We start from the raw sequence: 57,671 nt of genomic DNA, 5'->3' as shown, positions 1-57,671 counted from the left end.
GGCGCGACGTTCGTCCTCATCGCGCCCGAGCACGAGCTCGTGGAAGTGTTCGCCGCCGAGTCGCACGATCCCGCGGGCTTCCGCCGCCAGGCCGAGCGCTTCAGGCAGCAGGATCGCCTGGGCCGGATGTCGGGCGAGGTGGAGAAGGAAGGCTTTGACACGGGCCGGCGCGTGCTCAATCCCTTCACCGGCGAGACGGTGCCTGTGTGGGTGGCCAACTTCGTGCTCGGCGGCTACGGCACCGGCGCGATCATGGCCGTGCCCGCGCACGACGTGCGCGATTTCGAGTTCGCGCGGAAGTACGACCTGCCGGTGCGGGTCGTCGTCAAGCCTGTCGGCGAGCTGTCCGCCGCAGCCTCGGCGGAGGCGGACGGCGCAACGATGACCGAGGCGTTCGTGGAGGACGGCGAGAGCGTCGCGTCCGACGAATTCAGCGGCCTGCCGACGCGCGAGGCCTGGGCGAAGATGGCCGCGTCGGCGGAAGCGCGCGGGATCGGGACGCGCACCATCCAGTACCGTCTCAAGGACTGGGGCGTGTCGCGCCAGCGGTACTGGGGCACGCCGATTCCCGTCATCCACTGCCCGGCGTGCGGCGTGGTGCCGGTGCCCGACGATCAGCTGCCCGTGGTGCTGCCGAAGATCGTCGAGTTCACGGGAAAGGGGGAGTCGCCGCTCGCGCAACTGCCCGAGTTCGTGAACGTGGTGTGTCCGGCGTGCGGCGCGGAGGCGCGGCGTGAAACCGACACGATGGACACGTTCTTCGACTCGTCCTGGTACTTCTACAGGTTCACCGACGCGAAGAACGACACGCTGCCGTTCGATCCGGCGAAGTGCAACTACTGGGCCCCCGTCGACTTCTACAGCGGCGGCGTGGAGCACGCCATCCTGCACCTGATCTACTCGCGCTTCTTCGCGCGCGTGTTCCGCGATCTCGGCATGGTGGCGCACGACGAGCCGTTCACGCGTCTGCTCACGCAGGGCATGGTGCTCAAGGACGGACAGGTCATGTCCAAGTCCAAGGGCAACGTCGTCGATCCCGACGAGATGATCGCGAAGTACGGGGCAGACGCGCTGCGTCTCTACGTGATGTTCGTGGCGCCGCCGGAGAAGGAAGTCGAGTGGACCGACACGGGGCTCGAGGGGAGCTATCGCTTCCTCACGCGCGTGTGGCGGTTCGTGGAGCCGCTGGCGCCGTTCCTCGCTGCCGCGCCGGCCGTGTCCGAGATCGCCGGGTTCTCGGCGCCCGAACGCGCACTACGCCGCAAGGCGCATCAGACGGTCGCGCGGCTCTCGGAGGATCTGTATCCGCGCGTGCACCTCAACACCGCCATCTCGGGACTGATGGAGTTGGTCAACGAGCTCTACGCGTTCGGCGACGCCACGGGGCTGTTCAAGCCCGGACGTCGAGCGGCGGCCGATACCGACGCCCTGCCGTCGGCGCCGGACGTGCCTGCGAGTACGCTGGCTGCCGCGCGCGAGGCCGTCGAAGCCCTCGTGCGTCTCCTGTCGCCCTTCGCGCCGCACATGTCCGAGGAACTCTGGGAGATGCTCGGGCACGACGGCGGGATCGTGGCGGCGGGGTGGCCGGCGAGCGACGCCGATGTCGCGCGCGAGGAAGCGATCGAGATGCCGGTGCAGGTCAACGGCAAGGTGCGCGGGCGTGTCACGGTCCCCGCCGGTGCGGCAGACGATGTGGTGCAGGCGGCGGCACTGGCGGAACCCGGTGTCAAGGCGCATACCGAGGGCAGGACGATCGTGAAGGTCATCATCGCGACGGGCCGTCTGGTGAGCGTGGTGGTGCGATGACCGTCGATCGACGCCGGCGTTCGTTGCTCTGGGCCGTCCTCGGAGTTGCCGGTGCGGCGACGACGGGGTGCGGGTATTCGTTGGCTGGACGCGGCAACTTCCTGCCGTCGTACATCCGCGTGATCGGCATCCCGATGTTCGCCAACAACACGTCGGTATACGACATCGAGCAGCAGTTCACCGAGCGCGTGCGCACCGAATTCCTCGGTCGCGGCAGGTACCAGGTGGTGCCGCAGGTCGAAGGTGCCGATGCCGTGCTCAATGGGACCGTGGCGGGACTCAGCCTCGAACCCAGCGGCTTCAACGAGCAGCAGCAGGCCACGCGGTATCTCCTGCGCGTGAACCTGAAGATCGAGTTCCGCGACGTCAAGGCCAACAAGTTGATCTGGGAGAACCCGTCGCTGGAGATCGTCGACGAGTACGACCTCACGACCGGGCAGGGTGCCCTCGATCCGTCGGCGTTCCTCGGCCAGAACCGCTCCGCGGCAGACCGCGTCGCCGATACCGTCGCGCGCCGCACCGTCTCGTCGATCCTCGAGGCGTTTTGATCGCCACTGGAGCGCTGGCGTGACGTCGCGTGAACTCTCCGCCGCTCTCGCACGCGGCACCGTCGCGCCCGTCTATCTGGTCATCGGCGACGACGAGGTGGGTAAGGACGAGGTCGTCGCCGCACTCACGGGACTCGTCGAGGAAGACCTGCGCGGCTTCAACGTGGAGCGCTTCACCGCCGGCGACGCGCGTCCCGATGATGTGGTGAGCGCGGTGCGCACGCTGCCGATGCTCGGCGACCGGCGCGTGGTGGTGTTCGCGCACGTCGAGCGGCTCTTCAAGGGGCGCAGGAAAGCCGCAGACGCCGATGACGAGGCAAGCGGCGACGAGGCACCGGCGCCCGATCCCGGCGGACTCGAAGGCTATCTCGCCAATCCCGAACCGTCGAACGTGCTCGTGCTCGTGGGCACCGACATCAATCGCACGACGAAGCTGGGGAAGGCGCTCGACGCGCGTGCCACGGCCGTCACGTGCGAGGGATTCGTTGCCGAGGGATTCAACGGCGCCCAGGCGGCGCTGCGCGACGCAATGCAGTTTGCTGCCGAGCGGTTCAAGGCGGCGGGCAAGCGCATCGATCCCGCGGGGCTCACGGCGCTGGTCGAACGTGCTGGACCGGATATCGTTCGCTTACGGAAAGATATCGAGACGCTGGTGCTGTTCGTGGGCGACGCGCCAGCCGTCACCGAACAGGACGTGCGCCTGGTGGTTGGCGCGGCGCAGCAGTTCGACGACTGGGCCGTGACCAACGCGATTGCGTCAGGCGACGCGCCGGCGGCGCTGCGGCACGTGCAGCTCATGGTCGACAACGGGTCGTCGCCCTTCCAGATGCTTGGACAGCTCGGATGGTGGATCCGCACGCGGATGGCGCAGGCCGCACCCGATCGCGTGGGTGCAGCGGTGCGGGCCCTGTTCAGGGCCGACGGCGCGAGCAAGCTCGGACGCGACCCGCAGGTGGTGCTGGAACGGCTGGTGGTGGAGCTGTGTGGCCCCGGTCGCCGACCGTCGGCTGGAAGCCGGCGAGGCAGGTAGACGGGGGACGGCCGGGCAGGGAGAACCCCTGCCCGGTCTTACGCGGCGAGGCCGTTGAGGCGCTTCGCGATCCGCGACTTGTACCGCGAGGCGGCGTTGTCGTGGATGACGCCCTTCTTCGCCATCTTGTCGATGAGCGAGACGGTGGCGCTGAGGCCGGCCTTGGCGCCAGCGGCGTCGTTGGCGACGATGGCCTTGCGGATGGTCTTCAGGGCCGTGCGAAGACGCGTCCGCGCCTGCCGGTTGCGATCGCGATTGGCGACGCTCTGCTTGTGCGCCTTCAGCGCCGACTCGTGATTTGCCAAGAACCTACTCCCACTGTGCCTACGCGCGTGTCATGGCCCGCCGAACGGGCCCACGGCTGCCGGGCGCGCGTGCCACCCGACCCGTGGAAACACTGAAGTATAGCACCGGCGGAAAGACACCGGCAACCGGCAATCGGCAACGGGCAACCGGTCGGGAAAATGCCGGAATGCCGCGATGCCGGGAATGCGGGACGGGGCGCGGTGGGGCCCGGAGGGCCGACCCTCCCTACCGCCGCACAGGTAGGGCAACCGCCGCACAAGGTAGGGCTCTCCGAGCCCGGCCGTCCCCCTACTCCCGCCCTTTGAGGCGGCGTAGCTCTCGCCGTTCGCGTTTGTCCGGGGCCACGGCGGGACCCCTCGGGCGCGTGTCCTTCAGCAACTGGAGGAACGCGCGTTCTTCGGGCGTGGGTGGCGGGGTGATGTCCTCGTAGAGCAAGGTCCTGGCGTCGGCCTTGGGCAGGTGCTGCTCGCAGGTGCCGGTCACGCGGACCACCTGTTTGCGCCCGAGCGGCCGCGTCAGCGTGACGGTGTCGCCCGGCTTGATGTCGCGGTTCTGCTTGGGCCGCTCGCCGTTGACCTCGACCTTGCCGCCCTTGATCGCCCGCTGCGCCTCCGACCGCGTCTTGCAGAGACAGGCGACATCGAGCCACACGTCGAGACGAAGGGGCCGGTCGGAGATCAGCAGATCGGGCACGGGGAATCGTAACCGGCAACCGGCAATGGGCAACCGGCAACCGGTTGGAAACACGGTGCGATGCCGGGAATGCCAGACAGGGCGCGGTCGGGGCCCGACCGTTCCCCGCGGCTACAGGCCTTCGGGACGCAAGTGCGTCTGTTTGCTGATTCTGGCGAGCATCCTGAGGCCGAGTTCCTCGTCATCGTGAAACGCGAACACGATGTCTGGCCAATCCGGACGAGCGAGTGTGCGGTGGGAACCCGAGCGGCGTTTCTCGACCCAGCCGTTTCGTATCAACGCGGTGAGAACGCGCCGTGCGTTCCTGGCGGGCCAGTTGCTCACGCGGCGTTGAAGGTGACGTTCAGGAAGTCAGACGGCGTCTCGCGAAGTTCGAGACGCTCGGCGATCACCCGGAGCGCGAGGGCCTGCACCCGGGCGACGGCCTCATCGCGGCTGGTGCCATAGCAAAGCACGCCGGGCAGAGCCGGTACCTCGGCGAGCCAGCGTCCGTCGTCTTCCCGCTCGAGTTCGATGGTGAAGGTCACGCCTTTCACTCTTCACCCGCAATCGGCCAGGCCCGACCTGGCGGCATCCCTTACCGAGTTGCCGGCCTGTCCACGTAGCGCGCAGCGCGAAGGTGGATTGCCGGCCGTGATAGCGTAGTTCCCTATGGGCTTCCTCCTGCATTGGGCCATCGTGGCGGCGTCGCTCTGGGTGACGGCGTATCTCGTGCCGGGTGTCACGGTGCGATCGGTGTCGGCGCTGGTCGTGGCTGCGTTGGTGCTCGGATTGGTCAATGCGCTGGTACGACCGGTGCTCACCATCCTCACGCTCCCGATCACCATCCTGACGCTGGGGCTGTTCTACCTCGTCGTCAACGGCCTGGCGTTCGGGCTGGCGGCGGCCGTCACGCCCGGATTCGACGTGGCGGGCTTCGGCAGCGCGGTCCTCGGAGCCCTGCTCGTCAGCGTCGTGAGCTGGGTGCTCGGCGGCGTGTTCGCGTCGAAGCGCTGATGCTGTCCACACTGTTCCGCAGTCTGGGGCTTGGCGGAGGAGACGATGCCAGGCATGAGACGGAGACCGTCTCGGAGATTGCGGCGGCGCTGAAGGGGCTGCCGCCCGAGCGCGCGCGCCTGCTGGCCGGGTTCGCGTATCTGCTCGGACGGGTGGCGTTCGCCGATCACCACGTGACCGATGAGGAACGTGCGGTGATGGAGGTGCGACTGGCGGCGGAAGAGGACGTGACCCCCGAGCAGGCCGCGCGGCTGGTACACCTGGCCATAGCGGCCACATCCAGCCATGGCGCGGCGGAGGATTATCAGGTCGCGCGGGAGTTCGAGGCGCTGGCCTCGCTCGACGAGAAGCGTCAGCTCTTGCGCGCACTGTTCACCGTGTCCGCGCAGCACGGCATCGCCACGGTCGAGGATACGGAAATCAGCCGCATCGCCAACGCGCTGCGGCTCGATCGGGCGGATGTGATGGCCCTGCGCCTTGAATTTCGCGACGCCCTCAACGCTCGCCGCACGACCTGACCGTCAGCGCACCACCTCGTAGCGACCGCTCGTGGGCCGCGTGCCCGTCAGGCGCCACTGCAGCTGACCGTCCACATCTTCCAGCACCTTGTAGACAATGGCTCGTCCACTCCCGCCGCGAGGGGCCGAGCCCACCGTCGTACGGTTGGTGATCTTGCGGACGTAGTCCTGCGTCTCGCGGTAGGGCGGCACCTTCTGGCCGTAGCGGTTCACCGCGCCGGGCCCCGCGTTGTACGCCGCGAGTGCCAGCACCTCGTCGCCACCGAAGGTCCGGATCAGCGACCCGAGGTACGCCACGCCCCCGTGGATGTTCTGGACAGGATCCCAGGGGTTGTCCACACCGAGGTCGGCGGCCGTCCCGGGCATCAACTGCATCAACCCCATCGCACCCACATGGGAACGCGCACGCGGGTTGAAAGCCGATTCCACCTGGATCACGGCGCGAACGAGTTCCGGCCTGACGCCATGTTCAGCGGAGGCGGCCTCGATCACTTCGTCGTACAGCGATTGGGTGCCTGCCGATTCCACGCGCGTGGTCCTGATGGACGATCCGCGGACCGCATAGGTGGCCGTCGTGCCGGCCATCGGCGAATCGGACAGGACGATCGTGCCGGCCGCGTCGCGGCTCACGAAGATCTGCGCCGATGCTGGGGAGGCCGCCAGACTCACCCCGGCGACCAGGACCAGCGACGACACCCATGCGCGAGAACACACCATGCCCACCACATCGGCATGGAGAGGCAAGACTCGATCCGGCGCGAAAGGCCCGGAAATGCGCGCATGTCCGCAGACGATCTGGCAGGGACCGCGATCCGGACGTGCGCGAGACGTCGCAGAAACGACAATCCTGTCAGTTCGTCGTCTGGCTCAGGATGTCGCTCACGGCGCCCGGGGCGGCCGCGAGGAGGTCGTCGATCCGCTCCGGCTGCTTGCCGCCGGCCTCAGCGAAATCGGGGCGCCCACCACCGCCACCTCCTACGATCGGGCCGAGGCGCTTCACCAGGTCGCCCGCCTTGACGCGGCCCGTCAGGTCCTTGGTCACCGACACCACGAAGCTCACCTTGCCCTCGGCGTCGGCCGCGAGCACGACGACGCCGGAACCGAGCGACGCCTTGATCTGATCGGCCAGGTCGCGCAGCGCCGTGCGGTCCACGCCATCAACCCGCCGCGTCACCACCTTCACGCCACTCGCGTCGTGCGTCTGTTGACCGCCCGTCGCGTCGCCGCCGGTGCCCAGCGCCGCCTTCACGCGGGCGTCATGAAGGGCTTTGGTGAGTCGCTTGACCTCGGCCTGGAGCTTCACGGCCGTGTCGGCGGCGTCCGCCGGTGCCGCGTGGAGCTCCGCCGACACGGCCTGCAACTGCCGACGCTCGTCCTGGAGCAGCGCCACGGCGCCTTCGCCCGTCACGGCTTCGACGCGACGCACGCCGGCCGCCACACCGCCTTCACTGACGATGGTGAACGGACCGATGTCGCCCGTCGCGCGACAGTGTGTGCCGCCACAGAGTTCCAGGCTGAACCCGGGAACGTTCACCACGCGCACGGTGTCGCCGTACTTCTCGCCGAACAGGGCCATCGCACCGAGCGCCATCGCCTCGTCGGTCTTTCGCAGCGTCGTCTCGACACCCGTGTTGCGCATCACCTCTGCGTTGACGATGCGCTCGATGGCGGCGAGGTCGTCGGCGGAGATGGAGCCCGTGTGTACGAAGTCGAAGCGGAGTCGATCCGGCGCCACGAGCGAGCCGGCCTGCTTCACGTGCGTGCCCAGCGTCTGTCGCAGGGCGGCGTGGAGCAGGTGCGTTGCGGTGTGGTTCCGGCGGATCGCGGTGCGCCGCGCAGCATCGACGCGCGCCTGTACGAGGGATCCGGTCCGCAGCGTGCCGCGCGACACCACAACGTGATGCACGCGCGGACCACCGGCAGACAGGCGCGACATGCCCTGCACGTCGGCCGCGCCGTCGTGCGCGGTGAGCGTGCCCGTATCGGAGACCTGTCCGCCGCTCTCCACATAGAACGGCGTGCGATCGAGGACGACGAAACCGGCCGCGCCGGCGTCGAGCGCAGGCACCTCGGTGCGCGTGTCGTCGAAGAGCGCCACGATGTGGGCCCCATCGACATCCGTCGCGTCGTAGCCGTCGAATCGATCGCCGAGGCTGTCGAGGGCCGCGGAGGTGGATGCCTCGCGCGTCGTGAAGCCCTGCGCGCGCGTCAGTTCGAAGTGGCTGCCCGCCCGCGCCCGTTCACGCTGCGCCTCCATGGCGGCGTCGTAGCCCGCGCGGTCGACGGTCAACTGCCGCTCGCTCGCGAGGTCCTCGATGAAGTCGAGCGGCAGGCCCAGCGAGTCGTAGAGCCGGAAGACCTCGTCTCCCGCCACCACCTGGCTGCCGGCGGCTACTGTGCGATCGAGCACCTGCTCCAGACGTCCGAGGCCGCCCGTCAACACGGCGTCGAAGCGCTCCTCCTCGGAGCGGATCACCTTCACGACGCTGTCGCGGTTGGTCCGGAGTTCCGGGTACGCGTCGTCCATTTCGGCTACCACGCGATCGGCGAGCACGTGCATGAAGGGATCGTTGATGCCGAGCTTCTTGCCGTGCCGCATCGCGCGACGCATGATCTTGCGAAGCACGTACCCGCGCCACTCGTTGCTCGGGATCACGCCGTCGGCGATGAGGAACGTCGACGCGCGCATGTGATCGGCGATGACGCGCATCGACGTGCCGGACGCTTCGTCGGCGCCATACGCGCGCCCGCACATCGCCGCCACGTCCTGCAGCAGCGGCTGGAACAGATCGGTGTCGTAGTTGCTCTCCACGCCCTGGAGCACCGCCGTCACGCGTTCGAGGCCCATGCCCGTGTCGATGGACGGAGCCGGCAGCGGCACCAGTGCGCCGCCCGGCTGACGATCGAACTCCATGAAGACGTTGTTCCAGATCTCCATCATGGAACCATCGTCTTTCACGTAGTAGATCTCGGAGCACCTGCCGCACGGGCCCGTGTCGCCCATCTGCCAGAAGTTGTCGTCGGCGCCGAGCTCACTGATGCGATCGGCGGGCAGGAACTGCCGCCAGAGCGCGTACGCCTCGTCGTCTCGCGGCACTGTGGCGTCGCCCTGGAAGATCGTCGCGTGCAGGCGTTCCTTCGGCAGGTGCCACACGTCCGTAAGCAGTGTCCAGGCGAAGGGGATGGCGTCGGCCTTGAAGTAGTCGCCGAACGAGAAGTTGCCCAGCATCTCGAAGAACGTATGGTGGCGTGGCGACGGCCCCACGTTGTCGAGGTCGTTGTGTTTCCCGCTCACGCGCATGCACTTCTGCGCGGTGGTGGCGCGCGAGTAGTCGCGCCGCTCCTTGCCGAGGAAGACGTCCTTGAACTGGTTCATCCCGGCGTTGGTGAAGAGCAACGTCGGATCGTCGCCAGGCACCAGCGACGAACTGGCCACGGGCTTGTGCCCGCGCGACGCGAAATAGTCGAGGAACCCACGGCGGATCTCGCGAGAACGCATAAGCAGACCATTGTAAGGCCGGGAATACAATTCGGAGCTTTCGCCATGCGACCTGCCATTGCGCTCGACTCGGTCTACAAACGCTTCGGTTCGACGACTGCCGTCGACGCGCTGTCGCTCGAGGTGCCCCCGGGGGCGATCTACGGCTTCATCGGTCCCAACGGGTCGGGGAAGACGACGACGCTGCGGATGATCATGAACATCCTGCTGCCCGACAGCGGGACCGTCGAGGTGCTGGGCAGTCGCGACACCTCGGCCGCGCGTGACACGGTCGGCTACCTCCCCGAAGAGCGCGGACTCTACAAGCAGATGCCGGTGCGCCGCCTGCTGACGTACTACGGCGAGCTCAAGGGCGGTCGCCGGGATCAGGTGCAGCGCGAGGCCGACGACTGGCTCGCACGTCTCGGGTTGTCGCACGTGGCCGACAGGAAGGTGCAGGCCCTCTCCAAGGGCATGTCGCAGAAGGTGCAGTTCATCGCGACAGTCGTGGCGCGCCCGGCGCTGGTGATCCTCGACGAGCCCTTCTCGGGCCTGGATCCCGTCAACCGCGACGTGATGCGCGACGCGGTCCTCGAGCTGAAGGCGCGCGGCACGACGATTCTCTTCAGCACGCACGACATGGCCGTCGCCGAGCGCCTGTGCGATCGCATCGGCATGATCTTCCGCGGACGCAAGGTGCTCGACGGATCGCTCGACGATATCCAGTCGACGTACGGGCACGACGAGGTCCTGGTGCAGGCCGATGGAGGACGCGTGGTCCTCACCGCCATCCCGGGCGTGGATGGCGTCGTCGATCACGGCAACGTGCAGTCGGTACGCCTCTCCATGGACCCGCAGCAGTTTCTGGCGCAGCTTGTGGCGCGCACGCACGTGCAGCGGTTCGAGATCACGCGGCCGTCGCTGCACGACATCTTCGTCGACATCGCTCGTCCCACCGCGGACGAGGACTCGTCGAGCCTGGAGAACTGATCGCCATGCGCAAGGTCCTCATCATCGCCATCGCGGAGCTCGAGCAGGCCGTTCGCAGCAAGGCCTTCCTGATCGGCCTGCTGTCGGTGCCGCTGCTGATGGTGCTCGCGTTCGCCATCCAGACCGTCACGGCGCGGCGCGACACGTCGGAGCGCCGGTTCGCCATCCTCGATCGCACGGGCGTGGTGGCTCCGCTGCTGGTAGAAGCGACGCGTTCGCACAACACGGAGGCGACGTCTCCCGCCGGCCGGCGTACGGGACCTCACTTTGCGCCAGAAGTGGTCGCGCCGTCGAACGAACCGGAGGACGCCGCGCGGCTGGCGCTGTCGGACCGTGTACGCAAGGGTGAGCTGTTTGCGTTCGTCGAGATTCCCGTCGCCGCGCTGCAGGGCGATGCGGAGGCCGGAGCCGTCAGGTACTTCAGTCAGACCCCGACGTATCAGACGTTGCCCGACTGGCTGCGGCGCGAAGTGAGCCGCATCGTCGGCACCGTACGCCTGGAACGGCTGGGCGTGGACCGCACGCAGGCCACCGGTCTGCTCGCACCCCTGCCTCTCACACGCCGCGAACTCGTGGTGCGCGGTCCCGACGGCACGGTCGCCGAAGCGGCGACCGTGGACGTCGGGCGGGCGATCCTGGTGCCCTCCATCGCGATGTTCGTGCTGTTCGGCCTCGTCATGAGTTCCGCGCCGCAACTGCTCAACAGCGTGATCGAGGAGAAGACCAGCCGCATCAGCGAAGTGCTGCTCGGGTCGGTCAGCGCATTCCAGTTGATGCTCGGCAAGCTGCTCGGCAGCGTGGCCGTGACGCTCACGCTGGCGGCGGTGTATCTCGGCAGCGGCCTGGTCGCGCTGGCGCAGGTCGACTACATGGGCGTGATCCCGTGGGGCATACTCCCGTGGTTCGCGCTGTTTCTCGTCATCGCCGTGGTGCTCTACGGCTCGCTGTTCATCGCGATCGGTGCCGCGTGCAGCGAGATCAAGGATGCGCAGGGCATGATGACGCCCGCGATCATCCTGACGATACTGCCGCTGCTCGTGTGGATTCAGGTGGTGCAGAACCCGGACGGCGCCATCGCCACGGGCTTCTCGCTCGTCCCGTTCTGGTCGCCGTACCTGATGCTGATGCGGCTCGCGCTGCCACCCGGGCCGCCACTCTGGCAGCTTGCGCTGGCCGTCGTCGGTTCCGTCGCGACAACGATTGCCATCGTCTGGGCGGCCGGGCGCATCCTGCGCGTCGGGCTCCTGATGCAGGGCAAGACCGCGTCGTACCGCGAGATGGCCCGCTGGATCGGCGCGCGGTGAACGACGGAATGCCGAATGACGAATGCCGAATGGCGAATGGCGGAAGGTGCAAGGCGCGAGTCCCATGATGCAGCGTGTCCGGGACCACAGGCCGTTATACTCGGCGGCATGCTTCGACGGTTCGTGCTCGGGTGTGGCGCTCTCCTCGTTCTTTCGGCTCCGGCTTTCGCGCAGGTTCGATCAGCGGCCCCGGCGACCGCACGGCCGGCGCAGGCACCGCAGCCTGTCGATGCGAGCTACAGCGTGCGCAAGGTGACACCGGGCACCACGCGTGCCGCCCTGCTCGCGGCAGACGATGGGGCGTGGAAGGGCGCGGCGGTGCTGGCGTGGGGCGCGTCGCCATACGAGACGCGGCTTCGTGCGCTGTGGGCACCGGAAGGCCTCTACCTCCGCTGGGACGCCGACGACCCGGCCCCGTGGGCCACGATGACCAGGCGCGACGACCACCTGTGGGATGAGGAAGTCGTCGAGATCTTCCTGGATCCTGCCTGGGCGGGGAAGGACTACTGGGAACTCGAAATCAGCCCCACCAATGTGGTGTGCGACGTGCGCATGGTGGCGCCGTTCCCGAAGGTGACGAGCGACCTCACATGGAACCACGAGGGGCTCGAGACGTCGGTCAGGCACGAGAAGGGTGCCAAGGGCCAGCCGCTTCGGTGGATTGCGACGGCCTTCGCCCCGTGGCAGGGGTTCCGGTCGCTGCCGCTGCCTCAGAGCGTCGCGTTGCCTCCGGCGCCCGGCGACGCGTGGGGCTTCAATGCGTTTCGCATCGAACGTCCCAACGGTCCCGCGCGTCCGACAGACGGCGCACTCACGAACGCCTGGTCGCCGACGGGCTCACCGAGCTTCCACGTGCCTGCGGCGTTCCGGAAGTTCATCTTCGTCGAGTAAGTCCTGCATTACGGCTCGAGGTTCGAGCCACCCGACGCGCGCCTGACGGCCGCGACGGCGTCCGAGAGTTCGAACCCCTGTCGGACGAGATATCCGACGAGACGCCGGGCGTGTCTGCCATCGGTGACGGGACCGCGCAACCGGCGCGCGAGCGCGTACTCGAGGGCTTCCGACACCGGACGCTCCTCGAAGCCCTCATCGGTCGCCTGCCGGGCCTGCTCGCGATCGAGCCCCATCGTCTCGAGCGTCCGCCTGATGCGGATCGGCCCGCGATGCTTGATGCGGGCCTCCGTCCTCGCGAACGCGCGCGCCGCGCGCACGTCGTCCAGCAGGCCTTCGCGCCGCAACCGCGTCAGCGCCGCGTCGACGGCGCCCGGCTCGCATCCCCGCCGCGCGAGTCGCGTGCGGAGTTGCCGCTCGGTCAGTTCCCGGCGTCCGAGTGCGGCAAGACCGTACGCGTACGGGTCTGGAGGTGTGACGTCGCGCGGCATGGCCAACCGAAGAGCAGGCTACGTGGCTGTCACGCGCACGTCGAGCCGCCGATTGTGCTGACGTCCGTCTTCGGTGTCGTTACTCGCGACAGGGTGTTCCTTGCCGGAGCCGTCGGCGTCGAGACGTGACGTCGCGATGCCGCGCGTCACCAGCGCCTGCTTCGTGTTGTCCGCGCGCGAAGCCGACAGCGCCTTGTTGAGCGTCTCGTCGCCCCCGTTGTCGATGTCGCCGCCGATCTTCAGCGACACGCTCGGAGATGCGTTCGGAATCGCGGCGATCGCATCGAGTTGATCGTTCGAGCTCGCACGCAGCGTGGGCGATGCCGTATCGAGCTCGATCCTGTCCAACGAGAACCACGTCGTGGTGTCGACGGCGCGCGACGTTCCGTGCCCCTCGTGCAGGTGCGGGGGCGCCTCGCCCGACAACTGATTCCTGAGAGAGGACAGGATGTTCGGTGCCATCAGGGCACCACTATAATGCGCGCCATTCTCCGGGGCGAGCGCGGCAGGAGGTCGCGCGCGGATCTGCGTCGAGCCGACGCGTCCTATCCGCCGAACCGCGTGACTTCCGGAACGGCCGGGGTGCTGCCCATCGCCGCCTGCAGCATCTCGTCGCGGGCCATGTCGGCCGTCGTCGAAACGCCCTGCACCTTCAGCTTGAACTCGTCCTTGTTCGACGCGTAGCGCATTGCGTCGTCGTACGTGATCGTGCCGCGCGCGTACATGAAGAACAGGTGCTGATCGAAGGTCTGCATGCCGTACTGCGACGTGCCGGCGGCGATGGCCCCGTGGATCAGGTGCGTCTTGTCCTTGTCGGCCACGCAATCGCGGATGAACGGCGTGGTGATCATCACCTCCACGGCGGCCACACGTCCCGCGCCCGTCGCGCGCGGCAGCAGCCGCTGCGACACCACGGCGCGCAGCACGCTGGCCAGTTGCAGGCGGACCTGTCGCTGCTGGTGTGGCGGGAAGACCGCGACGATGCGGTTGATGCTTTCCGGGGCGTCGAGCGTGTGGAGGGTCGAGAAGACCAGGTGGCCCGTCTCGGCGGCGAGCAGCGCCGTCTCCACCGTCTCGAGGTCGCGCATCTCGCCCACGAGGATGACGTCGGGGTCCTGGCGCAGGGCCGACCGCAGCGCGTGCGCGAACGACTTGGTGTCGACGTTGATCTCGCGCTGGTTGACGATCGACTGCTGATCGCGATGGAGGTACTCGATGGGGTCCTCGACGGTCACGATGTGCGAGTACCGCTGCTTGTTGATGTGATCGATCATCGCCGCGAGCGTCGTGCTCTTGCCCGAGCCCGTCGTGCCCGTGACGAGCACGAGGCCGCGTTCCTCTTCGGCGATGCGCCCGAGCACCTCGGGCAGTTCGAGTGTCTCGACGGTCGGGACCTTCGTGGAGATCACGCGAATGACGAGCGAGATGGTGCCGCGCTGCGTGAAGACGTTGCAGCGGAAGCGCCCGAGCCCCGCGATGCTGTACGCCGCGTCGATTTCCTGGTGTGCGACGAAGTACTTTCGCTGCTCGACGTTGAGCACCGTGGCCGCCATCGTCTCCGTGTCGTCGCGTTCCAGGCGGCGGCTCTCGTTGGCGACGACCAGCGTGCCGTCGACGCGCATCATCGGGAAGCTGCCCACCTTGATGTGGATGTCGGAGGCGCCGCTGCGAACGGCGTGCGTCAGGAGGTCGTTGAGATGCATCGGACGTCGGCGGCTCCCTGGTGGAGCTCGCGATCCGGAAATCGGCGGCCAGGCGGCGAGCATGAGCGCGCGGCGGGAAAGTCCTTGACTTCCGTCCGCCGCGCGCCAATCTTGTGGCGCGAGGTGCCATGCCCATGACCCATTCTCCGTCCCGGCGGTCCTTCCTCGCTTCGGCGGGCAAGGGCGCTGCCGCCACCGCCATCGCCGGCGTCGCGCCGGCCATCGTGCCCGCCCGCGTGTTCGGCAGTACGTCGCCGTCCAATCGCATCAACGTCGGGGCGATCGGCGTCGGCCGCATCTCGCGCGAGCACGACATGCCGGACACGCTGGCGTTCGAGTCGGCGCGGATCATGGCGGTGTGCGACCTGGACCGGCGCCGGCTCGAGGACGGCAAGCGCTTCGTGAACGATTTCTATGCCAAGCAGACGGGCGCGTCCTACGACGGCGTCAGGATGTACGACGACTACAGGGAACTGCTCGCCAATCCCGACATCGACGCCGTCCTCGTGAGCACGCCCGATCACTGGCACGCGCCGCTCGCGATCGCCGCGGTGGAGGCGGGCAAGGACGTCTACCTCCAGAAGCCGGCGTCGCTGACCATCGCCGAAGGGCGGGCGCTGTCGTACGCCGTCCATCGCACGGGGCGCATCCTGCAGTTGGGCAGCCAGAACCGCTCGCTGCCGCAGCACCGCTATGCCTGCGAGCTCGTACGCAACGGCCGTATCGGCAAGCTCGTGTCGGTGGAGGTGGGGCTGGCGGCCGATCCGTCAGGCGACGTCGAGCCCGAGATGCCCGTGCCGGCCACGTTCAACTACGACATGTGGCTCGGGTCGACACCGGAGGTCTTCTACACCGAGAAGCGCGTCCACCCGCAGGTCGGCTACGACCGTCCGGGCTGGCTCCGCTGCGAGCAATTCGGCGCCGGGATGATCACCGGCTGGGGCGCGCACCACATCGACACGGCGCACTGGGGCATGGGCGCGGAGTTCACGGGACCCGTGGAGGTCTGGGGCAAGGCGGAGTTCCCGAAGACTGGCCTGTGGGACGTCCATGGGCCGTTCCGCACCGAGGCGCGCTACGCCGACGGCGTCCACATGATCGTCAGCGACTCGATCACCAACGGCGTCAAGTTCATCGGGACGGAGGGCTGGATCTTCGTCAACCGCGTGGGCGGACTGTCGGGGACCGACCCGAAGGCGTACCTGGGTGAGCCGCGCGCGCTCGATGCCAGCGATCGCCGTATCCTGACGTCGGAGATCGGCCCGAACGAGGTGCATCTCATCGACAGCCGCGACCAGCACGGCAACTGGCTCGAGGCGATCCGCACGCGCCAGCTTCCGATCGCCCCCGTGGAAGTGGGGCATCGCTCCTGCACCGCGTGCCTGCTCCATCACATGGCCATGCGCGCCGGCCGCACGCTGCACTGGGATCCGACCCGCGAACGCTTCAGGAACGACGATGAGGCCAACGGGTGGGTGTCGCGCCCGCAGCGCTATCCGTACATGTTCACGTAGGGTGTCACTATCGGCTTACGGCTCACGGCTAAGGGCAAAGGCTCACGGCCCGGGCCCTGGTTTTCGGCATTCGGCATTCGGCATTCGGCATCGCAATGTCACTACTCCGCTTTTCCTTCTTCGGCGCGCTGTTGGTCGGTGCGCTGGCCGTCACGGGATCTCCAGCACGCGCCGACGAATCGGCGGGGGCTGGCGCGCAGGCCGCCACGGGCAAGGTGCTGCGCGTCGGACTCATCGGGCTCGACACGTCGCACGTCACCGCATTCACGGCGGTGCTGAACGATCCGGCGCATCCAGATCACGTGCCCGGCGCGCGTGTGGTCGCGGCGTTCAAGGGCGGGAGCCCCGACGTCGAGGCCAGCGCGACGCGCGTGGACAAGTTCACCGCGGAACTGCGCGACAAGTGGAAGATCGAGATCGTCGACACGATCGAGGCGATGCTCCCGAAGGTGGACGTGGTGATGCTCACGAGCGTCGACGCGCGTGTCCACCTGACGCAGGCCAGGCCCGTGATCGCCGCGCGCAAGCCGCTCTTCATCGACAAGCCGATGGCGGCCAGCACGAAGGAAGGGGCCGAGATCGTCAGGCTCGCGAAGGCGGCCGGCGTGCCGGTGTTCAGCGCCTCGTCGCGGCGGTTCGTGGAAGACGTGCTGATGCTGCGCGAGGATCCGAAGGTCGGCACGATCCTCGGCGCCACGACGTACGGGCCCGCGTCGCTCGAACCGCACCACCCGGACCTGTACTGGTATGGCGTGCACGCGGTGGAGACGCTGTATCAGCTCATGGGACCCGGCTGCGTCTCGGTGAGCCGCACCCACACGGCGGACACCGACGTGGTCGTCGGCACGTGGAGTGATGGTCGAGTGGGCATCGTGCGCGGCGTGCGCGGAGGTAAGTACGGCACTTACGGCCACACCGTGTTCGGCACGGGCGACGTGGTGACGATGACGTCGGAGATGCCGCTGCCTGGCGGTGCGAAGCGCCGCAGCGGGTATTACGGCCTCGTGAAGCGCGTCATCGCGTTCTTCGAGACAGGCGTGCCGCCGGTGACGCCCGAAGAGACGGTCGAAACCCTGGCCTTCATGGAAGCCGCCGACATCAGCAAGGCCCGCAACGGCACCGCCGTGAAGCTGTCGGAAGTCCCCGGTGCTCAGTAGTTAACCCTGTGCGCCAGTGGCTTGGCCTATCGGGACTCTGTGCGCTACTGCGGTGTTCCTTTCCAGATGACGTGGCCCCCAGGGTTGGCGTGAGAAAAGTAGAACGCTCCCGCCTCGTCCATACCGAACAGGAAGCCCTTCCTTGGGAGCGTCAACGTGTGACGCAGCGAGTAGTCCGGGTTCAGTACCTCCACGTAACTCTGGCCTCGAGTTGGTCCTCGCTTGTTCACCTGGACGGCCAGGAGCCCCGAGTCCGCCATTGCCGCACCGATGACGGTCGAGTCCTCTGCCACCGCGCCAGGGACAGGCGGTGCGAGAGGAACCTTGAAGTCGGAATCATCCCGGCGCCAGAGCCGCATCAGCAGTCCTGCCCCATCGAACTCGAGCACCGAATAGTCAGTTGTCTGAAGGAAGACGTATCTCTCGTCGACCTTCCGCTTGAAGAGCGGCGCGACGATCGCGGTATTGCCAAACGGACGACCCAAGCGTGGTAGCGCCATTCCGATTCGGCGAACGACAGTGCCTGCGCTCACCTGGGCGAGCATGCCTTTCGTCGGATCGGCCAGCACGAGCCACAGTTCGCCGTCGAGAGCGGCAGAGCCGGCGATGACTTCAGTGCCGTCCCCTCGAATCGGCACGCGCTCGAGTTCCTCCAGGTCGAGTCTGGACAGGCGCACGATCTCCGGGAGCCCGCTGGACGTGACCCTCGTCAGCAGCACGGCCTCATCCAGGCAGTGCATGCTGGCCACCGGTTGCAGACCTGTCGAGGCTCTCTGGTGCGTGACGGCACCGTCCGGGCCAAGGAGGAAGACATACCCCGGTGGCGCAAAGGCGACCACACCGCCGTCACTGCAGAGGGAATAGCGGTAGTGACCGGACGGATTCGCCGATCCGAGACTCGTTACCCAGAGTTCGCGGAGCGTTGAAGTCGATGGAGGCGTAGGCTGGGCGCCTTGGAGTGCAATCACGCACCCAAGCACCAGCGCCAGGCAGCAGAGCAGTGGGGCCGCGGACGTCCGTACACGGGACACACCAAGTGTCGAAGTGGCATCCCCACGCATAGATATACTCTCCTCCTCCGCAGTTGCAGTAGGCTGAATACTCCGCGCAGTCCGGACAGCCTTGGCAGGTCTCCGTGCTGCACGGTGGCCCTGCAGGGCCCCAGCATTGTCTCCGGTAGCATGTCCACGAGGAATAAGGAGGGCACTGGTCGTATGCTGTTGGCGAGCACAGATAGTTGTTGCCAATGCACGTCTGAATCCCTTGGGCATCAGCCAACTTCGGTGCCAACAACATCAAGCCGACAGCAACTACGCAAAGCGCGACATGTCGCACGAATGCCATAGCCACCCTTCAATAGTTTGTGAGCGGGAGGAGTCTTGCACGGCCGCATACAACTCGTCAAGCTCGACAGGTCTCAGGCCCGCGCCCGTGTTGTTCACGCGTGACGTGTAAGTGGAGCGCATGCGGGACACGCTGCCGGCAGGTGCGCATTCCGATGGCCGACGACGGGCCGGCTTCCACCTTCGCCCTGCGGGCTACGGTGGACAAAGGGCCCGGCCCTTTCTCCTATTGTTGTTCGCCGCAGAACGGACACCGTGCGGCGAGGTTGTGCAGCGGACGACGGCAATGCCAGCAGTTGCGCGCGGCTTCGCGGTCCTGGTACTTCACGGCGCGTGGCGGTGGGGGAACGGCGGGACGCGCGGGGCGACCCGCCTCGTCGAGGCCCAGATCGGCGATGGCGCGTGGGCCCGGCGTGCCGAGGATCACGGACTTGGCCGCGAGCAGGTCGTCGAGCAGGTCCGCCGCGCGCGCATAGCGGTCGACCACCAGCGGGGCGAGCGCCTTCATCACGATGTCGTTCAGGCGACGCGGAATCACGGGGTTACGCGTGCGCGGCGGCGACACCAGTTCGCCCGTCATGAGCTTGTGCAGCGCCGACGGCGGAGGCGGATCGTAGGGCAGTTCCCCCGTGAGCATCTGGTACATCGTGATGCCCACCGAGTAGATGTCGGACGCGAACACGGCCTTGCCCTGGAACTGCTCCGGTGCCATGAACGCCGGGCTGCCGATCACCGTCGTGCCGTGCGCGGCGATCTCCAGGAACCGCGACGTGCCGAAGTCTGCGACTTTCAGCATCCCGCTCTCGGAGACGAGCACGTTGGCGGGCCGCAGGTCGCGGTGAATCACACCCTGCTTGTGCGCGTGGTCGACGGCGTTGCCGATCTGCACCGTGTAGTCGAGCGCGCGCGGCAGGTCGAGCGCACCGTCGCGTTCCAGCACGCCTTCGAGCGTTTCACCCGCCACGTACTCCATCACGATGAAGAAGACATCGTCCTGCTTCTCGGCCGTCGTGATGGCGACGATGTTGGGGTGGTTGACGCTGGCCAGGAGGCGCGGTTCGCGCAGGAGTTCCGAGAAGTCCAGCCCCTGCCGGTGCGGCACCTTGATGGCGACCTGCTTGTCCAGCCACGTATCGCGCGCGAGGTAGACCGTGCCGAAGCCACCGCTTCCCAGTGGAGAGAGGATGCGATACTTGCCGAGCGTCTGGCCCTTGAAGAGCATGCCGAGGGCTGAGTATATGCCGTGCCCCACAGATTCTTCGCACCCGATCTGACGTCCGCGTCCGCGGAGGTGACGCTCCCACCCGGCGAGAGCCAGCATCTCGCGCGCGTGCTGCGACTGCGCGAGGGCGACGCGATCGAGGTGTTCGATGGGCGCGGCACGCTGCGCGCGGCGACGGTGACTCGCGCGCACGCGACGTCGAGTGTCGTGACACCCGGCGACGCGCGCGACGCGGCACCAGAGGCTCCGGCGCCGCTCATTGTCATACAGGGCCTGTTGAAGGGCGACGCCATGGACGCGGTGATTCGCGACGCCACGGTGCTCGGCGCGACGGGCGTGTGGCCTGTCGTGACCAGCCGGACCAACGTGCCCGCGCGAGCGGCCGATGCGGTGATGGACCGCTGGCACCGCGTGGCGATCGCCGCCGCCAAGCAATGCGGCCGCGCCGTGCTGCCGCACCTGGCATCGGTGACGACGATCGAGGACGTGCTGCGTGAGCCGCCGGCCGCGACGAGCGTGAAGCTGTGGCTTACCGAACCGCCGGCCGGTGGTGAGCCCGCGGAGGAGCCGATCCTGCCCGTTGCCACATGTCTGGCCATCGGACCCGAAGGAGGATGGGCCGCCGGGGAAATGGAGGCGGCCAGGGCCGCAGGGTGGCAGCCATGGACGATCGCGCCGGTGACGCTGCGCGCCGAGCACGTGGCGCTCGCGGCGTTGTCAGTGGTGCGTCATGCCTGGTATGTCGCGGCACGCCGTCGCATCACGTAAGCGACCCAGAACTCCTCGTCGAGCGTCGACTCGACGTCGCACGCGTCGAACGTCTCGCGCACCCACGGCGCCTCGTCCTCGGTGAAGCCGCTGAGCACGGCACATCCGCCGTCCGCGATGAGGCGCTGCACGCGCGCGCCCTGCTGGCGAAGCAGCGTCCCCGTCAGGTTCGCGCACACCACGTCTGCCGGCAACAGCGTCGCGTCGTCCAGTCCGCGACATTCCACGCGCACGCTGGACGATGACGCGTCCCCGGAGGCGATGCCATTGCGGCGGAGCGTGTCTTCGGCGGCTTCGATTGCGTCGGGATCGTTGTCGATACCCAGCGCCGTCGCGGCGCCGAGCTTCGCGGCCGCCACGGCAAGGACGCCTGAACCGGTACCGATGTCGAGTACGCGAGCGTTCGCCAGGTCGAGGCCCTGCAGCGCACGGAGGCACAGGCGTGTCGATTGGTGGTGACCCGTGCCGAAGCCCGTCGACGGCTCCACGTCGATCACGATCGACGAGGCCCGCACGTCTGCGTCGGGTGAATCCCAGGGTGGAGCGACGACGATCCGCCCGACGCGAACCGCCGGCAGATCCGCCTGCGAACGCGCCGCCCATCCCTCATCCGGTACATCGTCGGTCGTGAGCGTGGCCAGCGACGTCCAGTCCGCGGCCGTGAGCAGATCGACGGCCGCATCGCGATCGGCCGCGTCGTTGAAGTAGAGCGTGACGCCCGAGTCGTCCTGGTCGAGCGCCGACGAGCCGCAGTCGTCGATGTCGACCAGGAGGCGCTGGTTCGTCTCATCGTCGAGTGGAGCGGGGAAGTCGAGCCGCAGCAGCGGCCACGTGCGCGAAGTCATGCAGCGAACGTCCGGCCTAGCCGAACATGTCCTTCACGCGCTCGAAGAAGGGCTTCTCCTCGTCGGCGCGATCGGTCGTGCGGGCCTGGCCGGTGTCTGCGGGCAGGACGGCGCGCAGCGCGTCGAGTGCCTCGCGCAGCTCGCGCGACGGCTTCTTCGGCACCTGGACGGCGATCGTCACGTGCAGATCGCCATGCCCGCGACCGGAGACGTTGGGCATGCCCTTGCCGCGTACGCGGATGCGCGCACCGGGCTGCGTGCCTTCGGGGACGTCGAGCGCGTGCGTGCCGTCGAGCGTGGGCACGTTGACCGTTCCGCCGAGCGCGAGCGTCGTGAACTGCAGCGGGATTTCGCAGTGCAGGTCGTCGCCATCGCGCTGGAAGAACTCATGTTCGGCGACGTGAAAGACGACGTAGAGGTCGCCCTGGGGGCCCCCGCCCGTGCCGTGTTCGCCTTCACCGCCGATGCGCATGCGCTGACCGGTCGCCACGCCAGCCGGGATGCGAACCGTCAGCTTTCGTTCACGCGTCACGCGGCCGGCGCCACGGCACGTGCCGCACGGTGAGGCGATCACGCGCCCCGTGCCGCGGCAGTTGCCGCACGGCCGTGCCACGGTGAAGAACCCCTGCTGGTAGCGCAGTTGTCCAGACCCGCCACACTGGCCGCACGACTCGGGCGACGTGCCGGCCGCCGCGCCCGACCCCTGACAGGTCTCGCACGTTTCTTCGCGCGGGATCTGCAACTGCATCTCGTGGCCGCGCGCCGCCTGCTCGAACGTGATCTCGAGGTCGTAGCGGAGGTCTGAGCCGCGCCGGGGACCGCCGCGACGGCGGCCGCCGCCGAAGATGTCGCCGAATCCGAACGCGTCGCCGAGGCCGCTGAACAGGTCGCCGAAATCGGAGAACGTGCTCGGGTCGAACTGCGGACCGCCGTTGCCCACGCCGGCGTGACCGTAGCGATCGTAGGCGGCACGCTTGTCTGCGTCGCCGAGCACGGCGAAGGCCTGCGCGGCCTCCTTGAACTTCTCTTCGGCCGTGTGATCGCCGGGGTTGCGATCGGGATGGTACTGGAGCGCCAGCTTGCGATACGCGCTCTTGAGATCCCGCTCGGACGCGTCCCTGGGCACGCCGAGCACCTCGTAGTAGTCGCGTTCAGCCACGCGTGGCCACCCGCACCATCGACGGCCGCAGCAGGCGCTCGCCCAGCCGGTACCCGCGACGCAGTTCCTCGAGTACCTCACCCTCGCGATGGTCCGCGCTCACGTCCTGGCCCACTGCCTGATGGACGTTCGGATCGAAGTCGCTGCCGAGGGCGTCGATCGGCACCACCTGGCGGCGCCGCAGGAGATCGAGGAACTGCTTCTGGATCAGCCCGAGCCCTTCGCGGTGACTCGCGAGCGATGCATCGGATGCCGCCGCCGCCGCGTCGAGCGCGCGCTCCATGTCGTCGATCACGGGCAGGAACTCCGTGAGCAGTTCCACGGTGACGTGATCGCCCAGTTCACGCCGCTCACGTTCCATGCGCTTGCGGTAGTTGTCGAACTCTGCCTGCAGGCGCAGGAGGCGATCCTGCGCGTCGTCGCGCTCGCGGCGCAGCGTTTCCAGTTCGGTGGCGTCCGCGCCGGGCGTACCTGCGGCGTCGGTCAGCGAGGGGTCCAGGTGCGTGTCGTTCATGAAGCGTCTCCGCTCGCTGCATCGCCGATCAGCACGCGCGTGACGGCGCGCGATGCGCTGTCGACGGCGGCGATGGATCGGGAGTACCGCATGCGTGTCGGGCCGATCACGCCGACCAGGCCCTGACGTCCGCTGTCGGAGTACGTCGATGCCACGAGGCTCAGGTTCTGCAGGCCGGGCTCTGTGTGTTCGGTGCCGATCACCACGGTGAGCCCGGGCCCGTCCAGGTATTCGCTGAGGATCTGCACCAGGCGGTGCTTCTCCTCCATCATCGCGAGCAGCGCGCGCAGTGTCGCCACCGGCACGCGCACATCGTCTGCCATGCCGTCCTCGAGGAGCGAGGGGGTGCCGTGCGCGAAGAACTGCGTCTCAGTAGCGACGTCGCCCAGCGTGTCCGACGCGAGGCGCAGCGCGCGGGCGAGCAGGCGATCGTAGAGTGCGCGGTCCTCACCGAGCCGCTGCACGATGTGCTCACGGACCTCGGCGATCGGCAGCCCGGCGAACTCCGCGTTCAGGTAGTTGGCGGCCTGCGACAGTTCGGACGGCTGCACGGGGTCAGCGACTTCGACCACCTTGTGCGTGAGCTGTCCGGACCCCGTGATGACCACCACGAGCACGCGTCGCGCGTCGAGCGCCACGAGGTCCATGTGCTTGAGGGTTGCCTCCTGACCGCCCGGGGCGATCGCGAACCCCATGTGATGCGACGCGCGCGAGAGCTCCTGAGAGACGTTCTCGAGCAGCTCGCCGATGCCCCCGGCGCGCCTGAGGCGGCCTTCGAGCTCGGAGACGGCGCGCGACGGACGACGGCTGTGGAGCAGCACGTCCACGTAGAAGCGATAGCCCTGATCGGTGGGGATGCGCCCGGCCGAGGTGTGCGGCTGACGGACGAAACCGAGTTCTTCGAGGCGCGCGAGCACGCTGCGCACCGTGGCCGACGACACGTCGAGCCCGCTCTCACGCGCCAGCCAGAGCGACGAGACAGGTTCACCGCGCTCGATGTAGGCGCGCACCAGCGTGGCCAGCAGGCGCTGGTAGCGCTCCGGCACGTGGGCCGGCAGCCCGCTCGCTCGAGAGGAGTTCACCATTAGCAGTCGAGGACACAGAGTGCCAACCACTGGAGTATAGCAGGCCGGCGAGGTGGAGGGCCGGGCAAGCCCGGCCCGCGCATTCGCACCGGACCGTCAGGGGCGGCGTGCGAGAACGGCCCGGGCGAAGCGCTCGATGTCGTCCATGTCGTTGTAGATCTGGGTCGAGATGCGCGCACGGAGGTGGCCCTGGGCGGCGTGGATGGGGATCTCGATGCCGTCTTCGAACAGCAGGGCGTCGCGCAGCCGGCCGGCGTCTTCGCGCGTCGAGCCGAGGGCGGCGGGCAGACCGACGTTGACCATCGTGCCTATCAGCGCCTCCGGCGTGTCGAACGCGACGTCCCAGCGCTCGGCGACGTGCCTGGCGGCCTGCATGGCCAGCGCGTGGTTGTAGTCACGCACGGCCTGCGTCCCCCATTCCTCGAACAGCGCCATCGCCGCCGGTGCCGACAGATGCGGCGAGGGGTCCCGCGTGCCCTGCAGATCGAACGTCGTCGTGAACGACTCGTCGAGTCCCCATGAGATCACGACAGGGTGCAGCCCGGCCTGTCGCTCCGGCGCGGTCCACAGGATGCCGCTGGCGCGCGGCACCCACATCCACTTGTGCAGGTTGCCGACGTACCAGTCGACGCCGAGCGAGGGGATGTCGACGCCGAACGCGCCCGGCGCGTGCGCACCATCGACGAGCACCGCCACCCCCTTCGCCTTCAGGCCTGCGGCGATGCGGGCCACGGGCAGGACCAGCGCGGATTCCGGCGTGACGTGATCGATCACGGCAAGCCGCGTGCGCGGACCGACAGCCTCGACGATCGCCTCGGCCAGGTCGTCGACGCGCCACGGCCAGGGCGTCGTGACAACGCGCACGTCGGCGCCGCGCTCGCGCGCCGCGAAGCGCGCCGTGTTGGCCACGGCACCGTAGCCGAGGTCGGTGAGGAGCAGCTCGTCGCCCGGCGCGAGCGGGAACGAACGCAGCACGGCGTTGACGCCCGTCGTCGCGTTGTCGACGAACACGAGATCGTCGCCGTGCGCACCGAACCACGTCGCCACGGTCTCCGCGGCCTCCCGGAGGCGCGGAACGCCATGGCGCGACGGCCCGACGGACGTGAGCGGCGACGTCAGTTCGCGAAGGAGGTATTCACTGGGACGCCGCTCGATCTGGTCGCGAATCGCCTGCTGCTCGGCGAGCACCCGGCGTGGCGTCACGCCAACGGTGCCGTGATTCAGATACGCGATGGCGGGATCGAGCGGGAACTCGGCGAGCCAGTGACGGCCAAACGACATGACGGAATCCTTGCGGCTGAGGGCTCACGGCCGAGGGCTCGGGTGTGCAGGAGCCGCCACGGCCCATGCATGCTGGACCAGCGTTCATCGCTCGAAGGGGAAATCCGGGGAATCGGTTCGGGCCTCCGTCATGATCGTCCGCATGCGCTCGACTATCTCGGGATGCATGGAGGCGAGATTGCGCTGTTCGCCCGCATCTTCGTGCAGATCGTACAACTCCAACGGAGCATCCGGCGCGAAACGCACGCCCTTCCATCGGTCCAGACGCACGGCCTGCCCGGTTGTGTCGTGTGCGTACATCTCCCAGTACAAGTAGCCGGGCCTGGTAGTCGGAGTCTCGTCCATCAAGGCGTCGACAAACGAGACGCCATCGATGTCGCGAGGCGTCGGCAGATGCGCGAGACTCGCCACGGTCGGCAGAAAATCCCAGAAGGCGACGAGGCGGTCGCTCACGCGTCCCGGCGCGATGCGCCCGGGCCATCGCACGATGAAGGGCACATGGATGCCGCCTTCGTAGAGAGACTGCTTCATGCCACGGAAGGGGCCGCGGCTCCCGAAGAACTCCGGTGTGTGTGACCCCTCGCTCGCCGGACCGTTGTCGCTCGCGAAGACGATCAACGTCTGCCGATCGATGCCGAGCCGCTTCACCTCGTCGACGATGCGGCCGACATCGCGATCGAGGCGTGACACCATCGCCGCGTAGCCCTTGTCGGGCGTGGGCCAGTCCCGATCCGCGTAGGGGCCATAGTCGGGCACGACATAGCCATCTCCCGTGTGGCGGCTCATCTCACTGTCTGCGTGCGGCAACGTGTACGCGGCGTAGAGGAAGAACGGCGCCGAGGCGTGCTGCTCGATGAACTCGAGCGCGTGCGTGGTGAACAGGTCGTGCGAGTAGCTCTCGTGCCGGCCGCCCTGGTTCCGATCCGGAAAGATCTGGCCGGTATTGCGCCACAACACCTCAGGGTAGAACCGCAGGGCGTGATCCTGATTCAGGTAGCCGAGCCACTCGTCGAACCCCTGGAGGTTCGGCGTGCCGCGTGTGCCGGCTTCGCCGAGGCCCCATTTGCCGACGATGCCAGTGCGATAACCGGCCTGCTTCAAGACCTCCGCCACCGTCACATCGTCCGGTTGCAGGGAGACGCGGCCCCGCACGCCCCGGTTGTCGCGAATGCGCGCGTGGCCCGTGTGTCGTCCGGTCATGAGCGCGGCGCGCGACGGGGCGCAGACCGGACTTCCGGAATAGGCCTGTGTGAAGCGGAGACCTTCTGCTGCCAGGCTGTCGATGTTCGGCGTCGCGATGCGTGTCTGACCGTGCACACCCAGATCGCCGTACCCGAGGTCGTCGGCCAGGATGAAGATGATGTTGGGCAGTTGCGCCGCCACCTGCGACGTGGCGGTCGGCGCGCCGAGGGTCAGGACCAGCCAGGCGGCACCCGCGACGAGCATGGTCTTCGGCGCTGAGAGACGGGTGATGCTCATGGTTTTCACTCGCCGTGCAGGTGCCGGGGCGAGGTGACACCCGGGTCCTGCTCGATCAAGCCGGCGTCGCGTTCGACCGCATCCAGCAGGCCGAGCAATTCTTCACCATACCGCGCGTGGAACGCGTCGTAGGCCACGGTGCGGTTGCGCACCGCGGGTGTCGTGAAGATGCCGCGGCGGTGATACAGGCGCTTGTAGAACTGGATCGACACGTCGAGATGCTGACGCGTGAAGGCCAGCACCGGCAGGATGCGGCTGAACCACTGCCGTGCCGTCGCCCGATCGCCGGCCTCGTGGGCCTGGTAGATCATCCGGTAGATGCCCGTCATCGCCGTCGGCATGAACACGTCCACGCCGCGATCGAGGGCTTCGATCATCTGATCGGCAGCCCAGCCGCCCGAAACATGCAGCCGCCCGCGCGTGGCCTCGAGCACGGCCGTGTACTTGGGCCCCGCTGGCACCACTTCCACCTTCAGGCACCGAAATGCGGGCACGCGCTCGAAGGTGTCGGCGATGACGTCGACCGGGAGACCAGACGTCCCCCAATCCAGATCCTGAATCATCACCATCGGCGGGCCGGTCGCGGCGAGCGCGTCGACCACGTGGCGCATGCCATCCCGAGCGGCGCGGCGTGCCGGTGGGATCTCGGCGAGCACGCCCTCGCAGCCGAGCCTGGCGGCCGCTTCGGCGATGGCGCGCGTGTCGGCAGCAACGGTCCCGTCCGCGTTGGACCCGACCACAGACGTTGCGCAGGCGACGAGTTCCGCGCGACCGCGCACCTGCGCGCTGACGCGCTCGATGATCGCGAGGCGTTCGTCCAGCGTCAGCGCGTCCACTTCGGCGGCGCGGGCCGGCGTGAGGAACCCCACCGCACCGCACCGCAGGTGCCACTCGACCAGCCGCTCCAGCGACCCGAAGTCGATCCGGCCATCGGCATCGAACGGGGTGTTCAGGCTGACCACGATGCCGCGCAGGGGATATCTGGTTTTCTCGGACACGGACCGGACGCTAGATGGCATAGTGAAAATTGTCAATTTGTATTTTCAATAGTGTGTGGTAGCTTTCGTGCCTCAATCGCCACACATCACGGATTCGCATGCATCGACTGCACCTGCTCGACTACGCCGTCGTTCTCCTGTACATCGCGGCCATCGCCTACGTCGGCTTTCGTACGGCCCGCGGCCAGAGTACGACGGAGGCCTACTTTCTTGCGGGACGTCGCATGCCGGGGTGGGTTGTCGGCTTCTCGCTCATCGGCACGATCATCAGCAGCGTCAGCTTCGTCGCGCTGCCGGGCACGGCGTTCCACGATGGCTGGCGCCTGATGATCCCCAACCTGATGGTGCCGTTCATCCTGCTCTTCGTGATGGCCGTCGTCGTGCCCTTCTACCGGCGCGTGATCGGCATGAGCAGCTATGAGTACCTGGAGCAACGGTTCGGGCTCGCGGCGCGTCTCTATGGCGCGGTGAGCTTCATGGTGCTGCGGGTCGTCGATCTCGGGTTCACGATGCTTCTCACTGCCGTGGCCGTCGAAGTGATGACCGGTTGGAATCTCTACTGGGTTCTCCTCGCGCTCGGCGGGTTCACGCTCAGCTACACGGTCGTCGGCGGCGTCGAGGCCGTCATCTGGACCGACGTGGCGCAGGGGGTGATTCTCTTCGCCGGTGCGCTCGTCATCCTCGCGATCGTCCTGTTCCTGCCGCCAGGCGGTCCGGCGGCCGTGCTGTCGACCGCCTATGAGGGCGGCCGTTTCAGTTTTGGCGGCGGGTCACTCGATGCCGGTGCGTTCGACAACGGCGCTCGCGGCACGGGATGGCTGCTCGCCCTTGCCGGCCTCATCCACTTCGGCCGTTCCTACGGCACGGAACAGAACATGGTCCAGCGCTATCTCGTCGCGCGCTCGGACGCCGATGCGCGTCGCGGCGTCTTTGTCGGGGCGATGGGCTCGTTCGTGGTGTGGGGCACGTTCTTCCTGATCGGATCGAGCCTGTGGGCCTTCTTCCGCCTGATGGACGTGCCGCTGCCGCCGAGCGTCGCGGCGCGGCCCGACGACATCGTGCCGTACTTCATCGTGACCTATCTGCCGGCGGGTCTCGTCGGGTTGCTGCTTGCCGCGATCTTCGCGGCCGCGAATTCGTCGGTGAGTGCGGACCTCAACGCTGTCGCGACGTCGGCCACCGCGGATCTCTACGCTCGCGCGCAGCCCACGTCGAGCGATCGCGCACGACTGGTGTTCGGCCGGAGCATGGTGCTGATCACCGGCGTTGCCGCCATGGGTGTCGCCGCGTTCCTGGCCACGCAACGCGGGCGCGCCATCTACGAGATCTTCGTGACGCTGTCGATGATTCTGGCCGGCGGCATGCTCGGACTCTTCGCACTCGGGTTCTTCGTACCGGGTGCCACCCGTTCGGGCGCGTACACCGGCATCGTCGCGTGCCTGCTGTTTGTCGTCTGGGCGGTGATCACGGGGCCGCTCGGCGTCGATCTCGGCTTCAACTTCCGCTGGAACAGCCTCACCATCGGCATCCTGTCGAACGCGATCATGTTCGGCGTCGGCTATATCGCGAGCAGGACGATCGGCGGAGCGCGGCGGGCGGCGGTGGCCGCCGCTGTACTCCTGGCCGTCGCGGCGTCCGGCGACACGCCGCGTGCGGCGTCGGCGGCAACGATCCAGGACACGCACGCGGTGATCACCAACAGCCTCGGCATGCGGCTCGTGCGGATCGAACCCGGCTCGTTCGTGATGGGCGAAAGCGGCACGGTACCCGCCGAACTGTTACCGAAGGAGATGCCGTACGCGAGCCATGGCGATTGGGACGAACGTCCGCTGCACAGGGTCACGCTGACCAGGCCGTTCTACATCGCCGAGACCGAGGTCACCGTCGAACAGTTCCGCGCGGTCCAGGCGGCCATCGGGACATCGCTGCCGGATTCGCCATACGTGACGGGCATCAGTTGGTACGACGCACAGGCGTTCTGCGAATGGCTGTCGAAGAAGGACGGGCGCACGTATCGACTGCCGACGGAAGCCGAGTGGGAATACGCCGCGCGCGCGGGCACCACGACGCTGTTCTCGTCGGGCGACGCGTACCCTCAGGTGAACACCACCAACGCGTGGGGCGTGAAGAACATGCACCGTGCGCCTGCGGAATGGGTGCACGACTGGCACGGGGAGTATCCGGCTGCCGACCAGGTCGATCCCGTCGGACCGGCATCAGGCCTCGGCAGGGTGATTCGCGGCGGTGGCATCGATCTCGATGCACCGTACTTCTCGCGATCCGCCAATCGCGCCAGCTTTGCACCGGACTTCCCGTCGCGCGCCGCACGCGAGGCGCTCGAGACGCTGGACGCCTCCGGTACACGCGGGGCCACGACATCGACGTCCTCGGACGGCGCGAAGCCGGAGTTGTACGCCTCGTTCACGCGCACCACGCTGAATCGCCAGGGACGTCACTCGATCGGATTCCGTGTCGTCGCGGCCGATCGCCTGACGACGTCACCGCGGCAGGTGGAGGCACCGTTCTTTCAGCAGACGGTGAAGCAGGGCACGCAGGACGTCACGCGCGGCCCTCGCGCCGCTGTGCCGTACTTCCGCAAACGCCGACTGTTGCCGCGGCCGCCCGAGCACATTCCACCGGATCGGCTGGAGGACGTGCGCACGGCTGGTCTCGACCCGGGCCTCCTGCGTCACAACCACAGTCCGGGTCTGACGGTGGCACCAAACGGCGACGTGATCGCGGCCTACTTCACCGCCGTCTCGGAGACGACCCCTGACGTCGCCATCATGGCGAGTCGCCTGCGCGCCGGTGCCGACGAGTGGGACATGCCGAATCTGTTGATCGACTTCGCCGACGCGAACGACGCGTCGCCGATGTTGTGGACCGACGGCGGCACGGTGCGGCTGTTCTGGGGCTCGAACCGGCTCGAATCCGGCTTCCCGTTCAACTGGATCGAGTCGACCGATTCCGGCGCGACGTGGAGCGCGGCGCACTTCCCGGTGTTCACGACGTTTGTCGGGGGGTACTCGGCGCAGCCCATCACCAACGCGTTTCGCGGCAGGAACGGCGAATGGTTCGTGGCTGCCGACGGCGCCAACGCGGAATCGGTCCTCTGGATGAGCCCCGACAACGGCAGGACATGGCGCGACCCGGGCGGGCGCACGAACGGACGCCACACGGCCTTCGCCCTGCTGAGCGACGGGCGCATCCTCGGGATGGGCGGCAAGAACTCGCAGACCGATGGCTACATGCCGCGCTCGCTGTCGAGCGATGGCGGCAGGACATGGCAGTACGGGAAGACACCGTTTCCCCCGCTCGCGTCGGTTCAGCGTCCGACTCTGGTGAAGCTGAAGAGTGGCCGTCTGTTCTTTGCCGGCGACCTGCAGTCGAGTACCGGCGAGCAACCGGCGGGACTTGCGATCGCGAGCCAGGGCGGCGTGCCGTTGACGGGCAGGGGATCGTACGTGGCGTGGTCCGACGATGACGGGGCGACGTGGACGGCCAAGCGCCTGCCGGGCACGGAGCCGAACGAGGAGACGGCCCGGGCGGCGCGGATGGCGGGCTCGACGCTCGGCTATGCGGTGGCGACGCAGGGGCCGGACGGCCTGATCCACTTGATCACGTCACGCAACCCCCACGCGCTGCATTTCGCCTTCAACGAAGCGTGGCTCACGGCCGCGCCTGATGCGGATGTGTCGCTCGACGTCCGCACGCAGCCGGACCCGCCGTCGATCGGGGCGCTGGAGACGCGCGAAGAGCGCTATCCGGATGGCGGTGCCGTTCGTGCGCGCTGGACGGTTGCCGTGGCGGCCAGCGGGCAACTCGTGCTGCACGGCGAGGAGACCTGGTTCTACCGGAGCGGCAGGCCCCAGTGGACGGTCCGCTACGACCGCGGCCGGAAGGTTGGTGACGAGCGCTTCTGGAGCGGGGATGGCGGCCTGCGGTGGACGGCGAACCATCGTGCGGATGGGACGACCATGTGGACGCGCTTCTGGCCGAACGGGGCGAAGCGGACCGAGTCGACGTGGCGCGATCTCGAGGCGGTCGGGACGGCAACGGCGTGGGATGCGTCGGGCCGGGAGACCGCCCGCGCGACGTTTCCCTGGGAGCCTGGAAAGACGTACTGAAAGAAAGCGTTCGGAATTGCCGGAGTCGCCTTTACATCCCCCCTGTATTCCCTGTAACGTCCATGGGATGCGAGGGAAGGCAGGTCCTGAGACTACGGTCGCAGTGCCGGTACGGCGTCGCCGCCGCGCCAAGGTTCGACCGGTCGACGTGGCGGGGGGGGCTGCCTCCGGCGCGGAGTATCAATCCAAGGCAATCGATCGCGCGCTGACGGTGCTCGAGTGCTTCCCGGCGTCGGACACCACGCTCAGCCTGTCCGAACTCGCGGTGCTCAGCGGCTTTCCGGAGTCATCACTGTTCCGGGTGCTCGCCACGCTGGAGCGTCGCGGCTACCTGCTCCGCAATGCCGACGGGTCGTACCGGCTCGCACCCCGGGTGCTGTGCGGGCAGGTGCATCAGCGCGCCGAGGACACCCGGGCACAGATGCATCCGATCCTCGACGAACTCAATCACCGCTTCAACGAAACCACCAGTCTCGCGTTCCTGTTCGGGGAGCGTATCCAGGTGATCGACGTGATCGAGGCCGTACAGGACGTCCGCGCGTCCAACGTCCTCGGCAAGACGCTGCCGCCGCACTGCAGTTCGATGGCCAAGGCCATCACCGCGTACCAGCCGCGCGAGCGCGTCGACCGCATCCTGCAGGTCTATGGCCTCATCCGCCTCACGCCGAGGACGACGGTCGATCGATTGGCCATCCTTGCCGAACTGGCCGCGATCCGCGACCGCGGTTGGGCCAGGGAACACGAGGAATCGGTCGTGGGCATCGGGTGCTACGGCGTGCCGCTCTTTGACGAGAACCACGATGTGGTCGCGGCGATGAGCCTGATCTGTCCGCTGATCCGCCTGACACCGGATCGTGAGCAGGAGATCGTCGATGCGCTCCTGGACGTGTCCCGCCGCACGGTGATCGCGACTCGCTGAAGCCGTCAGCCTGCCAGTTGTGGAAATTGAAATAGTTTTTAGAAAATAGAGTTGACAAATTTTCAGTAGCGGCCATAGTCTGTGCCTCACGTCACGGAGGTACTCGGATTCATGCGCTCGCGCGTTGTCCTGACCTTGTTCGCGGCAGGTATCGCGGCTACGGCTATCGTCCGCGGCCAGCGTGCCGTCGACGACCAACACATCACCAATTCGGTTGGCATGGCGCTCGTCAGGATTGCGCCGGGCTCGTTCCTCATGGGCGAGTCGAACCCGATTCCCGACGCACTGAAGCTGAAGGATCTGGAGTACCTGCCCAACGGCGACTGGGACGAGACACCGGTCCGTCGCGTCACCATCAGCCAGCCGTTCCACATCGGCGTCACCGAAGTGACGCTGGAGCAATACCGGCAATTCGATCCCGACTACGTCCCTCCGGCTCCAGGCACGCTCGAGAATGGGCAGGACGCGCCGGCGACACCCTTTGTCACGGGGATCAACTGGCACGAGGCCACGGCGTTCTGCGAGTGGCTCAGCAAGAAGGAAGGCAAATCCTACCGACTCCCCACTGAAGCCGAGTGGGAATACGCCACGCGCGCCGGCACCACCACGACGTTCTGGAGCGGCGCGCAGCCGCCGTCAGACGATGCGCCGAATGCGTGGGGCGTCCGGAACGTCCACGGCGGCGTCGCCGAATGGGTGCGCGACTGGTACGCCGCCTATCCGGCGCAGGACGAGACCGATCCCGTCGGTCCGGCGAGCGGCTGGGCCCGCGTGATTCGTGGCGGGGGGCTCGATCTGCTCGCGCCCTACTACGCACGTTCCGCCAATCGCGCGTCCTATGGCCCGGACTTTCCGCCGCCGGCCCAGCGAGTGGCGACCGCCGCACTGAAGGCCACGGCCGGTGTGGGCGCGCCGTCATCGACGTCAGCGTCGACCGACGGCGCGCGTCCGAAGCTGTACGCAGCCTTCACCCGCGACAGGCTCAATCACCAGGGACAGCACGCGATCGGATTCCGCGTCGTGCTCGCGTCGTCGCCTCGAACAACGCCGCGCGTCGTCGAGTTGCCCTTCTTCCAGCAGGCCGTGAAGCAGGACGCCACGCTCGCATCGCGGGGGCCGTCCTCCCGCACGCCGTACTTCCGCAAGCGTCATCTCCTCCCGATCCCGCCGGAGAACACGCCCATCGCTGAACTCGGGCACCACCGCATCGCGGGACTCCACCCCGCGATGCTCCGGCACCAGCACAGTCCTGCGCTGACTGTCGCGCCAAACGGCGACGTCATCGCGATCTACTACACATCGTCGTCGGAGACGCGGCCCGACATCGCGCTCATCGCCACGCGCCTGCGCTTCGGTGCTGACGCTTGGGACATGCCGAGCTTCTTCCTCGACTTCGCCGATGCCAACGACCACGCGCCGATGCTGACGACAGACAACGGCACGTTGCGCTTCTACTGGGGCTCGAATCAGCTCGACTCCGGCTTCCCGTTCCAGACGATCGCGTCCACGGATTCGGGTGCCACGTGGAGCGTGCCGCAGTTCCCGGTGTTCACGTCCTGGCTCGGCGGCCACTCGGCGCAGCCGATCACGAACGCCTTCCGCGGACCCGACAACACGATGTACGTCGGCAGCGACGCCGTGAACGCGGAGTCGGTGCTGTGGGCAAGCAGCGACGAAGGCAGGACGTGGGTCGACCCGGGCGGCCGCACCAATGGACGGCACACGGCCTTCGCGGTGCTGAAGGACGGACGGCTGCTCGGCATGGGCGGCAAGAATTCGAACATCGATGGCTTCATGCCCAGGTCGATCAGCCGTGACGGGGGGCGGACCTGGCAGTACAGCAAGACGCCGTTCCCGGCGCTTGCCAGCAACCAGCGTCCGACGCTGGTGCGACTCGCGAGCGGCAGGCTGTTCTTCGCGGGGGATCTCCAGGACAACGCCGGCGCGCGGCCGGCCGGCGTCACGTTGCCGCGCGGCGCCTACGTTGCGCTCTCGGATGACGAGGGCGAGACGTGGACGATCAAGCGCCTCGTCGGCGCCGAAGCCCATGAGACGCCTGCGCGCGCCGCGCGTCTCGGCGGACCGACGCTCGGCTACGCCGTTGCGGCCCAGTCACAGAACGGACTCATCCACCTCATCACGTCGATGAACAGGCAGGCGCTGCACTTCGCGCTGAACGAAGCGTGGATTCTCGCCCCCGCCGACGGCGTGACCGATGCCGACGTGGCGACGCAGCCGGCCCTGCCGGCGGTGGGCCGGACCGAGACCCACGACGAGCGGTTCGCAGACGGGCGGAGCGCACGTGCGACGTGGAGTTCGGCCGAACTGGCCGACGGCACGTACGTGCTGCACGGCGAGGAGACGTGGACGTACCGCAACGGCGGAACGCAATGGAGCGCGACGTACGACAGGGGCCGCAAGGTCGGCCTGGAGCGCTATCGGAGCGAGGACGGCACGGTGCAGTGGACGCTCGATCACCGGCGCGACGGGACGAGCGTATGGACGCAGTTCTGGCCGAACGGGACGAAGCGAAGCGAATCGACGTGGCGCGACATGCAGGCGATCGGCGTGGCCACGACGTGGGATGCGACAGGCAGGCAAACGGGCCGCGCGCAGTTCTAGCGCGCGGGGGGTGAGAGAGGACAAGGCGATGAGAAGCAGACCGGTGATTGCGATCATGGTGGCGCTGTTCTGCGCGTGGTTCGGCGCAGCGCCCGCGCACGCACAAGTCACCACGGCCACGGTCTACGGGCTGGTGACCGACAATACCGATGCGGCACTGCCTGGTGCCGCCGTGACGTTGACCAACGAGGCGACAGGCGGCGTGCTGCACACCACCTCGAACGACCGTGGTGAGTTCACGCTCACGTTCGTCCCGGTGGGGAGGTACACGCTGACGGTGACGCTTGCCGGGTTCGGCGACTACGAGCAGCAGGGGCTCGTGCTCGCCGCCGGGCAGGTGACGCGGCTCTCCGCTCGTCTCGGCGTGTCCGGCGTCACCGAGACGGTCAGCGTGACGGCCGACGCGGCACTCATCAACCGTGCCAACGCGCAGCAGCAGGGCGTCGTGTCCGCGGAGCAGTTGCGTGAGCTGCCCCTGGCCAATCGGGACTGGTCGCGCACCGTGGCGCTCAACCCGGGCGTCGCGCTGGCCGGCAACGGTGGCGTGGCGATCAACGGGCTGCCGCCGGCGGCGGTGAGCCTGACGATCGACGGCACCAACGGGTCGAGCGATCCGGAACTGCCGTCTGTCGGCGCGTATCAGGGCTTCAACACGATCAACGGCGTGAGCACGGAAGCCATCGAGCAGATCTCGGTCACCAAGGGCATCGCCTCGGCCGAGTACGGCGGTACGATGGCGGGCAACATCAACATCATCACGCGAGGTGGGTCCAACGCCTGGCGCGGCAGCCTGTTCTGGAACCATCAGCGCGACGATCTCAACGCATCGAACCCGTTCGTCGCGACGACGCCGAAGACGCGATTCAATCAGGGCGGCGGCTCGTTCGGCGGCCCCATCCGCCGCAACACGCTGTTCTTCTTCGTCAACTACGAGCGCGTCAGGTCCGACCGCGAGGGCGTCGTCCAGGGCGACGTGCCGACGCCCGAGTTTCGGGCGCAGGCGATCGCGGCGCAGCCGTCGTATCGCGCGCTCATGGATCTCTACCCGCAGCCCAACCAGCCGTACGCGGCCGGCGCCACCAACGGCCGCTACATCTCGCTGCGGCCGTTCATGCGCAACGACGACCACATGACCGCGCGCATCGACTACCAGATGTCCTCGTCGAACCGCCTCAACGGTCGCTACTCGCAGGGCAACCCGGAGCGCATCGATGCGCGCGTCGTGGAGGCCAACTCGCGCGTCTGGTCGGGCACGAACCGGTCCGGGACGCTGGCGTTCACGCATGCCGCGTCAGCCTGGGTGTCCGAGACGCGGCTCGGGATCAATCAGGTGAGCATCGAACGCACCGATCAGGCGTTCTACACGGGAGTGCCAGACGGCAGGGTATCCGGGATGAATCTGTCGGATGGCGAGTACTTCACCAAGGTCGGCGATTCGCTCAGCATCGACCAGGTCGTGGCCACCACGCGCGGCCGCCACTCGATGAAGGTTGGCTTCAACATGCTGCGCCAGGAATCGGGTCGAGACAATCTGGAGACGCCGATCTACTCCTACAGTTCGGTCGCGGACTTCCTGGCGAACATCCCGAGCTCGGCGCGCTTCACCTTCGGTCTGGCCGAGTTCAAGATTCGCGCCTCGCAGTACGGCGGCTTCGTGCAGGACGACATCAGGCTCGGCGCGAAGCTGGTGCTCAACGTCGGCCTGCGCTATGACTACTTCACGGTGCCCGATGAGCGCGACGGCCGGTTGTTCAATCGCGACGATCCGTTCGGTACCGGGGCCATCCGGCCCGCCGACAGCGTCTACACGAGCGACCGCAACAACGTCTCGCCACGCGTCGGGTTTGCGTACACGATCGACGACCGTACTGTCGTCCGCGGCGGCGTGGGCGTGTTCGTCAATCCGCATCCGCTGTTCGGCGGCCCTGTCGAACTGGTGCTGAACGGGATCGACCAGCAGTTCCGCGTCACGTTGAGTCGTGCCGAGGCTCAGGCGCGCGGCATCGCGTACCCGATGAGCAACGAAGAGGCGTCGCCGCTCGTGCAGGGTTCGTCGGCGCTGTGGGGCAACCCGTCGATCGCCAGCGACTTCCCGAATCCCTACAGCACGCAGTGGACCGCGACCGTCGAGCGTTCGTTCGGATCGCTCTACGCGGTTGACGCGAGCTACGTCGGCAACCGGGCGGAGAACATGAACACGGTGTCGATCATCAATCGCGCCGATCGCCTGACCGGTGTGCGTCCCCATGCGGGCTTCGCGGAGTTCAGGTTCTACGAGGCCACCAACACCAGCCGGTATCACGCGCTGCAGGTACAGGCCCGTCGCCGATTCTCGAACCGTGTCGGCTTCGGTGTGGGCTACACGCTCGGCCGCGCGATGAGCTACGGCGGCAGCGACCTGCTGCTGGAGAGCGAACCACAGGAAACGGGTGATCTGGCAGCGGAGTACGGCCCGTCGAACTTCGACGTCCGCCATCGCCTGATCGCCAGCTTCCTCTACGAGACGCCGTCGATCGGCAGCGGAGCGCTGGTGCGTGGACTCTCGGGCGGGTGGCAGATCTCTGGCGTCTTCGCCGCCCTGAGCGGCGGCGCCTCCAACGTGCGCGATTCGGCCAACTCCTACTCGAACCAGCGTCCGGATCGCGTCGATGGCCAGGATCTGGTGCTCGACGACTGGCGCGATACGCTGCAGTACCTGAATCGCGCGGCGTTCGCACGCGTGCCGGTCATCACCGCGAGTGGCGCGCAGGCGCGGCCGGGGACGTTGTCGCGCAACGCCGTGCGCGGGCCGGCAAGCTACAACCTCGATCTCGGCGTCAGCCGCAACTTCCATTTCGGGGGAAACTATCGGTTCCAGATCCGGCTCGATGCCTTCAACGCACTGAACACGCGCAACTACGGCGGGCTCGAGACGCGCGTCGAGAACTCGCGCTTCGGCCGGCTCACGTCGGTCAGCACGCGCACGATGCAGGTGGGTGCGCGCTTCACGTTCTGATGCCGTCACTGGCGAACGCGGTCGAGGGCGACGCGCCCCACTTGCTGAAGGTCCCGTCCGGCGTGATCATCGCCGACGACCTCACCGGTGCGGCCGATGCCTGCGTCGCGTTCGTCACGCGCGGACTGTCGGGGATGGTGCTGCTCGACCAATCCGCGGCTGGCGGCGTCAGGGCACCCGACTGCCCGGTCGCCGATGTCATCGCGATCAGTACCGAGTCGCGCGGCCTTCCTGCGTCCCTGGCCGCGACGCAGGCAGCCGGGGCCGCGAGGCGGTACGCGCCGTGGGCCAACGGGGAGATGCCTTCCCCGCATGGAGGACGTTCGGCGCCGGCGGCACCGTGGATCTTCAAGAAGATCGATTCGACGTTGCGCGGACCCGTGGGCGCCGAGATCGGCGCAGTGATGGCCGCCACGGCCGCGCGGGTCGCCCTCGTTGCGCCGGCTGTCCCGGCGATGCACCGCATCGTGGACGGCGGTGTCCTGAAGACGAGCGGGCGGGGCGTATTGCCGGACATCGACGTCGTCGAGCGCCTCACGGGCGAGGGTCTGGCAGGTTGCGTGAGTGTTGCAGCGGATTCTGTCGCCGTGGCCCTGCGTTCAGGCGCGCGCGTGCTGGTGTGCGACAGCCGGGATCAGGCGGCACTCGACGCCATCGTCGCGTCTGTGACCGCCGCCGGGTTCGACCCCGGGTCGTTGTTGTGGGTTGGTGCGGCTGGTCTCGCGCAGGCGCTGGCCGGGCATGTCATCGGCACGGGCGGCGATGGGACGCGTGCCGGCAGTGTGCCGTCTCGCGCGGCATGGTCGGCGGGCGGGGCTCGCCGCGGGAGGGACGAGCGAACGACGTCGATCGTCTTCGTCGTGGGGTCCACGCACCCGGTGACCATCGCGCAGCAGCAGCGGCTCGCCGACGACGTGCCGCCCATCGCGGTGGCATGCATCGACGACACGCCCGTCATCGAGCGGGCTCTTCTGGCTGGCCTCGATGTGAGCGTCAGCATGCCGCACGACGGGCCATCCGCATCTGTTGCACGTTTCGCGGAACTCCTGGTCGCGCGCGAGCGTGTCGCGCCGAGTGCCTGCTCGCTGGTCATGACGGGTGGCGACACGGCCGCGCGATTGTGCCGCGCCCTGGGGGGGACTCACATCGTGCTCGGTGGCGAGATCGCGCCTGGCATTCCGTGGGGTATGTTGTCAGCGGCTCGCGCGTCGTCCTGGCCGGTCGTGCTCAAGGCTGGCGGCTTTGGCGACGATGACGGCCTCCTTCGTGTGCGTCGGTTCCTGATGGAGCACCATGAACGTTCGTAGTGCACAGCCACCGACCATCGCCATCACGCTCGGCGACCCCGCGGGGATCGGACCGGAAGTCATCCTGAAGGCGCTCGCCAGCCCGGAGGTCGCGCCGCTCGCGCGCTGGACGATCGTTGGCGATCGCGGAGTCGTCGAGAGCACGGGTGCCGCACTCGCCAGTCCCGTCGACAGGCTGATCGGCGGTGACGGCGAGTCCGTGCGCATCCATCACGTCGAGGCGCTGAACGGCCATGCGGTCGTCAGCGGCCGGATGCATGCGTCCGGCGGCGCCGCCGCCGTCGCGTATGTCAGGGAGGCGACCGAGCAGTGTCTGCGCGGCATGGCGGATGCGATGGTCACCGCGCCGATCAGCAAGGAAGCCGTTGCGCTCGGGGGCTCGCATTTCTCCGGCCACACCGAATACATCGCCGAACTCTGCGGCGTGCACGACTCGCGCATGATGCTTCACAACGCGCGCCTGTCGGTCGTCCACGTCACCACGCACGTCGCGCTCCGCAGCGCGGTCGATGCCAGCGTGTCGCGCGTCCTCGGGACCATCGTGCTCGCGCACGACGCCATGAGGCGCCTCGGCCTCGAGCACCCGCGGATGGCCGTGTGCGGCATGAACCCGCATGCCAGCGAACACGGCCTGTTCGGCAGCGAGGAAGACGACACGATTCGTCCCGCGATGGCCGCCGCGCGCGCGCAAGGGATCGCGTGCGAGGGGCCGTTTCCACCGGACACGATCTTCATCGACGCGTGGCGCGGCCGTTGGGATGTGGTGATCGCGATGTATCACGATCAAGGTCACATCCCGATGAAGCTTCTCGATTTCGCACACACGGTCAACGTGACGCTCGGCATCCCGATCGTCAGGACGTCAGTGGATCACGGGACCGCCTTCGATATCGCGGGTCGCAATCTCGCGGACCCCACGAGCATGATGGCGGCATTGCGGCTGGCGGCGCGGATGGCACAGCGGCGCACGAAAGGGACGTCACCATCATGAACCGGCTTCAGCGCAGACTCGAGTCGAACAAGGGCGTGCCGCTCCTCGGCGTCGCCGCGTACTTCTACGATCCCGTGTTTCTCGAGGTCGCCGCGCGCATCGGCTATCAGGCGGCGTGGGTCGAGATGGAACACGGACCGATGTCGTTCGGCCAGGCCGTCGATCTCGTGCGCATCGCGCAGGGGCTCGGCATGCTGACGATGATTCGCGTGCCGGACAGCCGTCGCGAAAGTGTCCTCAAGGCCGCCGAGTGCGGCCCGGACATCATCGACGTGCCGATGGTGAACACGCCGGAGACGGTCGCGGAACTCGTCGCACAGGCGCGCTTCGCGCCCGCCGGCGAGCGCGGATTCTTCAGCGTCTCGCGCGCGTTGCACTACGGAATCGTCGACAACCTGATCGACGCACAGCGCCAGTTGAACGACGAACTGTGTCTGATGATCCAGATTGAAACGCGCGAAGCGTTCGAACGCGTCGACGAACTGTGCGCCGTCCCAGGTGTCGATGCCTTCGTGGGCCCGGCGGATCTGTCGGCAAGCCTGGGCTATCCCGGCAATCAGGGACATCCGGCCGTGCGGCAGGCGGCCGAGACGGTTGTCGCGACAGCGCGTCGCCACGGCAAGTGCGTCGCCACGGCCGGACGCGTGGTCGACTTCGACTTCTGGCTCGGCCTGAACGTCGACATCCTGTTCTGCACGAACGACATTGCGGCGCTGCGCCACGGAGCCGAGCATGCCCTCAACGCGGCGCGCGACAGCCTCGATCGTCTCGAGGAGGCCGCCGCAGCCTCGTCCGCCCTGCAAGAGGCGCCTGTGGCGGTGACGGCCCTCGACGATCAGTCGTGATGCACGTCGTCTCGTGCGTCCAGCCGCGCAGACTCATCGTCGGCAGCGGGGCCCTGGACGCGTGCGCGCCGCATCTCATCGACGAGGGGGCGGCGCGCGTGACCATCATCAGTGGTCCACGGACAAGTGCGCTCGCGGCGCCTCTGGTCGACACCCTGCAGGCGAGGGGTGTCGAGACGCGGCTCTGGAACGAGATCGGTGGTGAACCGACGGTCTCGACGTTCGAACGCGCGCTGCACGACGCGCGCGCGTTCCGCGCCGACACGGTGGTGGGCATCGGCGGCGGCAGTCCGCTCGACGTGGCGAAACTCGTCGCCGGGATGCTCGACGATCCTCGCCACGTCTCGGCGATCTTCGGCTCCGGTACGCTCGCCCGGCGACGCGTGCGTCTGGCGCTGATCCCCACGACGGCCGGAACGGGCAGCGAGGTGTCGCCCAACGCCATCCTCCTCGACGACGTGCGTCAACTGAAGCTGGCGGTGATCAGCCCGCACCTGGTGCCTGATGCCACGTTCATCGATCCGCTGCTGGCGTGCGGGCTGCCGCCGGACATCACGGCAGCGACAGGGATCGATGCGTTGACCCACTGTATCGAGGCGTATGCCAACAGGCACGCGCATCCGATGGTGGACGAGTGGGCACTGGCCGGCGTACGCCTGATTGCCACGCACCTCGAGCGCGCGAGCCACGACGGTCTGGATCTGGCGGCGCGCGAGGCGTTGGCGCTGGGCAGCCTGTACGGTGGCCTGTGTCTCGGCCCGGTCAACACCGCCGCCGTGCACGCGCTCGCGTATCCGCTCGGCGGTCTGTTTCGCGTGGGGCACGGTCTGGCCAATGCCCTGATGCTGCCGCACGTGTTGCGCTGCAATCTGGACGCGGCGCCGGCGCGCTACGCGTCAATCGCCGTTGCGCTGGGCGCCGCATCGGCCGACGCCGCGCGCTCCGACCCCCATGGCGCCGGCGCGGCAGGGTTCGACGCGCTCGACGCACTCGCGCGGGCCTGCCGGCTACCGGCTGGTCTCGGCACTATCGGGATCCCACGCGACGCGATCCCGCAACTCACCGAGTCGGCGCTCACGGTCCGTCGGCTTCTCGACAACAATCCGCGCAACCTCACGCGCGAAGAAATTGTGGGAATCTACGAGCGCGCATTCGGCTGAGTCAGCGCGGCCCCGTCACATCAGGATCTCGACCTTGCCCTTGGTCTTGAGCGACTGGACGAAGGACTGCATCAGCTCCTGCTGCTTCTGCTGGCGGAGGGCCTGCGCGATCCGGTCGCTCACTTCGGCGAGCGGTACGGTCCGCGCATCGCGGTGCTCGGCGCCCTTGATGATGTGGTAGCCGAACTCGGTCTCCACGACGGGGCTCACTTCGCCTGGCTTGAGCGCGAACGCGGCGTCTTCGAACGGCTTCACCATCTGGCCGCGCGGGAAGAAGCCGAGGTCGCCGCCGGCTTGCGCACTGCCGTCGTTGGAGTGCTCCTTGGCGAGGGCCGCGAAGTCTGCGCCGCCCTTGATCTGCTTCAGCAGATCGCCGGCTTTTGTCTTCGCTGCCGCCTTGGCGTCAGGCGTGTCGGCCTTGAGCAGGATGTGGCTGGCGCGCACGGCCTCGGGCTGCATGAAGAACTGCGGGTTCTTCTTGTAGAAGTCCGCGATATCGGCGTCGGTGACGACGGCGTTGGGCTCGACTTCACTCGTGAGCAGTTTGTCGACCGCGAGCCGCTGCCGCGCCTCGGTGCGCAGATCGGTTTCGGTCATCTTGCGCGCGGCGAGCGCCTGGGCGAATGCCTCGGCGTTGGGCGCCTGCTGCTTCATCTGCGCGATGCCCTGCGCCACCTCGGCGTCGGTGGCCTTGATGTTGCGCGCGGCCGCTTCCTGTTCCAGCAACCGCATCTCGACGATCTGGTCGAGGATGCCGCGATAGATTTCGCTGCGGCGCTCGGCCGGGATCTGGTTGCCGACGTTGGCCTCGAGATTGCGAATCGCCTTCTCGAGTTCGGTGGCCGGGATGTCGCTGCCATTCACGCGCGCGACGACGGCTGGCAGAACGTCGGGCACGGGCTTGACCGGCGGTGGCGCCGGGGCCTCCGCGGCAGGCGTCGCGGTGGCGTCGGTAGCCGGCTGCGCCGAACCAGGTGCCTGTGCTTCGGCGGCCTTGGACTCGGTCTTGTTGCAGGCGATGCCCAGCGTGAGGGCGAGGAGGACGGGAACGGCGTACTTCAAAGGGCAACCTCGAAGAGAAGAGACGACAGAACAGTATACGGCAATGCCGAATGGCCAATGCCGGACCTTGTGTTCCGACGTCGGTTACTCGGGGACGGGCGGGAGGGCGATCTGCTGCGGTGGAGGGAACTGGGGCAGCGACGGCATGTTCGTGAGCGTGCCACCGGGAACGCCCATGTGGACGTAGCAGAGCGCATTCGGCTCGGTGCCTTCGAGGAACGCCTCGTTGAAGACCTTCTCGCAGAAGGGCCCGGCGCGGCCGCCCGTGTCCTTGTCGATCTCGGCGAACGTCACGCCACTCGGCACGGCGAACGGCTGGTTACGGTGGCCGGCGAGCGCGCGCTTCATGAACGCCGTCCAGATGGGCAGGGCCGCCTGCGAACCGCTGAGTCCGACGGGTGTGTTGTCATCGAGGCCCACCCACACCACCGTCAGCAGTTCCGGCGTGAAGCCGATGAACCAGGCGTCGCGAAGGTCGTTGGTCGTGCCGCTCTTGCCGGCCGCATCCAGTGCGAATCCCGCCGCGCGCGCGCTGGCGCCCGTGCCTTCGTTCAGCACGCTGCGCATCATGCTGGTCACGAGGAACGCCGGCGCCGGCTGCGTCACCTGGCGCGGCCGGCCCATCTCGGGCAACGATGCGGTCCCGTTGTCCACGTCGATCCGGGCGACGGCGCGGAGCGGCCTGACCTCACCGAGATTCGGGAACAGCGTGTACGCCTCCGCCATGTCGAGCGGCGTGGCTTCGAAGACGCCGAGGGCGATCGACGGATAAGGCCTCGCGGTGAATCCCGGCTTGATGCTGCGCCAGAGGGACGCGATGTGCTGATGACCCGTCAGTTCGGCCATCTGGATGGTCGCGAGGTTGCGCGACAGTGCGAGCGCGCGCCGAGCGGTGATCACGCCGCCGAACTCGCCGTCGTAGTTCCGGGGCGACCACTCCTCGCCGTTCACCAGGAACGTGGCTGGCTCGTCGGACAGCACCGTGGCCGGCGTGAGATCGTGCCGGCCTTCCCGTGCCGCGAGGTCGAACGCCGCCAGGTACACGAACGGCTTGAAGGTCGAACCCGGCTGTCGTTTCGCCGTCGTCGCCCTGTTGTACTGCGAGCGCTGGTACGACCGGCCGCCGACCATCGCGAGGATGTCGCCCGAGCGGGGATCGACAGCCACGAGTGCCGCCTGGAGCGGGCCGCGTTTCACGCCGCGTTTGGCGAACCGCGCCTCGATGTCGGCAACACCGGTGGTCACGACGTCCTGGGCCACGCGCTGCAGGTGCAGGTCGAGCGTGGTGTGCACGGCGATACGCGTGGCCGAGGCGCGCATGGCGACCTGCTCGCCCACCAGTTGCGTGACGTAGTCCACGAAGTACGGCGCTTCGGCGTCGACGCTGCCGGCCGCCGTGTGCAGGGGCTCGGCGATCGCCGCGTCGGCCGCGGCATGCGTGATGTATCCGGCCTCCACCATCGCGCGCAGTACCACGTTGCGCCGTTCGCTCGCGCGGGCCGGATGGCGGGTGGGGGAGTAGGCGGCCGGCGACTGGATGATGCCCGCCAGCGTGGCGCACTCGGCGAGCGTGAGGTTGCTCACGTCCTTGCCGAAGAACAGGTGCGCGCCTTCCGCCATGCCGTGCACGGCGAACGACCCACGCTGGCCGAGATACACGTCGTTCAAGTACAACTCGAGGATGCGCTCCTTGGCGAGGCGCCGTTCGAGTACCAGCGACATCATCTGCTCGCGCACCTTGCGCGTGTACGTCTTGTCTGGCGTGAGGAACGAGTTCTTGACGAGCTGCTGCGTCAGCGTGCTGCCGCCCTCGAGATACGGCTTCTCGCCGCGCACGTTCGTGATGACCGCGCCGATCGTGCGGATGACGTCGACGCCGGGATGCGTGTAGAAACGCCGATCCTCGATCGCCAGCACGGCCTGCACGATGGCGCTCGGCAGCTGCGCGATCGGCACCTGGCGTTGACGTCCGCGTCCGCCCGGAGCCACGGCCGTGAGCAGCGGCGCTTCGAGCTCCAACTGCGCGACCGAACCCGTGCCCTCGATCTCCAGCTTCGAGACCTGGCCGGCCTTGCCGGTCTTGTCGAGGGCGATTGTCACCTGCACGGCGCGGCCTTCCGCCGTGCCCCCGTGCGGAATCAGCCTGACGTCGGTCGCGCGGACGTCGAACTCGCCGGGTTGCGCCGCTCGCGACTTGCGCGTGTAACCGATGTCGTCGAGCCTGTCGTCGAGTTCGCCGATGGTGAGTGCCTGACCCACGCGCAGCACGAAGGGCCTGGCATAGACCCTCGGGGCGACGCGGTCGTGGAGTCCGGAGAGGCGCGCATCGACGTCTTCGGCCACGCTGCGATAGAGCCACACGAACACGCCGGCCATCACCAGCAGCGGACCGAGGAGCACCGCGGCGGCGAGCTTGAGCCAGCGGCCACGGCGAGCGCGACGCCGCGGCCGGCGGGTGACGGTCACGAGCGTGACCGGCGCGCGTTCGCGATGCGCCCGATCAGAGGTGCAGGAGCCAATGCGTGCCACCCTCGACGGGCAGGGTCTCGTGGAGACGAGGCACGAGCGCCGGACCGAACCGGTTCATGTACCACGCCAGGCAGACGACGCGTTCCTGCGGGTGGCCGTCGGGGAACGCGAGACGCTGGGCGTGCGTGAACTGGCGGCGCAGCGTGTCATGGCGACGTTTGGCCGCCGCGATGACCTTGCCGTGCAGCCCATGGATCTCATGCGCCATCCGTCCGTGCGAGGACTTGACCGCGCCATCGAGCGTCGGATCGAGTTCGGGCACGGCGGCGGCGAGCGCGACCATGCGCGCGTCGACGGCCTGCTGCAGTTCGCGCAGTGCCTGCTCGATGGACGGCGGCAGCTGTGCCTCGAGCCACTGGTTCAGCACATGCTCGTCGCGGGCCTGCAGTGTTTGCAGGGGGAGTGCCGTGCGCTGCAGGAATCGTCGCGTGGCCGCGTCGAGGATCGTCCCCGTCGCGCGCGGGACGATGAGCGGCATCGGCGTCTCGTGGAAGGCGTAGACGTCGCGCAGTTGGCCCAGGTAGGCAAGCTCCGACGGACCGGCCACGTAGGCGATGGTTGGAAACAGCGTGTCCTGCACCACGGCGCGCAGCAGGACGTTCGGGCTGAAACGCTCCGGCCGATGCACTGCATCGACGCGCAGCGCATCAGCGTCGGCAGGTGTGTCGTCGATGAAGAAGGTGTGATCGCGGTACTTGATCGGCACGCGCTGCTCGCCGAGCGCGAACAGGCCTGTGCCGTCTGGTTGGGCAAGAACCTGCGCGTGGTAGCCCTCGGCGGCGAGGGCTGCACCGGCCTCGGTAGCCAGTCGACGCGTGTGACACGGACGCGCGAGTTCCCGCTGGAAGATGGCGCTCACCAGCGGTTTTGCCGCCGGGTCGCTGCCGTCGAACACGATGGCGCCGAGCGGACCGAGCAGCAGATCGATGAGTCGCCCGAACGCGTCGGCCATGCCGACGCCGGGCTTGTAACACGCGCGCAACTGCGCGAGCGTCTCGGCCGTGAACTCCGTGGCGGGCAGCAGCGCCTCGAGGTCGGCCAGCACGCCGTTCACATCGTCGCCGAGGCGCACGCGCCCGACGGGGCAGTCCTCGCTCCCGTCGCCGGCCACCGTGAGGCGACGGGCGTCGAGCGTCTCGTCGAGGACCCAGGCCGACGCCACTTCGTCCCAGTCGTGGTCCTCGGCGTGATTCCAGAACACCGTCACGCACGGCACGCCGAAGCGCGCCTCGACGTCGGCCGCCAGGCGGACGGCAGTCAGGCCCTTCATCAGCGTGTACAGAGGACCGCCGAAGAGGCCTGCCTGCTGACCCGTGACGATGGCAACGGTGCGCGGATCGAGGAGCTTCGCCGCAGCGGCTCTCGCCTCGACGGGGGCTTCGCGCGCAGCCAGCTGTGCCTGCAGGATGGCCACGATGGCCGCCCTGTCGCGCTGATGCTGTTGTACGCGCGCGATCGTGTCCTGCCAGGCGCCCGGCTCGGCCGGGTTGCCGGCATAGTGGTGCGCGAGGACATCGTGCCGGAAGGCGTAGTCCAGGCTCAGACGTGAACCGGACCACTCGCGCAGGTCGATCCCGTGGGGCAGCGCCGCCTGCGTGGTGTCTGAAGGCACAGGTGGTTCACTGTGGCAAAGGGCCCCACGGGTGTCAAGGAAGACCTCCACGCGCAGGACGGGCATTGCTATAATGCGGGCTCGTCTACCCGCGTGAGCCTCGCGCAGGAGAGTCCCGGCCCTGACCCACGACCCCTCGTCTCTCTTCCAGCCGCCTGAGGCGGTCGGGCCTTTTCGCGTCCGGCGCGTCCTGGCGTCCGGCACGATGGGGCCACGTCTGCTCGTGGAGGACGACCGCGGCCGGGCGCAGGTGCTCAAGCTCCTCACCGACATGGGCGAGGATGCCGCCGCGCTCGCGTCGGCGCTCGACGAGCTGCGCCAGACCCTCCCGATCCATCCATCGCTCCTGCCGCTGAACGACATCGGCGTGTTCGAGGACGGCGTCTACATGACGTCCCCGGTGCTGACGGCGCCGAGCGTGGAAGGGCGGTTGCGTGGCGGACGTCAGTCGCTCGACGCCACGCTGCCGTGGCTGCGCGCCGTCACGTCCGGCCTGCAGGCCGCTCACGACGCCGGCGTCTTCCACGGTGCGATCCATCCGCGCGACATCCTCGTCACCGATGACGGCGGCGTGCTCACAGGCGTGGGCCTGGCCCCGGCCCTCGAGCGCCTGCACCTGCAGGCGCCCGTCCGGGTCCCGTTCACGGCACCCGAACGCGCGTCCGGCCGCCCGTGGGACGCGCGCGCCGATCAGTACTCCCTCGCGATGCTCGCGCTCGACGCGCTGTCGGGGCGACGGCTGATCGCGGGCACGATCCCCGCCTTCGATCGGTGGACGCTGGCCGAGACGCCCGCCGAGGACGCGCGCCTGCACGAGGTCTTCGTCAAGGCGCTCGATCCCGATCCCGATCGTCGCTTCGACACGGTGGAGGCCTGGCTCATGGCGCTCGCCGGTGACGAAGGCGACAGCGATCAGGCAGCCGAGGCAGGTGCCCTCTCGCGCTTCGCCCGCGACGGCGTCATCCTCGCGACCCCGCTCGGGACAGGCGAGCCGCCACGCGAAATCCGCGTCCAGTCGATCGACGGCCAGAAGGGCGACTCCCTGTCGCTGTTCCCGGAAGAAGCCACGATCGACGGGCCTGTCGTGCCACTCGTCGAGACAGCCGCCGAGGCGCGGGAGGAATCGCCCGCAGGCAGGCCCATCGACACGGGCCATTGGCTCGTGGCGGACGTGCCCGACGACGCGGCCGTCGAACCCGACCCGGAACCTGTTCCCGTCGCAGAGGTGGAAGCCGAACCACCCACGCGCCAGTGGCGACTGGACGATGACGATGGGCATGTCGCTGGTGGCGCCGCAATCGGTCCGCGCGAGGCATGGGAGCCGGACGAGGAGAGCGCCGGCCGACGGCCGTGGCTGCTCCTGGTGGTGGCGCTCGTGATGGCGGCGCTTGCCTACGGTACGTGGCGGAGCCTGTCTCCGTCGCGGGCCTCTGGGCCGGCCCCGGAGCACGTCGAGACGACCCCACGTGATGGTCGCGATGCGACAGCCCCCGCAGCCGCCAGGGACGGTGCATCCGTCACGCCCACGCCGGAGTCGCGCGCACCACAGCCGCCGCCCACGGCGCCCACGCCAGTGCCGCAGGCTCCCGTATCGCCTCGCCCGTCGACGCCGACGGCCGAGCGCGCGGTGCCTCCTGTCGTGGCGCAGGTACCCGGACCGGCGCCCGCCGAACCGACAGGCCGCGTGCTGATCCGCTCGTCACCATCGGGTCAGGTGCGCGTCAACGGCGTGGCGCGTGGCGAGACGCCGGTGACCTTGCGTGACCTGCCGTTCGGCGAGTACGCGATCGCGATCAGCAGCGCCGGCTTCACGACGGCGCAGGAGTCGGTCATGCTGAGCGCCGCGCAGCCCGCGGCGTCGGTGGACGTGACTCTCGTGCGCGGCGGCGCCACACCGCCAGCGGCGCGGCCGGTGGCGGCACCGCCGCCAGTCGCACCGGCACCGCCACAGGCCGCCCCGGCGCCCGCGACGGTCCAGTCGCCCGCCGCCCGGCCGGCGCCCTCGTCGGCGTCGCAGGACCAGGGCCGGATCTTCGTCGTGTCCACGCCGGCGCAGGCGCGGCTCATCGTGGACGGCGTGTCGTATGGCAGTACGCCCGCGTCGATCCCGGGCCTCTCGCCCGGCGTCCACGTCGTTCGCCTCGAAATCCCGGGCTACAAGCCGTGGGAAGGTCGCGTGGTGGTGATAGCCGGGATCAGTGTCCCCGTGCGCGCCACGTTGCAGCAGGAACAGGAATGAAAGCGTTACTCGCACTCGAGAACGGCCAGGTCTTCGAAGGCGTGGCCGCCGGTGCCGCTGGCGAGACCAGTGGCGAAGTCGTGTTCAACACGAGCCTGACGGGCTACCAGGAAGTCCTCACCGATCCGTCGTATTCGGGCCAGATCGTCACGATGACGGCCCCGCTCATCGGCAATTACGGCGTGTCGGCGCAGGATGGGGAGTCGCGCGGGCCGCAGGTGGCCGGCTTCGTGATGCGCGAGGAATCGCGCATCGCGAGCAACTGGCGCGCCGAAAGCACGCTCCGCGAATACCTCGTCGCGCACGGCATCGTCGCCATCTCCGACGTCGATACGCGCGCGCTCACGCGCCTGCTGCGATCGGCGGGCGTGATGCGCGGCGTGATCGCGACAGGGGCGACGGTACGCGGCGAGGATCTGATCGAGAAGGCGCGTGCCGCGCGCCAGATGTCTGGCGCGGATCTCGTCAAGGACGTGACCTGTCCGGTGCCGTTCGACTGGGAGCCGTCTGCCGAGCCCGGGGGCGCGGTGGGACGCGACCTGATTCTCGAGCCGCAGCGCCGCGCGGGTCGCCGGCTCAAGGTGGCCGCCTACGACCTCGGCATGAAGTACAACATCCTGCGCAGGTTCGCCGAGCACGGCATCGACGTGCGCGTGTATCCGGCCACGACGCCCGCGCAGGAACTGATGAAGGACGCACCCGACGGCGTGTTCTTCAGCAACGGCCCCGGCGATCCCGCGGCGCTGCCGTACGTGGTGGACAACGCGAAAGCTCTCGCTGACGCGAACGTGCCGGTCTTCGGCATCTGTCTCGGTCATCAGGTGCTCGCGCAGGCGCTCGGCGCGCGCACGTTCAAGCTGAAGTTCGGCCATCGCGGCACGAACCACCCGGTGAAGCACCTCGCGTCGGGCGCGGTGGAGATCACGTCGCAGAACCACGGGTTCGCCGTGGATCCGGAGAGCATCCCGTCGGACGTCGAGGTCACGCACGTGAACCTGTACGACAACACGGTGGAAGGGCTGAAGCATCGCACGCGGCCGATCTTCTGCGTGCAATACCACCCGGAAGCGGCGCCCGGGCCGCACGACGCCGACTACCTGTTCAGAGAGTTCCTCGACGCCATGGAGGCGCGCGCCTAGATGCCTCGCCGTACCGACATCTCCCGCGTGCTCGTCATCGGCTCCGGTCCCATCGTGATCGGGCAGGCCTGCGAGTTCGACTATTCCGGCACCCAGGCCTGCAAGGCGCTCAGGAGCGAAGGCCTCGAAGTCATCCTGATCAACAGCAACCCGGCGACGATCATGACCGACCCCGAGTTGGCGGATCGCACGTACGTCGAACCGCTGACCGTCGAGATGGCCGAGCAGATCATCGCGCGCGAACGGCCCGACGCGCTGCTGCCGACGGTGGGCGGCCAGACGGCGCTCAATCTTGCCGTCGATCTCGCCAAGGCCGGCATCCTCGAGAAGTACGGCGTCACGCTCATCGGCGCGCAGATCGATGCGATCGAAGTGGCCGAGGATCGCCTGAAGTTCCGCGAGGCGATGAAGGAGATCGGCATCCCGGTCCCGAAGTCGGCTGTCGTGCACACGCTCGCCGATGCGCTGACCGCGGTGGAAGACGTCGGCTTCCCGGCGATCATCCGTCCGTCGTTCACGATGGGCGGCGTCGGCGGCGGCATCGCGTACAACCTCGAGGAGTTCCGCGAGATCGCCGAGCGCGGCATCAGCCTCAGCCCCGTCCACGAGATCCTCGTCGAGCAGTCGGTGATCGGCTGGAAGGAGTACGAGCTCGAGGTGATGCGCGACCACGCGGACAACTTCGTGGTCATCTGCTCGATCGAGAACGTCGACGCGATGGGCGTGCACACGGGCGACAGCATCACCGTCGCGCCGGCGATCACGCTCTCCGATCGCGAGTACCACCGCCTGCGCGACGCGGCGCGCCGCATCATCAGGCGCGTGGGCGTGGAGACCGGCGGCAGCAACATCCAGTTCGCCGTCAATCCCGCCAACGGCGACTACATCGTCATCGAGATGAACCCGCGCGTGTCGCGCAGTTCGGCGCTCGCGTCCAAGGCCACCGGCTTTCCGATCGCCAAGATCGCGGCCAAGCTCGCGCTGGGATACACGCTCGACGAGATCCCGAACGACATCACGCGCGTGACGCCCGCGTCCTTCGAGCCGACGATCGACTACGTCGTGGTGAAGTTCCCGCGCTGGGCGTTCGAAAAGTTCCCGCAGGCAGACGCCACGCTCACCACGCAGATGAAGTCGGTGGGCGAGGCGATGGCCATCGGCCGCACGTTCAAGGAAGCCTTCCTCAAGGCCGTGCGCTCGCTCGAACTGGGCAGCAACCAGTCGTCGCTCTTCGGGCAGCCCGTGGACGATGACGAGGAGAAGGTGGAGGCGCTGCGCCGCGCGCTGGTGATCCCGAACGATCGCCGGATGTGGGCCGTGTTCCGCGCGCTCGAACGCGGATGGACGGTGGAGCAGCTCCACGAGCTCACGCACATCGACCCGTGGTTCCTGGAGCAATTCCAGGATCTGGTCGCACTGTCGCGGATGGCGCGCGACATCGGCCTGCGCAACATGTCGGAGGACCTGCTGCGCACGCTCAAGCGCAACGGCTTCGGCGATCGCGACATCGCGCGGCTCTGCGAGGTGGACGAGTCAGTGGTGCGCGAGAAGCGCGAGGAACTGGGGCTGCGCAACGCCTACAAGCGGATCGACACCTGCGCCGCGGAGTTCGAGTCGTTCACGCCGTATCTGTACGGCACGTTCGAGCGCGAGTGCGAGGCCGATCCGACGCCGCGCAGGAAGGTCGTCATCCTCGGCAGCGGCCCGAACCGCATCGGCCAGGGCATCGAGTTCGACTACTGCTGCTGTCACGCCGCCTTCGCCGCCCGCGACGAGGGCTACGAGACGGTGATGGTCAACTGCAATCCGGAGACGGTCTCGACCGACTACGACACCGTCGACAGGCTCTACTTCGAGCCGCTCACGCTCGAAGACGTGCTCGCGGTGATCGAGCGCGAGCGATCGGCGGGTGCCGACGTGTCGTGTGTCGTGCAGTTCGGCGGACAGACGCCGCTGAAGCTGGCGCTCGCGTTGCAGCAGGCGGGCGTCGACATCATCGGCACGTCGCCAGACTCCATCGATCTCGCGGAAGACCGCGAGCGCTTCGCCAAGCTGCTGTGGGATCTGGGCATCCCGCAGCCGGCCAACGGTATGGCCGCGAGCCGCGACGAGGCGCGCGAAGTGGCGGCGCGCATCGGCTATCCGGTGGTGGTGCGTCCGTCGTACGTGCTCGGCGGTCGCGCGATGGCCATCGTGTACGACGCCGGCACGCTCGACAACTACATGGCCAACGCCGTGGACGTGTCGCCCGAGAAGCCGATCCTCATCGACAGGTTCCTCGAAGACGCGTTCGAGCTCGACGTCGACGCGGTGGCCGACGGTCAGGGCGGCGTGATCATCGGCGGCGTGATGGAGCACATCGAGGAAGCGGGTATCCACTCGGGCGACAGCTCCTGCGTGGTGCCAACGTACCTCGTTGCCGAGAAGCACCTCGAGACGATCAAGGACTACACGCGCCGCATCGCGCGTGCGCTCGACGTGGTCGGTCTGATGAACGCGCAGTATGCGATCAAGGACGACACGGTCTACGTGATCGAGGTGAACCCGCGCGCGTCGCGCACGGTGCCGTATCTCTCGAAGGCCACGGGCGTGCCGCTGGCGAAGGTCGCCGCGCAGCTCATGACGGGCAAGTCGCTCTCCGAGCTCGGGCTCGTGGCGGATCTCGACGTGACGGGCGTGTTCGTCAAGGCGCCGGTCTTCCCGTTCGTGCGATTCCCCGGCGTGGACACGATCCTCGGACCCGAGATGAAGAGCACGGGCGAGGTGATGGGTGGGGCGTCGACGTTCGGGACGGCGTTCGCCAAGGCGCAGATCGCGGCGGGGCAGAAGATCCCGCTCGACGGCGCGGCGTTCATCAGCGTCAACAACGACGACAAGCCCAACGTGCTGCCGATCGCGCGCGATCTGGCGTCGCTCGGCTTCAAGCTCGTGGCCACGCGTGGAACGGCTGCGTACCTGCGCGCGCACGGGCTCGACGTCGAGGTCGTCTACAAAATCAACGAAGGCCGTCCGCACGTCGGCGATCGCATCGTCAACAGGCAGATCCACCTCGTGCTCAACACGCCGCTCGGCCGTGAGTCGTTCTTCGACGACCGCAGCGTGCGCCGCGTGGCGATGATGCAGGGCGTGCCGTGCATCACGACGCTCACCGGCGGCGCGGCCACCGTCAGCGCGATCAAGGCCCTGCGTGAACAGGGCCTCGACGTCCGCTCGCTGCAGGAGTACCACGGCACCGTCGCCACGACGGCGTGACAGGTTCCGCAGGGCGACATCGCGTCCTGAACGGGCACCCACAAGGGGTGCCCCTACGCCCGTTCGCTCCATCTCGAAAGACATCGCCATTTCAGATGGAGGCCAGGGGCTTCAGCCCCTGGCGCAGACGCGCGACCTGCGCGGCACTCTCACGTGCTTGTGGGCCCGGCGCTGTCCGCGGTGGGCTTCCATCGCCGGATCAGACGGGAGCGCCGGATCCGCTCGTCGTCGGTCATCAGTGGGGCGTCGAGGGCGAGACAGGTGGCCACGATGATCCTGTCGGCGGGATCGCGATGGAATGTCGATGGCAGCGCGGCAGTGCCGGCGGCGATCACCGGCGAGATGGGCACGAGCCGAACCGTTCGCGGGTGCGCGGCGAGTGACAGCCACTCGGTGAGTGGGACGTCGAGTACCAGGCGCTTCAGGTCGACCAGCATCGCGACTTCCCAGAGACTGATCGTGGACAGGTAGGGCCGCTGGTCCGGTGCGAAGCCGTCGAGAGCCTTCCGGGCGGCAGCGGTGACGCCGGGTGACTCGACGATCCATTCGACCCAGGCGTGCGTATCGAGTACCGGAACCGTCATGCGCGTCGTCGCCCCGACCTGCGTGCCGGACGCAGCGCTTCGATGTCGCGTTCCTCGACCACGGGGCGGAAGCGATCGCCCGTCCACCGTCCCGTGCCACGGAGGGCCAACCAGGGCTTCTCGTGCTCGTGGCCCGCGGGCACGAGTCGCGCGACGACGCGGCCCCGCTTGGTGATCGTGATGGGTTCGCCGCCCTCATGCACGTGGTCGATGAGCGCGAGGCACTTCGCCTTGAATTCGGCCGCCGGTAGTGTCACGTCAGGCATGTGACCAGTCTATGTGACCAGTCATGTCGGATCAAGCAAGGGGCCTGGCTCGGAGAGCCGGCCCTGCCATCTTGTCGAACGTCGTCGCCCGCCTGAAAGTCGACGAGCCGCCTGCTGCCGCGGCGTCGCAGTTGGCGGCACTGCTGTCGCCGCTGCAGATGCCGGCGCGTCCGTCGTTCGCGCTGACGCTCGGCGACGTGTCGCCGACGCGCGCACCGGAGCTGCCGGCCGACGTGCGCGTCTCGTTGTGGACGATGGGGATGTCGGCGCTGGTGCTGCTGGTCGCGTGCGGTAGCGCCGGGAATCTGCTGCTCCTGCGCCGTCTGCGACGCACGCAGGAGGTGTCCATCAAGCTGGCGCTGGGCGCATCGCGTGCACGCCTCGTGCGCGAGGTACTGGCTGATGCGCTCGTGCTGGCCGCGATGGCCGGCATTGCCACGCTGGTGATCGCATTGGTCGGCTCCCGAGTGGTACACGACGTGTTGCTGCCCGGCCTGGACGACATCGCGCCGCTCGATCTCTCGCGTCTGCTCTGGCTGACTGTGGGAGTGTCGTTCGGCGCCGCGCTCGTGCTCTCGCTCGCGCCGGCGGCGTGGCAGGCGCGCCAGCGGCTCACGGGGCAGACAGTCGTGATGCGTGTATCGCGTCCGTCACGCGTGCTCGGCACGTTCGTCGCGCTGCAGGTGGCGTTGTCGCTGCCGCTCATGGCGGCCGCGGCGTTGTTCGTGTCGAGCTTCCGGAATGCGCGTGCACAGGACTTCGGCTTCCAGGCAGACCGCGTTGTCGTCGTCGAGACCAACACGGCGGAGGTGGGCCAATCCAGAGCGGCGCACGCCGTCCATACGGCCATTCAGGAGCGTCTGCGTCACATGCCCGGTGTCGAGGCTGCGTCGGTCGTGCAGGCGTCGCCGACGCAGGGCCGCGTGGGATTCCGCGTCAGGCCGAGGAACTCTCCGCATGAGGAACCACGCACGGCGGACTTCCTGGCCGCAGATGCGGCATACGCAGACGTCGCGGGCATCCGCATCGTCGATGGGCGTGCGCTGCGTGAGACGGACGACGTGACGGGCAGCGCGCCTGTGGTCATGGTGAGTGCGTCGCTGGCCAGCGACGCATGGCCGGGGCGGTCCGCTGTGGGTGAATGCCTGGAGATGATCGGGCCGATGACTGAGTGCCTGACCGTCGTCGGGGTGTTCGACGATGTTGCGAACAGGGCATCGCTCGACTGGAAGAACGGCACTCGCGGCGGATGGACCGTCGTTGGTCCTCTGGAGATGATGGGCGGGACGTTCGGCGGGCGAGTGGTACTCGTGAAGACGCATGCGGAACCGGCGTCGATGCTGGCGTCGATTCGACGAGAGGCACAGCAGGCGGCTCCCAATCAGCCGTACATCGATGTCTGGCCGCTCGACGATGTCTTCGAGCCGATGCTGCGCCCGTGGCGTCTCGGGTCGACGGTCTTCGTCGCGTTCGGCGTGCTGACGCTCGTCATCGCGGGTGTCGGTCTTGCCGTCGTGACCGCGTACGCCGTCACGCGCCGCACGCGCGAGATCGGCATCCGGGCCGCGCTGGGTGCCGCTCCGGCGGACCTTGTCGTGCTGCTCGTGCGCCAGCACCTGTGGGCCGTCGGCGCGGGGCTCGTCGCCGGCACCGGACTCACGTGGCTCGGGGGGCGCTGGATCCAGTCGCTGCTTTATGGCGTGACGCCGTACGACCCGCGCGTGATCGCGTTTGTCGCGACCGTGTTCATCATCACCACGACGCTGGCCGCGTGGCTGCCCGCCCGCCGCGCCGGCCGGGTCGCCCCCTCCGCCGCCCTGCGCACCGAATGACGTGACGGGCCGGGCTCGGAGAGCCGGCCCTACCCACTGCTGCGATAGGTAGGGCCGGCTCTCCGAGCCCG

46 protein-coding genes (1 of these 46 running past the window's edge) are annotated in these 57,671 nt (G+C 68.2%); 23 read left to right on the top strand and 23 right to left on the bottom strand.

The annotated features are described in order from the left end of the window. The 3 genes in view from IT182_17545 to holA are tightly spaced (at most 19 nt apart) and all read left to right on the top strand, a layout consistent with a single transcriptional unit that may run on beyond the window. Positions 1–1,806 carry the 3' portion of a leucine--tRNA ligase gene (locus IT182_17545; GenBank protein ID MCC6165153.1) on the top strand. Its footprint begins 774 nt before the window's first position, so the window shows 1,806 of its 2,580 coding nt (coding positions 775–2,580); its start codon lies beyond the left edge, outside the window; it ends in the stop codon at positions 1,804–1,806. Further along, a complete protein-coding gene (locus IT182_17540; protein MCC6165152.1) occupies positions 1,803–2,354 on the top strand; it encodes an LptE family protein in 552 nt (183 codons plus the stop codon). The genes IT182_17545 and IT182_17540 overlap by 4 nt, the downstream gene beginning before the upstream one ends. A gap of 19 nt (positions 2,355–2,373) precedes the next feature. After that, positions 2,374–3,384 carry a DNA polymerase III subunit delta gene (holA, locus tag IT182_17535; GenBank protein ID MCC6165151.1) on the top strand — a complete coding sequence of 337 codons (1,011 nt, stop codon included), beginning with the start codon at positions 2,374–2,376 and terminating at the stop codon, positions 3,382–3,384. A 38-nt stretch (positions 3,385–3,422) separates the two neighbouring features. On the opposite strand, the gene rpsT is transcribed toward holA, so the two are convergent. From rpsT to IT182_17515, 4 genes are all read right to left on the bottom strand, one after another. Continuing rightward, a complete protein-coding gene (gene rpsT / locus IT182_17530; protein ID MCC6165150.1) occupies positions 3,423–3,689 on the bottom strand; it encodes a 30S ribosomal protein S20 in 267 nt (88 codons plus the stop codon). Between the two features lie 289 nt (positions 3,690–3,978). Continuing rightward, complete coding sequence (locus IT182_17525; protein MCC6165149.1) at positions 3,979–4,383, bottom strand: RNA-binding S4 domain-containing protein; 405 nt, start codon at positions 4,381–4,383, stop codon at positions 3,979–3,981. Between the two features lie 111 nt (positions 4,384–4,494). Beyond that, entirely contained in the window at positions 4,495–4,707 is a 213-nt protein-coding gene (locus IT182_17520) for a type II toxin-antitoxin system HicA family toxin (GenBank protein MCC6165148.1), read from the bottom strand. After that, positions 4,704–4,910 (bottom strand): type II toxin-antitoxin system HicB family antitoxin, encoded by a 207-nt coding sequence (locus IT182_17515; protein MCC6165147.1) that lies wholly within the window; start codon positions 4,908–4,910, stop codon positions 4,704–4,706. Before IT182_17515 ends, IT182_17520 begins: the two co-directional genes overlap by 4 nt. Positions 4,911–5,034: 124 nt before the next feature. On the opposite strand from IT182_17515, the gene IT182_17510 reads away from it, so the two are divergent. Next, positions 5,035–5,379: a phage holin family protein gene (locus tag IT182_17510; protein MCC6165146.1), complete on the top strand. Its 345-nt coding sequence runs from the start codon at positions 5,035–5,037 to the stop codon at positions 5,377–5,379. Then, positions 5,379–5,897 (top strand): TerB family tellurite resistance protein, encoded by a 519-nt coding sequence (locus tag IT182_17505; GenBank protein ID MCC6165145.1) that lies wholly within the window; start codon positions 5,379–5,381, stop codon positions 5,895–5,897. Before IT182_17510 ends, IT182_17505 begins: the two co-directional genes overlap by 1 nt. 3 nt (positions 5,898–5,900) lie before the next feature. Here IT182_17505 and IT182_17500 read toward each other — a convergent pair whose 3' ends face one another. Beyond that, on the bottom strand, positions 5,901–6,614 hold the full coding sequence (locus tag IT182_17500) for a lytic transglycosylase domain-containing protein (GenBank protein MCC6165144.1): 714 nt from the start codon (positions 6,612–6,614) through the stop codon (positions 5,901–5,903). 133 nt (positions 6,615–6,747) lie between these two features. Further along, complete coding sequence (gene alaS / locus IT182_17495) at positions 6,748–9,396, bottom strand: alanine--tRNA ligase (protein ID MCC6165143.1); 2,649 nt, start codon at positions 9,394–9,396, stop codon at positions 6,748–6,750. 45 nt (positions 9,397–9,441) lie between these two features. Here alaS and IT182_17490 point away from each other — a divergent pair, with 45 nt between their 5' ends. The 3 genes from IT182_17490 (at position 9,442) to IT182_17480 (ending at position 12,560) form a co-directional block, all read left to right on the top strand. Next, the gene (locus IT182_17490; GenBank protein MCC6165142.1) at positions 9,442–10,365 is read left to right on the top strand and encodes an ATP-binding cassette domain-containing protein; all 924 of its coding nucleotides are present in this window, start codon (positions 9,442–9,444) and stop codon (positions 10,363–10,365) included. Between the two features lie 5 nt (positions 10,366–10,370). After that, on the top strand, positions 10,371–11,669 hold the full coding sequence (locus IT182_17485; protein ID MCC6165141.1) for an ABC transporter permease: 1,299 nt from the start codon (positions 10,371–10,373) through the stop codon (positions 11,667–11,669). Between the two features lie 108 nt (positions 11,670–11,777). Continuing rightward, entirely contained in the window at positions 11,778–12,560 is a 783-nt protein-coding gene (locus IT182_17480) for a carbohydrate-binding family 9-like protein (protein MCC6165140.1), read from the top strand. A gap of 8 nt (positions 12,561–12,568) precedes the next feature. Here the strand turns inward: IT182_17480 and IT182_17475 are convergent, their stop codons facing one another. The 3 genes from IT182_17475 to IT182_17465 form a co-directional block, all read right to left on the bottom strand. Beyond that, a complete protein-coding gene (locus IT182_17475) occupies positions 12,569–13,051 on the bottom strand; it encodes a regulatory protein RecX (GenBank protein MCC6165139.1) in 483 nt (160 codons plus the stop codon). Between the two features lie 18 nt (positions 13,052–13,069). After that, a complete protein-coding gene (locus IT182_17470; protein MCC6165138.1) occupies positions 13,070–13,513 on the bottom strand; it encodes an OmpA family protein in 444 nt (147 codons plus the stop codon). 83 nt (positions 13,514–13,596) lie between these two features. Beyond that, entirely contained in the window at positions 13,597–14,754 is a 1,158-nt protein-coding gene (locus IT182_17465) for a type IV pilus twitching motility protein PilT (GenBank protein MCC6165137.1), read from the bottom strand. 134 nt (positions 14,755–14,888) lie between these two features. Here IT182_17465 and IT182_17460 point away from each other — a divergent pair, with 134 nt between their 5' ends. Together IT182_17460 and IT182_17455 are read left to right on the top strand one after the other, a co-directional pair. Beyond that, a complete protein-coding gene (locus tag IT182_17460) occupies positions 14,889–16,268 on the top strand; it encodes a Gfo/Idh/MocA family oxidoreductase (protein MCC6165136.1) in 1,380 nt (459 codons plus the stop codon). A gap of 95 nt (positions 16,269–16,363) precedes the next feature. Next, positions 16,364–17,425, top strand: coding sequence for a Gfo/Idh/MocA family oxidoreductase (locus IT182_17455; protein ID MCC6165135.1), 1,062 nt, complete (start codon positions 16,364–16,366; stop codon positions 17,423–17,425). Between the two features lie 44 nt (positions 17,426–17,469). Here IT182_17455 and IT182_17450 read toward each other — a convergent pair whose 3' ends face one another. Both IT182_17450 and IT182_17445 read right to left on the bottom strand, forming a co-directional pair. Then, complete coding sequence (locus tag IT182_17450) at positions 17,470–18,174, bottom strand: hypothetical protein (protein MCC6165134.1); 705 nt, start codon at positions 18,172–18,174, stop codon at positions 17,470–17,472. An 820-nt stretch (positions 18,175–18,994) separates the two neighbouring features. Then, a complete protein-coding gene (locus IT182_17445; GenBank protein MCC6165133.1) occupies positions 18,995–19,990 on the bottom strand; it encodes a serine/threonine protein kinase in 996 nt (331 codons plus the stop codon). A 21-nt stretch (positions 19,991–20,011) separates the two neighbouring features. Between IT182_17445 and IT182_17440 the strand changes: the two genes are divergently transcribed. After that, complete coding sequence (locus IT182_17440) at positions 20,012–20,758, top strand: 16S rRNA (uracil(1498)-N(3))-methyltransferase (protein MCC6165132.1); 747 nt, start codon at positions 20,012–20,014, stop codon at positions 20,756–20,758. Here IT182_17440 and IT182_17435 read toward each other — a convergent pair. From IT182_17435 to IT182_17405, 7 genes are all read right to left on the bottom strand, one after another. Beyond that, on the bottom strand, positions 20,719–21,603 hold the full coding sequence (locus tag IT182_17435) for a 50S ribosomal protein L11 methyltransferase (GenBank protein ID MCC6165131.1): 885 nt from the start codon (positions 21,601–21,603) through the stop codon (positions 20,719–20,721). The genes IT182_17440 and IT182_17435 overlap by 40 nt on opposite strands. A 16-nt stretch (positions 21,604–21,619) precedes the next feature. Then, positions 21,620–22,762 carry a molecular chaperone DnaJ gene (gene dnaJ, locus IT182_17430; protein ID MCC6165130.1) on the bottom strand — a complete coding sequence of 381 codons (1,143 nt, stop codon included), beginning with the start codon at positions 22,760–22,762 and terminating at the stop codon, positions 21,620–21,622. Beyond that, complete coding sequence (gene grpE, locus IT182_17425) at positions 22,755–23,276, bottom strand: nucleotide exchange factor GrpE (GenBank protein MCC6165129.1); 522 nt, start codon at positions 23,274–23,276, stop codon at positions 22,755–22,757. Before grpE ends, dnaJ begins: the two co-directional genes overlap by 8 nt. Continuing rightward, positions 23,273–24,358, bottom strand: a complete 1,086-nt coding sequence (hrcA, locus tag IT182_17420; GenBank protein ID MCC6165128.1) for a heat-inducible transcription repressor HrcA — start codon at positions 24,356–24,358, stop codon at positions 23,273–23,275. Before hrcA ends, grpE begins: the two co-directional genes overlap by 4 nt. Before the next feature lie 99 nt (positions 24,359–24,457). Continuing rightward, entirely contained in the window at positions 24,458–25,642 is a 1,185-nt protein-coding gene (locus IT182_17415) for an aminotransferase class V-fold PLP-dependent enzyme (protein MCC6165127.1), read from the bottom strand. Between the two features lie 84 nt (positions 25,643–25,726). Continuing rightward, on the bottom strand, positions 25,727–27,121 hold the full coding sequence (locus tag IT182_17410) for an arylsulfatase (protein MCC6165126.1): 1,395 nt from the start codon (positions 27,119–27,121) through the stop codon (positions 25,727–25,729). Between the two features lie 5 nt (positions 27,122–27,126). Continuing rightward, the gene (locus IT182_17405) at positions 27,127–28,119 is read right to left on the bottom strand and encodes a dihydrodipicolinate synthase family protein (protein ID MCC6165125.1); all 993 of its coding nucleotides are present in this window, start codon (positions 28,117–28,119) and stop codon (positions 27,127–27,129) included. A 98-nt stretch (positions 28,120–28,217) separates the two neighbouring features. Here IT182_17405 and IT182_17400 point away from each other — a divergent pair, with 98 nt between their 5' ends. The 8 genes from IT182_17400 (at position 28,218) to IT182_17365 (ending at position 43,085) form a co-directional block, all read left to right on the top strand. Beyond that, a complete protein-coding gene (locus tag IT182_17400; protein MCC6165124.1) occupies positions 28,218–32,246 on the top strand; it encodes a sodium/solute symporter in 4,029 nt (1,342 codons plus the stop codon). 16 nt (positions 32,247–32,262) lie between these two features. Further along, the gene (locus tag IT182_17395; GenBank protein MCC6165123.1) at positions 32,263–33,165 is read left to right on the top strand and encodes an IclR family transcriptional regulator; all 903 of its coding nucleotides are present in this window, start codon (positions 32,263–32,265) and stop codon (positions 33,163–33,165) included. A 111-nt stretch (positions 33,166–33,276) separates the two neighbouring features. Further along, a complete protein-coding gene (locus tag IT182_17390) occupies positions 33,277–35,787 on the top strand; it encodes an SUMF1/EgtB/PvdO family nonheme iron enzyme (GenBank protein ID MCC6165122.1) in 2,511 nt (836 codons plus the stop codon). A gap of 28 nt (positions 35,788–35,815) precedes the next feature. Further along, positions 35,816–38,782, top strand: a complete 2,967-nt coding sequence (locus IT182_17385) for a TonB-dependent receptor (protein ID MCC6165121.1) — start codon at positions 35,816–35,818, stop codon at positions 38,780–38,782. Continuing rightward, positions 38,782–40,089, top strand: a complete 1,308-nt coding sequence (locus IT182_17380) for a hypothetical protein (protein MCC6165120.1) — start codon at positions 38,782–38,784, stop codon at positions 40,087–40,089. Before IT182_17385 ends, IT182_17380 begins: the two co-directional genes overlap by 1 nt. Next, positions 40,076–41,080, top strand: coding sequence for a 4-hydroxythreonine-4-phosphate dehydrogenase PdxA (pdxA, locus tag IT182_17375; GenBank protein MCC6165119.1), 1,005 nt, complete (start codon positions 40,076–40,078; stop codon positions 41,078–41,080). The genes IT182_17380 and pdxA overlap by 14 nt, the downstream gene beginning before the upstream one ends. Then, positions 41,077–41,925, top strand: a complete 849-nt coding sequence (locus tag IT182_17370) for a hypothetical protein (GenBank protein MCC6165118.1) — start codon at positions 41,077–41,079, stop codon at positions 41,923–41,925. Before pdxA ends, IT182_17370 begins: the two co-directional genes overlap by 4 nt. Beyond that, positions 41,925–43,085 carry an iron-containing alcohol dehydrogenase gene (locus tag IT182_17365; protein ID MCC6165117.1) on the top strand — a complete coding sequence of 387 codons (1,161 nt, stop codon included), beginning with the start codon at positions 41,925–41,927 and terminating at the stop codon, positions 43,083–43,085. The genes IT182_17370 and IT182_17365 overlap by 1 nt, the downstream gene beginning before the upstream one ends. A gap of 15 nt (positions 43,086–43,100) precedes the next feature. Here the strand turns inward: IT182_17365 and IT182_17360 are convergent, their stop codons facing one another. The 3 genes from IT182_17360 to bshC form a co-directional block, all read right to left on the bottom strand. Next, the gene (locus IT182_17360) at positions 43,101–43,682 is read right to left on the bottom strand and encodes a peptidyl-prolyl cis-trans isomerase (protein MCC6165116.1); all 582 of its coding nucleotides are present in this window, start codon (positions 43,680–43,682) and stop codon (positions 43,101–43,103) included. A 549-nt stretch (positions 43,683–44,231) separates the two neighbouring features. Next, positions 44,232–46,613, bottom strand: a complete 2,382-nt coding sequence (locus IT182_17355) for a PBP1A family penicillin-binding protein (protein MCC6165115.1) — start codon at positions 46,611–46,613, stop codon at positions 44,232–44,234. 34 nt (positions 46,614–46,647) lie between these two features. After that, positions 46,648–48,288 (bottom strand): bacillithiol biosynthesis cysteine-adding enzyme BshC, encoded by a 1,641-nt coding sequence (gene bshC / locus IT182_17350; protein ID MCC6165114.1) that lies wholly within the window; start codon positions 48,286–48,288, stop codon positions 46,648–46,650. Between the two features lie 205 nt (positions 48,289–48,493). On the opposite strand from bshC, the gene IT182_17345 reads away from it, so the two are divergent. Genes IT182_17345 through carB form a run of 3 tightly spaced genes read left to right on the top strand, consistent with a single transcriptional unit; the run spans position 48,494 to position 54,918 of the window. Beyond that, positions 48,494–50,527, top strand: a complete 2,034-nt coding sequence (locus tag IT182_17345) for a PEGA domain-containing protein (GenBank protein MCC6165113.1) — start codon at positions 48,494–48,496, stop codon at positions 50,525–50,527. Next, positions 50,524–51,666, top strand: coding sequence for a glutamine-hydrolyzing carbamoyl-phosphate synthase small subunit (gene carA, locus IT182_17340; GenBank protein MCC6165112.1), 1,143 nt, complete (start codon positions 50,524–50,526; stop codon positions 51,664–51,666). Before IT182_17345 ends, carA begins: the two co-directional genes overlap by 4 nt. Next, positions 51,667–54,918, top strand: coding sequence for a carbamoyl-phosphate synthase large subunit (gene carB / locus IT182_17335; GenBank protein ID MCC6165111.1), 3,252 nt, complete (start codon positions 51,667–51,669; stop codon positions 54,916–54,918). 149 nt (positions 54,919–55,067) lie between these two features. Here carB and IT182_17330 read toward each other — a convergent pair whose 3' ends face one another. Beyond that, positions 55,068–55,502, bottom strand: coding sequence for a type II toxin-antitoxin system VapC family toxin (locus IT182_17330; protein MCC6165110.1), 435 nt, complete (start codon positions 55,500–55,502; stop codon positions 55,068–55,070). Then, on the bottom strand, positions 55,499–55,768 hold the full coding sequence (locus tag IT182_17325; protein MCC6165109.1) for a type II toxin-antitoxin system Phd/YefM family antitoxin: 270 nt from the start codon (positions 55,766–55,768) through the stop codon (positions 55,499–55,501). The genes IT182_17330 and IT182_17325 overlap by 4 nt, the downstream gene beginning before the upstream one ends. 71 nt (positions 55,769–55,839) lie before the next feature. Here IT182_17325 and IT182_17320 point away from each other — a divergent pair, with 71 nt between their 5' ends. After that, the gene (locus tag IT182_17320) at positions 55,840–57,600 is read left to right on the top strand and encodes an FtsX-like permease family protein (GenBank protein ID MCC6165108.1); all 1,761 of its coding nucleotides are present in this window, start codon (positions 55,840–55,842) and stop codon (positions 57,598–57,600) included. Positions 57,601–57,671 lie beyond the last annotated feature (71 nt).

Source organism: Acidobacteriota bacterium (assembly GCA_020845575.1).
Lineage (GTDB): Bacteria > Acidobacteriota > Vicinamibacteria > Vicinamibacterales > Vicinamibacteraceae > Luteitalea.
Note: the sequence above shows the minus strand (reverse complement) of the source record. Positions and strands in the feature narration are given on the sequence as shown.

Coding starts and splice junctions, on each gene's coding strand:
- IT182_17540 (MCC6165152.1), top strand. CDS start 1,803: ATGACCGTCGATCGACGCCGGCGTTCGTTGCTCTGGGCCGTCCTCGGA.
- IT182_17510 (MCC6165146.1), top strand. CDS start 5,035: ATGGGCTTCCTCCTGCATTGGGCCATCGTGGCGGCGTCGCTCTGGGTG.
- IT182_17505 (MCC6165145.1), top strand. CDS start 5,379: ATGCTGTCCACACTGTTCCGCAGTCTGGGGCTTGGCGGAGGAGACGAT.
- IT182_17500 (MCC6165144.1), bottom strand. CDS start 6,614: ATGGTGTGTTCTCGCGCATGGGTGTCGTCGCTGGTCCTGGTCGCCGGG.
- alaS (MCC6165143.1), bottom strand. CDS start 9,396: ATGCGTTCTCGCGAGATCCGCCGTGGGTTCCTCGACTATTTCGCGTCG.
- IT182_17490 (MCC6165142.1), top strand. CDS start 9,442: ATGCGACCTGCCATTGCGCTCGACTCGGTCTACAAACGCTTCGGTTCG.
- IT182_17485 (MCC6165141.1), top strand. CDS start 10,371: ATGCGCAAGGTCCTCATCATCGCCATCGCGGAGCTCGAGCAGGCCGTT.
- IT182_17480 (MCC6165140.1), top strand. CDS start 11,778: ATGCTTCGACGGTTCGTGCTCGGGTGTGGCGCTCTCCTCGTTCTTTCG.
- IT182_17475 (MCC6165139.1), bottom strand. CDS start 13,051: ATGCCGCGCGACGTCACACCTCCAGACCCGTACGCGTACGGTCTTGCC.
- IT182_17470 (MCC6165138.1), bottom strand. CDS start 13,513: ATGGCACCGAACATCCTGTCCTCTCTCAGGAATCAGTTGTCGGGCGAG.
- IT182_17465 (MCC6165137.1), bottom strand. CDS start 14,754: ATGCATCTCAACGACCTCCTGACGCACGCCGTTCGCAGCGGCGCCTCC.
- IT182_17460 (MCC6165136.1), top strand. CDS start 14,889: ATGACCCATTCTCCGTCCCGGCGGTCCTTCCTCGCTTCGGCGGGCAAG.
- IT182_17455 (MCC6165135.1), top strand. CDS start 16,364: ATGTCACTACTCCGCTTTTCCTTCTTCGGCGCGCTGTTGGTCGGTGCG.
- IT182_17445 (MCC6165133.1), bottom strand. CDS start 19,990: ATGCTCTTCAAGGGCCAGACGCTCGGCAAGTATCGCATCCTCTCTCCA.
- IT182_17435 (MCC6165131.1), bottom strand. CDS start 21,603: ATGACTTCGCGCACGTGGCCGCTGCTGCGGCTCGACTTCCCCGCTCCA.
- grpE (MCC6165129.1), bottom strand. CDS start 23,276: ATGAACGACACGCACCTGGACCCCTCGCTGACCGACGCCGCAGGTACG.
- IT182_17415 (MCC6165127.1), bottom strand. CDS start 25,642: ATGTCGTTTGGCCGTCACTGGCTCGCCGAGTTCCCGCTCGATCCCGCC.
- IT182_17410 (MCC6165126.1), bottom strand. CDS start 27,121: ATGAGCATCACCCGTCTCTCAGCGCCGAAGACCATGCTCGTCGCGGGT.
- IT182_17400 (MCC6165124.1), top strand. CDS start 28,218: ATGCATCGACTGCACCTGCTCGACTACGCCGTCGTTCTCCTGTACATC.
- IT182_17390 (MCC6165122.1), top strand. CDS start 33,277: ATGCGCTCGCGCGTTGTCCTGACCTTGTTCGCGGCAGGTATCGCGGCT.
- IT182_17385 (MCC6165121.1), top strand. CDS start 35,816: ATGAGAAGCAGACCGGTGATTGCGATCATGGTGGCGCTGTTCTGCGCG.
- IT182_17380 (MCC6165120.1), top strand. CDS start 38,782: ATGCCGTCACTGGCGAACGCGGTCGAGGGCGACGCGCCCCACTTGCTG.
- pdxA (MCC6165119.1), top strand. CDS start 40,076: ATGAACGTTCGTAGTGCACAGCCACCGACCATCGCCATCACGCTCGGC.
- IT182_17370 (MCC6165118.1), top strand. CDS start 41,077: ATGAACCGGCTTCAGCGCAGACTCGAGTCGAACAAGGGCGTGCCGCTC.
- IT182_17365 (MCC6165117.1), top strand. CDS start 41,925: ATGCACGTCGTCTCGTGCGTCCAGCCGCGCAGACTCATCGTCGGCAGC.
- IT182_17360 (MCC6165116.1), bottom strand. CDS start 43,682: ATGACCGAAACCGATCTGCGCACCGAGGCGCGGCAGCGGCTCGCGGTC.
- IT182_17345 (MCC6165113.1), top strand. CDS start 48,494: ATGGGGCCACGTCTGCTCGTGGAGGACGACCGCGGCCGGGCGCAGGTG.
- carA (MCC6165112.1), top strand. CDS start 50,524: ATGAAAGCGTTACTCGCACTCGAGAACGGCCAGGTCTTCGAAGGCGTG.
- carB (MCC6165111.1), top strand. CDS start 51,667: ATGCCTCGCCGTACCGACATCTCCCGCGTGCTCGTCATCGGCTCCGGT.
- IT182_17330 (MCC6165110.1), bottom strand. CDS start 55,502: ATGACGGTTCCGGTACTCGATACGCACGCCTGGGTCGAATGGATCGTC.
- IT182_17325 (MCC6165109.1), bottom strand. CDS start 55,768: ATGCCTGACGTGACACTACCGGCGGCCGAATTCAAGGCGAAGTGCCTC.